Origin of the sequence: Bradyrhizobium sp. BR13661 (genome assembly GCF_029892425.1) — a bacterium.
In the GTDB taxonomy this organism is placed as follows: Bacteria; Pseudomonadota; Alphaproteobacteria; order Rhizobiales; family Xanthobacteraceae; genus Bradyrhizobium.
This window is the reverse complement of the sequence record NZ_JARXWB010000037.1, coordinates 1-57,671: the sequence shown is the minus strand read 5'-3', so window position 1 is coordinate 57,671 and position 57,671 is coordinate 1. Positions and strand designations below refer to the sequence as shown.

General features: G+C 54.3%; 38 protein-coding genes and 5 pseudogenes (1 of these 43 running past the window's edge). 22 read left to right on the top strand and 21 right to left on the bottom strand.

The window, feature by feature from the left end:
* The 9 genes and pseudogenes from M2427_RS36875 to M2427_RS36835 all read right to left on the bottom strand — a co-directional run.
* Positions 1 to 607: the 5' portion of a glycosyltransferase gene (locus tag M2427_RS36875; protein WP_280711710.1), read on the bottom strand. 482 nt of this gene lie to the left of the window's left edge; the window shows 607 of its 1,089 coding nt (coding positions 1-607); its start codon is at positions 605 to 607; the stop codon falls past the left edge of the window.
* A gap of 233 nt (positions 608 to 840) precedes the next feature.
* Positions 841 to 1,512, bottom strand: coding sequence for a hypothetical protein (locus M2427_RS36870; RefSeq protein WP_280711709.1), 672 nt, complete (start codon positions 1,510 to 1,512; stop codon positions 841 to 843).
* 249 nt (positions 1,513 to 1,761) lie between these two features.
* The gene (locus M2427_RS36865; RefSeq protein WP_280711708.1) at positions 1,762 to 3,120 is read right to left on the bottom strand and encodes a hypothetical protein; all 1,359 of its coding nucleotides are present in this window, start codon (positions 3,118 to 3,120) and stop codon (positions 1,762 to 1,764) included.
* A gap of 176 nt (positions 3,121 to 3,296) precedes the next feature.
* Positions 3,297 to 4,474 (bottom strand): annotated as a pseudogene (locus M2427_RS36860) (IS256 family transposase).
* Positions 4,475 to 4,886: 412 nt separating this feature from the next.
* Complete coding sequence (gene rfbA / locus M2427_RS36855) at positions 4,887 to 5,756, bottom strand: glucose-1-phosphate thymidylyltransferase RfbA (RefSeq protein WP_280711707.1); 870 nt, start codon at positions 5,754 to 5,756, stop codon at positions 4,887 to 4,889.
* 13 nt (positions 5,757 to 5,769) lie between these two features.
* Positions 5,770 to 6,657, bottom strand: coding sequence for a dTDP-4-dehydrorhamnose reductase (gene rfbD, locus M2427_RS36850; protein ID WP_280711706.1), 888 nt, complete (start codon positions 6,655 to 6,657; stop codon positions 5,770 to 5,772).
* Between the two features lie 9 nt (positions 6,658 to 6,666).
* The gene (gene rfbB, locus M2427_RS36845) at positions 6,667 to 7,716 is read right to left on the bottom strand and encodes a dTDP-glucose 4,6-dehydratase (protein WP_280711705.1); all 1,050 of its coding nucleotides are present in this window, start codon (positions 7,714 to 7,716) and stop codon (positions 6,667 to 6,669) included.
* 13 nt (positions 7,717 to 7,729) lie between these two features.
* A complete protein-coding gene (gene rfbC, locus M2427_RS36840) occupies positions 7,730 to 8,293 on the bottom strand; it encodes a dTDP-4-dehydrorhamnose 3,5-epimerase (RefSeq protein WP_280711704.1) in 564 nt (187 codons plus the stop codon).
* A 384-nt stretch (positions 8,294 to 8,677) separates the two neighbouring features.
* The gene (locus tag M2427_RS36835; RefSeq protein WP_280711703.1) at positions 8,678 to 10,279 is read right to left on the bottom strand and encodes an undecaprenyl-phosphate glucose phosphotransferase; all 1,602 of its coding nucleotides are present in this window, start codon (positions 10,277 to 10,279) and stop codon (positions 8,678 to 8,680) included.
* Between the two features lie 958 nt (positions 10,280 to 11,237).
* Between M2427_RS36835 and M2427_RS36830 the strand changes: the two genes are divergently transcribed.
* Positions 11,238 to 11,987 (top strand): metallophosphoesterase family protein, encoded by a 750-nt coding sequence (locus M2427_RS36830; RefSeq protein ID WP_280711702.1) that lies wholly within the window; start codon positions 11,238 to 11,240, stop codon positions 11,985 to 11,987.
* Between the two features lie 607 nt (positions 11,988 to 12,594).
* Here M2427_RS36830 and M2427_RS36825 read toward each other — a convergent pair.
* On the bottom strand, positions 12,595 to 12,918 hold the full coding sequence (locus M2427_RS36825; RefSeq protein ID WP_280711701.1) for a hypothetical protein: 324 nt from the start codon (positions 12,916 to 12,918) through the stop codon (positions 12,595 to 12,597).
* Positions 12,919 to 13,222: 304 nt separating this feature from the next.
* On the opposite strand from M2427_RS36825, the gene M2427_RS36820 reads away from it, so the two are divergent.
* Positions 13,223 to 13,579, top strand: a complete 357-nt coding sequence (locus tag M2427_RS36820) for a VanZ family protein (RefSeq protein WP_280711700.1) — start codon at positions 13,223 to 13,225, stop codon at positions 13,577 to 13,579.
* A 651-nt stretch (positions 13,580 to 14,230) separates the two neighbouring features.
* Here M2427_RS36820 and M2427_RS36815 read toward each other — a convergent pair.
* Positions 14,231 to 14,443: a hypothetical protein gene (locus tag M2427_RS36815; RefSeq protein ID WP_280711699.1), complete on the bottom strand. Its 213-nt coding sequence runs from the start codon at positions 14,441 to 14,443 to the stop codon at positions 14,231 to 14,233.
* Between the two features lie 466 nt (positions 14,444 to 14,909).
* Between M2427_RS36815 and M2427_RS36810 the strand changes: the two genes are divergently transcribed.
* Positions 14,910 to 15,167: a PilZ domain-containing protein gene (locus M2427_RS36810; RefSeq protein WP_280711698.1), complete on the top strand. Its 258-nt coding sequence runs from the start codon at positions 14,910 to 14,912 to the stop codon at positions 15,165 to 15,167.
* A gap of 455 nt (positions 15,168 to 15,622) precedes the next feature.
* Here the strand turns inward: M2427_RS36810 and M2427_RS36805 are convergent, their stop codons facing one another.
* Positions 15,623 to 15,829 (bottom strand): cold-shock protein, encoded by a 207-nt coding sequence (locus M2427_RS36805; protein ID WP_065724896.1) that lies wholly within the window; start codon positions 15,827 to 15,829, stop codon positions 15,623 to 15,625.
* Positions 15,830 to 16,188: 359 nt separating this feature from the next.
* On the opposite strand from M2427_RS36805, the gene M2427_RS36800 reads away from it, so the two are divergent.
* Complete coding sequence (locus tag M2427_RS36800) at positions 16,189 to 16,482, top strand: hypothetical protein (RefSeq protein WP_280711697.1); 294 nt, start codon at positions 16,189 to 16,191, stop codon at positions 16,480 to 16,482.
* 2,405 nt (positions 16,483 to 18,887) lie between these two features.
* Positions 18,888 to 19,215: pseudogene (locus tag M2427_RS36795) on the top strand (transposase domain-containing protein); the annotation flags it as partial.
* Positions 19,216 to 19,875: 660 nt separating this feature from the next.
* Here the strand turns inward: M2427_RS36795 and M2427_RS36790 are convergent.
* On the bottom strand, positions 19,876 to 20,937 hold the full coding sequence (locus tag M2427_RS36790) for an acyltransferase (protein ID WP_280711696.1): 1,062 nt from the start codon (positions 20,935 to 20,937) through the stop codon (positions 19,876 to 19,878).
* Positions 20,938 to 21,448: 511 nt separating this feature from the next.
* Between M2427_RS36790 and M2427_RS36785 the strand changes: the two genes are divergently transcribed.
* Both M2427_RS36785 and M2427_RS36780 read left to right on the top strand, forming a co-directional pair.
* Positions 21,449 to 22,861 (top strand): hypothetical protein, encoded by a 1,413-nt coding sequence (locus M2427_RS36785; protein WP_280711695.1) that lies wholly within the window; start codon positions 21,449 to 21,451, stop codon positions 22,859 to 22,861.
* A gap of 421 nt (positions 22,862 to 23,282) precedes the next feature.
* Positions 23,283 to 24,782: a phosphomannomutase/phosphoglucomutase gene (locus M2427_RS36780; RefSeq protein ID WP_280711694.1), complete on the top strand. Its 1,500-nt coding sequence runs from the start codon at positions 23,283 to 23,285 to the stop codon at positions 24,780 to 24,782.
* A gap of 2,052 nt (positions 24,783 to 26,834) precedes the next feature.
* On the opposite strand, the gene M2427_RS36775 is transcribed toward M2427_RS36780, so the two are convergent.
* On the bottom strand, positions 26,835 to 27,032 hold the full coding sequence (locus M2427_RS36775; protein WP_280711693.1) for a hypothetical protein: 198 nt from the start codon (positions 27,030 to 27,032) through the stop codon (positions 26,835 to 26,837).
* A gap of 1,346 nt (positions 27,033 to 28,378) precedes the next feature.
* Here M2427_RS36775 and M2427_RS36770 point away from each other — a divergent pair.
* The 3 genes and pseudogenes from M2427_RS36770 to M2427_RS36760 all read left to right on the top strand — a co-directional run.
* Positions 28,379 to 29,295: pseudogene (locus tag M2427_RS36770) on the top strand (IS3 family transposase); the annotation flags it as partial.
* Positions 29,296 to 29,735: 440 nt separating this feature from the next.
* Positions 29,736 to 30,537 (top strand): annotated as a pseudogene (locus tag M2427_RS36765) (transposase); the annotation flags it as partial.
* A 2-nt stretch (positions 30,538 to 30,539) separates the two neighbouring features.
* Positions 30,540 to 30,773 carry a hypothetical protein gene (locus M2427_RS36760; protein ID WP_280711692.1) on the top strand — a complete coding sequence of 78 codons (234 nt, stop codon included), beginning with the start codon at positions 30,540 to 30,542 and terminating at the stop codon, positions 30,771 to 30,773.
* Between the two features lie 1,233 nt (positions 30,774 to 32,006).
* Here the strand turns inward: M2427_RS36760 and M2427_RS36755 are convergent.
* Positions 32,007 to 33,764: a GMC family oxidoreductase gene (locus M2427_RS36755; protein ID WP_280711691.1), complete on the bottom strand. Its 1,758-nt coding sequence runs from the start codon at positions 33,762 to 33,764 to the stop codon at positions 32,007 to 32,009.
* 661 nt (positions 33,765 to 34,425) lie between these two features.
* Positions 34,426 to 35,913: an oligosaccharide flippase family protein gene (locus M2427_RS36750; RefSeq protein ID WP_280711690.1), complete on the bottom strand. Its 1,488-nt coding sequence runs from the start codon at positions 35,911 to 35,913 to the stop codon at positions 34,426 to 34,428.
* Positions 35,914 to 36,557: 644 nt separating this feature from the next.
* Here M2427_RS36750 and M2427_RS36745 point away from each other — a divergent pair.
* The 4 genes from M2427_RS36745 (at position 36,558) to M2427_RS36730 (ending at position 40,970) form a co-directional block, all read left to right on the top strand.
* Entirely contained in the window at positions 36,558 to 37,670 is a 1,113-nt protein-coding gene (locus M2427_RS36745; RefSeq protein WP_280711689.1) for a glycosyltransferase family 1 protein, read from the top strand.
* Positions 37,667 to 38,539, top strand: coding sequence for a glycosyltransferase family 2 protein (locus M2427_RS36740; protein WP_280711688.1), 873 nt, complete (start codon positions 37,667 to 37,669; stop codon positions 38,537 to 38,539). The genes M2427_RS36745 and M2427_RS36740 overlap by 4 nt, the downstream gene beginning before the upstream one ends.
* A 234-nt stretch (positions 38,540 to 38,773) precedes the next feature.
* The gene (locus tag M2427_RS36735) at positions 38,774 to 39,811 is read left to right on the top strand and encodes an acyltransferase (RefSeq protein ID WP_280711724.1); all 1,038 of its coding nucleotides are present in this window, start codon (positions 38,774 to 38,776) and stop codon (positions 39,809 to 39,811) included.
* A gap of 22 nt (positions 39,812 to 39,833) precedes the next feature.
* Positions 39,834 to 40,970: an acyltransferase gene (locus tag M2427_RS36730; RefSeq protein WP_280711687.1), complete on the top strand. Its 1,137-nt coding sequence runs from the start codon at positions 39,834 to 39,836 to the stop codon at positions 40,968 to 40,970.
* Here the strand turns inward: M2427_RS36730 and M2427_RS36725 are convergent.
* Entirely contained in the window at positions 40,960 to 42,090 is a 1,131-nt protein-coding gene (locus tag M2427_RS36725) for a glycosyltransferase family 2 protein (RefSeq protein WP_280711686.1), read from the bottom strand. The genes M2427_RS36730 and M2427_RS36725 overlap by 11 nt on opposite strands.
* A 479-nt stretch (positions 42,091 to 42,569) precedes the next feature.
* Here M2427_RS36725 and M2427_RS36720 point away from each other — a divergent pair, with 479 nt between their 5' ends.
* Positions 42,570 to 43,331, top strand: coding sequence for a glycosyltransferase family 1 protein (locus M2427_RS36720; RefSeq protein WP_280711685.1), 762 nt, complete (start codon positions 42,570 to 42,572; stop codon positions 43,329 to 43,331).
* A gap of 26 nt (positions 43,332 to 43,357) precedes the next feature.
* Here the strand turns inward: M2427_RS36720 and M2427_RS36715 are convergent, their stop codons facing one another.
* A complete protein-coding gene (locus tag M2427_RS36715; RefSeq protein WP_280711684.1) occupies positions 43,358 to 44,713 on the bottom strand; it encodes a glycosyl hydrolase in 1,356 nt (451 codons plus the stop codon).
* A gap of 855 nt (positions 44,714 to 45,568) precedes the next feature.
* On the bottom strand, positions 45,569 to 46,708 hold the full coding sequence (locus M2427_RS36710) for an acyltransferase (RefSeq protein WP_280711683.1): 1,140 nt from the start codon (positions 46,706 to 46,708) through the stop codon (positions 45,569 to 45,571).
* Between the two features lie 335 nt (positions 46,709 to 47,043).
* On the opposite strand from M2427_RS36710, the gene M2427_RS36705 reads away from it, so the two are divergent.
* The gene (locus M2427_RS36705; RefSeq protein WP_280711682.1) at positions 47,044 to 48,156 is read left to right on the top strand and encodes a glycosyltransferase; all 1,113 of its coding nucleotides are present in this window, start codon (positions 47,044 to 47,046) and stop codon (positions 48,154 to 48,156) included.
* Here M2427_RS36705 and M2427_RS36700 read toward each other — a convergent pair.
* Positions 48,153 to 48,920 (bottom strand): metallophosphoesterase family protein, encoded by a 768-nt coding sequence (locus tag M2427_RS36700; RefSeq protein ID WP_280711723.1) that lies wholly within the window; start codon positions 48,918 to 48,920, stop codon positions 48,153 to 48,155. The two genes, M2427_RS36705 and M2427_RS36700, sit on opposite strands and share 4 nt — an antisense overlap.
* A 206-nt stretch (positions 48,921 to 49,126) precedes the next feature.
* Here M2427_RS36700 and M2427_RS36695 point away from each other — a divergent pair.
* The 6 genes and pseudogenes from M2427_RS36695 to M2427_RS36670 all read left to right on the top strand — a co-directional run bounded on the left by M2427_RS36695 (position 49,127) and on the right by M2427_RS36670 (position 56,682).
* A pseudogene (locus M2427_RS36695) lies at positions 49,127 to 50,324 on the top strand (IS701 family transposase).
* A gap of 341 nt (positions 50,325 to 50,665) precedes the next feature.
* On the top strand, positions 50,666 to 51,280 hold the full coding sequence (locus M2427_RS36690; RefSeq protein ID WP_280711681.1) for a hypothetical protein: 615 nt from the start codon (positions 50,666 to 50,668) through the stop codon (positions 51,278 to 51,280).
* Between the two features lie 45 nt (positions 51,281 to 51,325).
* Positions 51,326 to 53,587 (top strand): polysaccharide biosynthesis tyrosine autokinase, encoded by a 2,262-nt coding sequence (locus tag M2427_RS36685; RefSeq protein WP_280711680.1) that lies wholly within the window; start codon positions 51,326 to 51,328, stop codon positions 53,585 to 53,587.
* Positions 53,588 to 53,784: 197 nt separating this feature from the next.
* A complete protein-coding gene (locus tag M2427_RS36680; protein ID WP_280711679.1) occupies positions 53,785 to 54,342 on the top strand; it encodes a hypothetical protein in 558 nt (185 codons plus the stop codon).
* 700 nt (positions 54,343 to 55,042) lie between these two features.
* On the top strand, positions 55,043 to 55,717 hold the full coding sequence (locus M2427_RS36675; RefSeq protein WP_280711678.1) for a sugar transferase: 675 nt from the start codon (positions 55,043 to 55,045) through the stop codon (positions 55,715 to 55,717).
* Between the two features lie 326 nt (positions 55,718 to 56,043).
* A complete protein-coding gene (locus M2427_RS36670; protein WP_280711677.1) occupies positions 56,044 to 56,682 on the top strand; it encodes a transglutaminase-like cysteine peptidase in 639 nt (212 codons plus the stop codon).
* Positions 56,683 to 56,950: 268 nt separating this feature from the next.
* Here the strand turns inward: M2427_RS36670 and M2427_RS42170 are convergent, their stop codons facing one another.
* Positions 56,951 to 57,514: a hypothetical protein gene (locus M2427_RS42170; protein WP_348521968.1), complete on the bottom strand. Its 564-nt coding sequence runs from the start codon at positions 57,512 to 57,514 to the stop codon at positions 56,951 to 56,953.
* Positions 57,515 to 57,671: the final 157 nt, after the last annotated feature.

The window sequence follows — 57,671 nt, the reverse complement described above, 5'->3', positions numbered from 1 at the left end:
GGCCGGATAAATTTTCGCATAACTCCGCCGCCGCGATAAAGTTCTTTCTCGGTTCAATCGTGCCAATGGCAACCACCTTCAACGGCTGGGGACGGGCGGGTCGATCGCCACGGTCGCCAACCGCAAGCCCCAACACGTTGCGGATGACAGGCCGGTACGGAATGATGGATGCACGCGGATCGCAATAGGCCCTCAGCTTCGTCGCCGTATCTTCCGAATTCGTGAGAAAGTTCTGAAAATGCTGAATCGCGATCCGAAAAAGCGGCGCCATATAGTATTTTCCGGCCCTGTTTAGCTGATCTCGGCGACTTAAGAGAAAGAGATCGTGTACGTAAAGCACCGACCGCTCCGGAATTAGGGAGAAATATGGCGACGGCGGAAATCCCGGAAAAACGAATACATCCCGGCGATTTCGAATACCGGCCCAGGGAAGACCAATCATTTGGGCTGCCATGACACCCAATTTACCGGTACCCGCGGGGTATGCTTTTGACGAGAATGGCGCTAAGGCACGGGCATTGAATAATTCGGCGGTTATTCGTTCGATTCCGCTAGCCCGACGGCCCATGTGCGAATGATCCAACCAGATCGTGGCTGACTTGTGCATGCCGACCCTGTCCACCGACTAAAATTCGCCGCTTTACACCGCCTACTTGAGCTGTTTAGCCGATCGCGCGGCCCCGCCCAAGGGTGAAATTCCTGCGCTCATAACCTGGACGCAAAAGGCGGCTGATTGATGGTGCTGTCCGTGGGTAAATTTCGATGCGGCCATACCAACAACGTAGGACATCATTACCGCGCGTAAAGCTGTATCGCAAAAGCAACTTTGAGGCCAAGGTTTCAGAGCAGTGATGCCGCAAAGCCTTCATCAAAGGATTTGACGACTTCCTGTAGATATTTCTTGGTCTCCGCTCCAGCGCTTTGGTAGGCGCGCGTGATGGCAGGTTTTAAATCAGGCCGACGAGTGAGGATGATGCGAATGTCGCCCCGCCCCAAATCTCGCAAATCAGGATCGCTGATCATACCTGGGTCTGAAAGGATCAGCAGGCGCGCAGGAAACAAGGACGCATTTCCTGGCGCGGTGAGATAGGACATTTTTAAAGCTTCGGCCGTTGCCGATTTTCCGCTCGCTTGGTTTCGCTGTAGCGCAGCCAGCAAAAGCCAGACATCGGCCGCGTGGGGAGCGTCGCTTAGCGAATGTCTCGCTAAAGATAGCGCGCGCTCACGCCTTGCGACTTTTTGTTGAGACGTCTGCGCATTGAACAGGCCGATTACCGGGCCGGAATGCGCGAATGCCATGTTTGCAAGCAAGTCCGCGCGAAAAGGCGCCGCCTGTGACGCCCAGTCTGAGAATGGTGACACATCAAGCTCTTGGTTTTGGGGGCCTAAATCGAAAGAATAAGTTCGAACTTTGGGCGTCGATATCTCCGCAAACAGTGTTGCGATCGAATACCAGCCCAGCAACAACGCCATTGCGAGGGTGGTGAGGCGGAAGCTTGGCAGATAATTCATCAGCAGTAGTCTCTCAAGCCAAATTAAGATCGCAAAAACGCGATCGCTCTAGATGGTCAGCAAAGCCAGAATACCTGTGGCATATACCCCAATGTCGATATTGGTGCGATACGGCCGGGTATCGGGTTTAGCGACAGGAGTGTGACCATGCACGACGTGTTTAGAACGATACAAACTGAATCTGCTTCAGCAAAGCCAGGACCAATCAACTAAATTTCGAATAGTCATCAGCTTGCAATCGCTCAGTCTTTATTTGGCCTGGTGGCTAACAGTCTGCGCGAGCCCCAGGCCAAGGATAATAGCCAAGAGCATTTGAACAGAGGGATCGGTAAAGCTTGCATCGCAAAAGGCTTCACTAAAACCGGTGACGAGGCAGGCGGCCGCGCCGACAGCATAAAACGCGTCCCGACGTCGGGTTATCGCCCCTCGGAAGAGAACGACAAAGAGCCATACCAGACAAATTGATGCAAACAGAAACCCTAAAATTCCCCAACCCAGCAATCCCGACACAATGGTATTGAGAGCGCTGGAATGAGGCAATCCATCAATGTCGCGATAAACTAGCGACAACGCTGGAAAGCTTCCCACTCCTGATCCGAACCAGGTTGCGTCGGATAACATGCGAGCAGTAGCACTGGCCTTAGCAAGATCGACGCCGGCGAAACGAACAACCGGATTGATGGCCGGAGAAGACTCGAAGCGCACCGCGATTACGCCAAGGCAGATTGTCAATACGCCGATCCCCACGACGACCGCCGTCCAGCGCTGAAGGCCAAGCCTATGGATCGAAATAAAGACGGCGACTGTAGCGAAGCCAAAGCCCACTGCAAATAAGATATTCAGCGCGGCCGCGAAGATTAGAGAAGCTACGCAGATGCTGACGCCTGCGGTGCCTGCGAGCAGCTTCGCAACATACAGGCGCAAATCCTGACGGGGGCGTCGCGTCCGGTGGCGCTCAACGATGCGAATGACAAATACCGCATTCAAAATTGAGCCGAGCGCCACGAAGGCAACCAGCGGGTCGGAATAGACATCGCTCGGCCTAATTGAGGCAAGATTCGGAAATAAGGCAAACTCGATCGCTGTGAATGACGTTATTGCGCATAATGCGAACAACACTGTCTTTGCCCGATCCCGATTCTGCGAAAGGACAGCAGTTGCGAAGCAGAGGCAAAGCAATGTTACGTAACCAAATAACGAACGAACACTCGTCCCTAAATCGATGGTGATATGGCCGGCCAAAGGCTCTCCGAGGGCCGCAGCGGCATCACGCCAAATCGGCTGTTCTACGCCATCGATCGAAAGTGGTAAGACCTGCAAAAGCACCCAAAAGAGCGGAAATGCCGCCGCAAACGCAATGCCCTGGAAAATTGAAAAAGCCCGCCGCACTTCTTCTCGAGGTGCCTGCGGCAGACCGACCATCATAAGAGCGACGAGCAGCATAAAGAGGTGCGGGCCTACCCCACCATTGCTCATAGCGAGGACTGGCGCCCCAGCAATGAGAATCAACAGGATGCCGAAACTGGAAGAGACGCCCGCAATTGGTTTCGTCTCACTACTCTGCGAGGATAGGCTCAAAGTGACCGCCAAAATTACTGAGCGAACCATTCTAGGGTACGATTACTTTCGATTGAAGATAACCTCGAGAGCAGCCGATCTGGAATGGGCTATGAACACAACGATTATTTTTTTTGCCGCGCCGCCAATTTTATGACAAAGATCGTGCTCCTAGCGTGATATGGCTGGCGGCTGCTTACCGCGTTCGCCGGCATAGGCCGGGCTGATCAGCTTGCGATAGGCTGAAGGCTGACGGTTGGATCATCGCTCAACGGCGCGCTGGTTTCCAGCGTCATGTAGCGGGCCCGCTGGACGGCCCTTTCATCGTTCTGTTCGAGCAGGATCGCGCCGATGAGACGGACAATGGCTCGCTCATCGGGGAAGATGCCGACGACCTTGGTCCTGGGCTTGATCTCGCCGTTGAGGCGCTCGATCTGGTTGGTCGAGTGCGGCTTGGTGCGTCGCCGCGGCGGGAACGTCATATAGGCCAGCACGTCGGTCTCGGCATCGTCGAGGAAGCCGGCGAGCTAGGGTAGCTTGGGACGGAGCTGATCGGCGACCTTCCGCCATTGCGCTCGTGCGGCCTCGGCATCGACCCGGGCAACGCAGTGGCGAGGAAGGCGGAGACGACACACCGTCCCCTTTTTGCCGGCATGGGCCAGCGCGTTGCGCATGAAGTGCACGCGGCGACGTTGCCAACTGGCGTTGAGCACCTTGGCGACGGTCGCCTTGATGCCCTCGGGGGCGTCGGAGACGACCAGCTTGACGCCGCGCAAGCCGCGGCGGGCGAGCTTGCGCAGGAACGCCGTCCAGAATGTCTCGGCCTCTGAGGGGCCGATATCCATGCCGAGAACCCCGCGCCGGCCGTCGCTGTTGACGCCGACCGCGACGATCACCGCGACCGACACGATGCGCCCCTGCTGGCGCACCTTCACGAAGATAGCGTCGATCCACAGATAGGGCCAATCGCCCTCGATCGGGTGAGCGAGGAACGCCTTCACCTTGTCATCGATCTCCGCGCACAGCCGCGGGACCTGGCTCTTGGAGATGCCGCTCATGCCACTGGACCAGGTCGTCGACCGAGCGGGTCAAGACGCCCTGCACATAGGCTTCCCACACCATGGCCGTGAGCGCCTTCTCGGCCATCCGGCACGGCTCCAGGGAGCCGGGGAAGTACGATCCCTTGCGCAGCTCTGGGATGCGCAGCTAAATTAGATCTCTAATAGACCGTGCCGGCGCGGGTCTCCCAGGTCCGGTCGCGGTAGCCATTGCGCTGGACCAGACGCTTGGGGGTCTTATCGCCATAGGCACCTCCGGTTTGGCGTTCGACCTCCAGCTCCATCAGGCGCTGGGCCGCAAAGCCGATCATCTCGCGCAACAGATCGGCATCAGGGGTCTTCTGCATGAGCGTGCGCAGGTTCAACGTGTGGTCATCGGTGGTTCCTCGTTCGCATTGGCGTGTCGAAACCCGATCCTACCGGAGAACTGCCGGTGACCACCGCAAAGCCGCCGCCCGCTACGGCGCGATTTGGGGGCGCGCGTCCGGTCGGCTTTGTCTACTGAGCTACCCTCTCAGCAGCTCGAGATAATCGGTTTCGCCGCCCAGCGGCGGAGGGAGCCCAACGTCGAAGCCAGACCGAGCCCGCCCGCCGCGAGAGTTCAAAATTCCCGCCATGCCCGCTGTCACCGCCCGTTCTCTTAGCCAATAGGCCCGAACCTGCAAGGCTCTCACTTTTCCGCGACGCTTCGAACCGCGTCGCTTATGTGCTCGTTTAGCGGCCATCAATTCTCGCTCCGAAAAAACTCCTCGAAGATACTCAACCCGATCTAGCAAGATCGGATATATAGCGACCGTAGGAACTCTTCCCCAGCGCTACGCCCAGTTTTTCCAGCTGACCACGGTCGATGTAACCTTGGTTAAAGGCGATCTCCTCCGGACAGGCGATCCGAAATCCTTGTCGGCGCTCAAGCGTTGCTACAAAGTCGGCTGCTTCAATCAGACTATCGGGAGTGCCGGTATCGAGCCACGCAAAGCCGCGTCCCATCAGTTCGACCGCCAACTGCCCCCGTTCGAGATAGACCCGGTTGAGGTCAGTAATTTCTAGCTCGCCGCGCGCCGAGGGCTTGATTCCTGCAGCAATCTCCGAAACGTGCTGATCATAGAAGTAAAGCCCGGTCACCGCAAAATTCGATTTTGGCTGCAAAGGCTTTTCCTCAATCGATGTCGCAATACCATCCTGGTTGAACCCGACCACGCCGTAACGCTCGGGATCAGCAACATGATAGGCAAAGACTGTAGCCCCGGACGTGCGCTTGACCGCATTGCCTAGCAGCTCCGGCAGGCCGTGCCCGTAAAAAATATTGTCGCCGAGAACGAGTGCGGAAGGCCCGCCTTCGACGAACGGCGCGCCTATGATGAAAGCCTGGGCCAATCCCTCCGGCTTTGGCTGCACGGCGTAGGATAAGGAGATTCCCCAGCGGTTGCCGTCGCCCAGCAGCGCCTGAAACAGCGGCAAATCTTGCGGTGTCGAAATAACCAGAATGTCCCGGATCCCCGCCAACATCAGCGTGGTCAACGGGTAGTAGATCATCGGCTTGTCATAGACCGGCAGCAGCTGCTTAGAAGTAACCAACGTCATCGGATAAAGCCGTGTGCCGCTTCCGCCAGCCAGAATGATGCCTTTCAAAGTCACTCTCCCCTCAAGTCTTGAGCAGACGATCGAGACAGCTCGCCAACGAATTTGATAGCGGCGGCAAGCGTAAATCGAAAACCGATGCCAGCTTCGCACTGGATAGATGCGAATTAGCTGGCCGAACCGCCGGCGTCGGATATTCCGCCGTGGAGATTGGACTGACCGGAACCGAACGCCCTCCTCGAAGCGCAGCCCCCGCGACGATAAGCTCGGCAAATTTGAACCACGTGACCGCGTCTGGGCCGGCCATGTGTGTAACGCCGCCGTATTTGGCTTGCCACCCCTCGCCAAGGGCCCTTCTCGCTACAGCAAAAATGGCAGCGGCAATGTCCGGCGCATAGGTTGGACAGCCAATCTGATCATCGACGACACGCAAGCTGTCCCGTTCGGCCGCGAGACGGAGCATCGTCCTCGTGAAATTCACGCCAAATGGTGCATACACCCACGAGGTTCTCAGAATGATGTGTCGGGGATTCGCCGCAGCGACCGCCAGCTCGCCGTCTCGCTTTGACCGCCCATAGATGCTTTGCGGATTGAGGGGGTCGTCTTCAACATACGCCCCCTCCTTCTTTCCATCGAAGACATAGTCGGTCGACAAATGGATGATGGGAGCATCATGCTTTGCGGCGGCCGCTGCCACCGCTCCAGCTCCGTCGCGGTTGAGGGCGAATGCCAATTCTGGCTCCGATTCGGCTCGATCGACCGCCGTATAGGCGGCGGGATTGACAACAATGTCGGGACGGAATTCTGCCAACGCCCGTTCGATGGAGGCCGGACGCAGTAAGTCAACTTCAGGCCGCTGAGCAAAGCCGCAGACGACGTCGCTTTGAGCCTCAGCGACCTCCCGCAGTGACCTGGCAACCTGCCCGTTCGACCCGATGACATAGAGACGCATGATACGCCCTCAAGCCTTCACCAGCCCGAGCCGCTCACCTCCATAGACTTTGTCGCGCAACGGGGCCCACCAGTCGCGGCGGTCAAGATACCAGCGCACCGTCTTCTCAATACCGGTCTCGAACGTTTCGAGCGCGCGCCACCCTAGATCAGTCTCGAGTTTGGTCGCATCGATCGCGTAACGCTGATCGTGACCCGGCCGGTCGGCCACAAATTCGATAAGCTCATGGCAGGATTTGTCTGACGGGCGAAGGCGGTCCATCCATGAGCAGATTTGGCGAACAACATCAATATTGGCCCGCTCGTTCCGACCGCCAACGTTGTATGTGTGTCCTGGCTTGCCTTTCGCGAGAATGATGCCCAACGCACGCGCGTGATCTTCTACAAAAAGCCAGTCACGGATATTCGACCCATCGCCATAAACCGGTAACCGCTTGCGATCCAAAGCATTCAGTATCATCAGCGGGATTAACTTTTCCGGGAAATGGTAGGGGCCGTAATTGTTAGAACAGTTTGAAACCATCACCGGCAACCCATAGGTTCGTTGCCATGCTTTGGCGAGATGGTCGGAAGCAGCCTTCGTCGCCGAATATGGCGAGCTCGGATCGTAGGATGTCGTTTCCGTAAATAGCCCCTGCTCGCCTAGAGACCCATAGACCTCGTCGGTCGAGACGTGAACGAAACGAAAATCGTCCGTCGCCCTCTTGCTCGATGCCATGTATTTACGCGCAGCTTCCAGCAACGTGAAGGTACCAAGCACATTGGTCCGGACAAAGACGTCGGATCCGGAGATTGAGCGGTCGACATGGCTTTCGGCGGCAAGATGAACGATAGCGTCTGGCTGGTGCTTGGCAAAAATGGCACCAACCGCATCAGCGTCGCAGATGTCCTCTTTCTCGAAAGCGAATTGAGGGCGGCTAGCAACCGGCGCCAGCGAGGCCAGATTGCCCGCGTAAGTCAATTTATCGACGACCGTCACCTTGTGACCGAGCTCAAGTATGAAGTGACGGCACACCGCCGAACCTATAAACCCGGCGCCGCCCGTGACTAGAACTCGCATCTCTGGATTCTCCTCACCGACCAAATTCAAAAAACGGACCCGCTCCAGCGAGCCTCGGATGCTTACCATCCTTGTCGGACAGGATTACGTCATCGGCTGACACTCGCCAATCGATCGCCAGCTCGGGGTCGTCCCAAGCGATCCCACGATCGCACTCAGGCGCATAATAGTCGGTCACCTTATAAATGACCTCGCAATCATCCTCGAGCGTCAAATATCCGTGCGCAAAGCCCGGCGGAATCCAAAGCTGATGCCAATTAGCTGCAGATAGTTCGACCGCAACATGTCGACCGTAGGTTGGGGAGCCGACCCTGATATCGACGCCCACGTCCAGGATCGCCCCGCGTGAGCATCTCACAAGCTTTCCCTGTGCCCGCGGTGCGATTTGGAAGTGTAGACCTCGAAGAACGCCTCTCTGCGCTGAAAAGGCATGATTGTCCTGCACAAAGATGGTCTGACCTACCCAATCGGCAAAGATGTCTGCGCGGAATGTTTCCGAGAAGAAGCCACGTCGATCACCGTGCTTGCTCGGCGTGAGCAGCAGAACATCAGCGATCTCTAACTTCTCAATCTTCATTTCCACATTCCGAAAGGTCTTATTGGCTTTTCTGAGACCATGGAAAACGCGCTGGAACTGCCTAGTGATCTCTCCAAATCAGCAAGACTTGGGCCAAAAGTCTGAACCCAGGAAGTCGCGATGACTGCTCCAACTTCTAGCGGATTTATGCAATCAATGTTGGGTTGCTTAGAATTCATTAGGACACAACCTTGTCATGGTGGGAACATGCGAGAAGTCTGATTGGTCCGACAAGCGGAAAGCTTATGCCTATCACCAATGTTCGGAATCGACGGACAAAGGTTGGACGCAAGGCGAGTTGTTAGCGGCAAACTATTGCCCGCCGAAATACTTCGACGGGTTAATCGCCAACTTTGCAAGTAATCGGGATCCAGAATGTCGGTGCTAATAGGCGTTTCTGCGGCGCACCACTTCCGTAACCGTCCGGAAGAGGATCTGAAGATCAAGCGCAAAACTCCAATTGCTGATGTACCACAGGTCAAAATCAAGCCGCCTCTTCATCGACTCGACCTCAGCGGTCCCACCACGGCAACCATGAATTTGTGCCCATCCCGTAATGCCCGGCTTTACATGGTGGCGAAACGCGTAGTCCGAAAGTTGACTGCCATAGTAGGAATCATGCGCTACTGCGTGTGGGCGAGGCCCGACCAATGACATGTTGCCAAGCATCACGTTGAATAGCTGTGGCAGCTCGTCGATACTCGTTGCGCGCAAAATACTACCCAAGGTGCTAACACGCGGGTCGTCGCGCTCCGCTTGCACCACCTTAGCGCCATCCTCCATGACGCTCATGGTTCGGAACTTAAAAATCGTAAATTGCTTCGAGTTGAAACCAGTCCGTTTCTGCAAAAAGAATACAGGCCCTTTGGTATCGAGCTTAATCGCAAGCGCCGTCATCAGCATCAGCGGAGACAGCATGATGAGCCCAAATCCCGCGCCGACAATGTCAAGAGCGCGCTTAGCAACTTGCTCTAGTCGCGACAAGGGCGCGCGCTGCACCTCGATGGCAAAGGAGCGCCGAACCGTGAAAGCGGGATTGTTGACCAGATGCCGGATTCGATGATCCGGAAGGAGTTGAACCGGCAGCGGAGAATTACGAAACCTATCTCGCATGAGATCGATTATTCGCGAGTCGTTCCACGACACCGCCAAAACAATCTCCTCAGCGCCCTGCTCCCGAGCAATATCCAGGACGCGATCCAAGGACGTCAGAGCGCTTTGGTTGCCGCCGAGAGACCAACTACCACTATTGGGAAGCTCAACACGGCCGACCTCGGTCAAACCGAAGCGACGAAGAAGATCAAGCGGATCAACCGCCGGCAGCTCGTTACGCAGCCCCGCCGTCACAACGCGCCGTCCCTGAACCCGCTGACGTCGAACAGCTGCGATGAGCGCCGTTTTCATCAAGTCACGCGAGCCAAACAGGAGCGGCAAAGCGAGCAGCGCGAAACATAGAATGGAGCCTCGCGAAAACTCCACGCCAATGCGGAACAAGAAGGCGAGAAACGCCAGCAGAAGGCTCGTGAGGAACCAGTGCCAAATAATATCGCTCGTATTGCGTCTGAGCGAAAAAAGCGCGTCTACCTGATAAAACCCTGATGAGCGCCCAATCAAGATATAGAGCGTTGCTCCGGCAAGGCCCGCTCCAACATGGAAATTCAGGTTAAACGGTCCGTCCAAAAGCAACCGTTGATAGCCGGCAGCTCCAAACAAGCTTGCAGCGACGATAGCAATCGCGTCCGCTCCAGCAAAGATGAAGCCAACCGCTCCGCACGGAATTTGAACTGATTGGCGCGACTGAAAATCGTCGTTAGCAACCCGAAGCTGACCGCCAAGCCGGGAGCCACCTTCAGAAACCGTTCGTTCTGTGTCGACATTCCGAACGGTTTCGCTCGCCTGCGTCTCGGTCACGTCGCCTGCCGAGGGCAGCGCTTGATCCGGAAAGCGTATTGATTGACCTGCACGACGATCAGCAAGAAGCGCCATACCGCCCCCCTCCGATCAATATCAATCCCGACGAAAGTCCCGCAAACAGCATCGACGCGCCTTCACGACGGCGCACATCCAATTGTGAAGGCCTCATGCAAGTCGACCTCATTTAAATTCTTCGACCGCCACAACCCTCACAGGTTGCACGCTGCTTTGGTTATTTTTTAACCCTAAGACCTGTGCAACGCAACTTCAAAAATTGTGCGGAGCGAAATAGTGCACATCGTTCATCGAAACCACGCCCGTGGGAATAAGCGATTCAAAAACAGCAGGTTCAATAGTTAATTCCGGCCTCCCGCGACTTTGATACCAATGCCGCGATTTAAGCAATTCCGACGGAACTAGTTCAAATTTTAGCCTCGAGCTGAACTATGGCAATCGAAATCTCGGTGTGATTCGATAAAAGATGTTCTGCTGTTCGCTTGGTCCTCAACTTCGATTTTACACGTTAAGGCTGTTAACCCTCCTACTGCGCCTCAGATCAAGTTGTTCCCGACCAAAAATTTTTATTTCGCCTCCTTCCGACTGCAGGTCGTCTGCAGTGATGCCCTCGCCCACTTAGCTCGTTGTTCCAGGCAAAGAAATTAGCGGAGCTACTGAACAGCGGCCTGCGCTGGCTCGCCAGCATGTGAACGAAAAACTGCGAACAGGCCCGAGCGCCAACTCGTCGGTACGGAAATATGTCGCGCTATTGCCACAGCGGCTGTAGTTGAAGACGGCCCCCCGGACACTAAGCTAGCCTAATAACGGGTCCTTGAAGGGATCGCCACATTCCGCGCGCAGGCTGAGCACCAAGCATTGGCTCACCTGCCAAAATGAAGATCGGCCGTCACCGACAGCCTACGCTCCGGCGCAGGCGTCATCTTGCCGTAGTCGGAGCATTGCCTTGAACTTGCGGCCCAGCTTAACTATCAGACCGCCGTATCGACCATAAGGAACTGGCGCACAACGATCTATGGTTATAACTAGAGGACACAAAATCAAGGCCGCATCCGGTATCAAGCCACGGCTGCCCGACGGAATCCGAATTTATGCGATCGGCGATATCCACGGCAGAGCCGATTTGCTCCGGGGCGTATTTGCGGCCATAGATCTTCATCTAAGGCGCTCAGGACCGGCGCGAGCGTTGCATGTCTTCTTGGGAGACTATATCGATCGAGGCCCAAACTCGTCCGAAACGCTAGACCTTCTAGTCGAGAGGAGCCGACGACACGAGGCTATCTTTCTTAAGGGAAACCATGAAGCCTTCTTGTTAGACGTCTTGCAGGACGCGAACCGAATCGAAGCGTGGAAAGATTTTGGTGGATTCCAGACATTGCTTTCCTATGGCCTGACACCGTCGATGAGGCCTGGCCCAGACGAAAGGGACCAATTGGTCAGAGATTTGTACGCTCGCATGCCGCCTGACCATCATCGCTTACTTGCCAAGCTACAACCAAGTTTCACGTGCGGCGATTTTTTCTTTGCTCATGCCGGCGTAAAGCCCGGAATTTCATTGCAGGAACAGCGTGAAGAAGACCTGCTTTGGATCAGAGACGAGTTTTTGGAAAGCGAGCGGAACTTCGGTAAGTACGTGGTTCACGGTCACACACCGGTCGCGCAGCCGGATATTCGCGCAAACCGCATAAATATTGATACTGGCGCGTATGCCAGTGGAATCTTGACGCTTTTGACTATCGAGGGCGAACGGATGTTCGCAATCTAAACTATGCCGGCCTGCGGTTGAAAGTTGTAGAAGCTGCCGCGATGCAACTTTTCAAACCGCGACGACTACGAGCGCTTAACCCGCATTGCGGTGCAGGATAGGGAGTTAAACCTTGTCTTATGCGCCGACCTCAATCTGTGAAGTCCCTCGGGGTTCTGCTTATTCCGCGCTCACCTTGATGCGCTTTCCATCGTTATTGCCAACCATACGAAAATGACACAGCCCGAAGTGCTGGCTGCAGCCGCCGCGATCTTGCTGCAGGGTTATCTTGTCTGGCCTTCGGCACCACAAAGATATGGGCGGCCACGCCAGGCTCTCGCTCTGTGTTTGATTGTCGCGATTTTCTCACTTGTCCGAACCATCGCTCAGCGTGGCCTCGAATTTAGCAGGGCTTGAGTGCCTCTCCTGCGCAATAACGGTTGCTGGACTTGGACTTGCGTATCCTCGATGCGCTAGCGGTTGGGTTTCCGAATTGCAGCGCTCGTTCTTGTTAGAATCCTCAAACCTACATTTGCTAGCTGTCGGCGTGTCGTTTGTCAGCCTCCGTCCTTGGCATTCTGTAGTGATTCGCACGGCAAAGCAGCACAGCCCCAATCAGCGCTCAAGACTATTCCTGGAACAGCTTATAGAGCTCAACCGCCTCCTCTTTCAGGCAATCGGCAAACTGATTAGAAAATTCGGAATCTTCTCTGGATTTTTTCCCGCGAACAACGCATTCCGCAAAACGCAAACAAAACTTCTCCTGTAAGCGACGTTGTTCGATTTGATCGCTCACCTTCTTATTGTGCTTAAATTTCTCACTCGATGTAAGGTATTGCTTAAATGCTGTTGCCGCACATGCCGTCTCGTCGTCGAAGCCCCGTGCTGCTGCAAACGCAAGTCCTACTGAAGCCATCAGGCCGACTACAGCAGCCAAAACCTTTCCAATCATCGCGCTAAACTCCTGGCATCAATACACCACGGGCAGAAGATGTGCCGAGCCAAATCCTGCGCTGACCGCAACTCCAGTACGACTTTCTTTGATAGATGCGTGATGCTCGATGCTTGGTCGATCCTCGCAAAAGCATCGCGTCATGTGCTGCGCTAGAATGTCGCTCCACTGGTAACGCAAGCGGCCGAAGCAAATCCTTTTGAAATCCCGAGCAGTCTAGCGCGTTCGCATTTGTCGTCGCGCGCGTAAGAACGCAACAAATGCGAACTTGCGCAACGCAACGGCCGACACTATCGTGGATGCAATGGTTCGTAAGCTCTTCATATTGTGTGCGTGGTCAACGTTTGGCTTTGTCTGTTTTGTGACATTGTCGCCGCTCGGGCTTCGTCCAGAAACGGGTTCTGCAGGATTTGATCGCTTTGCAGCCTACGCTCTCCTAGGAGCGCTATTTGTTTTGGCTTACCCTCAACATTTCATCAAGGTCGTAGTTCTTATCGCTATTGCGGCATTGGGACTTGAGGGTCTGCAACATCTAACTCCGGAGCGACACGGTCACCTTGTCGATGCGGCGATGAAGGTAGCGGGAAGCCTTGCCGGATGCTGCTTCGCAAAATTGGGCCAAATAGTGCTTGAATCACAGGTCGCGGCCGGTAGCCGCTGACCGGTTAGAGCCGTTGTGACAGCGCAAGCAAGCGTGACCGACGCTTTCGGCCTATGGGGACCTTCAGCTGGCGAGGCTACCGACGGTAGATTCCCACGCAGGTAGTTGTCCCGTCAGTTTCATGAGCCGCGACGCCGCAGGGACGTGCTGGTACAATTATGGTCCCGATACCATCGGCAGTCGGCTTCGCCAGTCCGTTTGGCGAGGGAGCGGGTTCTGCAGCTACCCCTTGAACACCCAAGGGCGCCATGGGCGGCGGAGCTTGATTCGTCATCGGCGAGGACCCTGTAGCTGCACCAGGCGTCTCAGCATTGACTCCCGGACCGCTGCCCTGCCCGAAGGCCGCACCAACATTCAAAGCAATCAAACAAGCGCCTAATCCGATTGAAGCATGAACGCGCATGGCTAGCTCCTTGAACAACGTTCAATCACAACTGACAAAGCAGGGTCCGGCATTTGCGGCGGCAATCCAAACCTACCATCGCCAATAATCGTTGATCCTACAACGCCGAGCGAACGTCTGAGAATGCGACGTTTCACTCGCGCGAAACAATGCCACAGCACCGCTAAGTTAATACGACTGACCTAATTCTAACGCGCCGAACGGAGGTTTGGGTGAACGGGACAAGCCGCCGGCGAAGCCGAACTCCTTCAACAGCCGGTAAACCGTCGATCCGGCCCCTGATGTAGCTCTTTCAAATAAGCCCTCGCAAAAACGATGAGCCGACGACGATCATTCTGCCCTGCCGACGCAAGCTTTGCGACATACTGGGAAACTTTCTCTCTCGATTCGACCACGCTCGCAGCGTCTAGTGGGTTATTGAGCTGATAGTTTTGCAAAACTCGATCAACAATTTCATTCATGACAACCTCGACACGGTTGACGCGATGCAACATAGTGCAGTGCAACATTGTCGTTTGTGCTGGTCAAGTTGAATTTTGAGGCACGGCTTCATTGCAGTGAGCAGAAGGCGCATGCCCTCGAGCCAGCGAATTGTGGGGGCCTAGCCCGCGGTGCTGCGCGGAGCCAGCGTGTCGGGGACGCGGTCTCGTGGCAATGAAAGCAAGCATGTGAGCCCGATCCACGTTCGATAGCAGTGACGTGGACCGCACAGGTCGTTTCAAATGCGCGCAAACGCCTGTGATCCTATGATCCAGCTAGGCTCGAAAACAACGCAAGGACACCTTTTGCCGGCATTCAGATCCAATGGTCAGGTACGAGACTTAATCAAATTAGCGATGCTTACCGATTGGTCCGATGCGCGCCGCGACTTTCAAGGAGCTGCGAAACTAAGCGTCTTTTAACAAATGGGCTCTAAACTGTGCCTTTATGCACAAGCCGTCTGTTCGCTCCCCTAGAAAAGAGGCCCGACGCAGCCGCCATCAGTCCGCATGGATTGTTGTGGTTGGCGGGAATGATCGGGAGTGCAGAGTGATGGATTTGTCAGAGACCGGCGCTAAACTGTTCGCGGTGATGACCACGGACTTACCCACCAAATTCGAATTAGCATTCGTCGAGGGCGGGGCTCGCCGGCGCTGCAATGTCATGTGGCGCCGCGGCAAGATGCTGGGCGTTCAGTTTGCATAACAAGCGATCGTAGGTTTAATCCGGATCGACTTGCGCATCAAAGATTCTGAAAAGACCCGTCTGCTGCACATTCGTTGACAGCAAACGCATTCGTGCAAATCACGGCGTGCCAAACGTACCGACTTGAACTGATGTCGCGGCCAATGAATTATCTCGACTCATCGGCATCTGGCGGGCCATAGCGCAATATATGCAATAAGATGGATATGGCCAAACGCTTTCGCGTCTGTTGATTGCAGCCGGTATTGCTCTTGCGGGATATTTTGCAGCTGCGGCCTAACGATCTTCGGATGACGCGCGGATTTACCTTGAAATGCCGGCGAGTTCCTATCGCTGAAAGATGTCAGCCACGATCGAGATAAGCGCGATCATCTGTGACTGTCGGTTGATATTTGCTCACTGCTCCCACGCCAATGGTGGGAGGTTCTTCTCTTGATTGGCGAGGTGGCCCACGATCAGCCGATCCGCAAGTTCTCAGCCGATGACTTGCCGTTGCGACCGGTGATGAGCTCATAGCTTACTTTAGCTCCTTCGACGAGACCGGTGTAGCCGGCCGCCTGAACCGCTGAGATATGCACGAACACATCCGGCCCGCCGTCGTGCGGCTGAATGAAACCGAAACCTTTCGTTGCGTTAAACCATTTCACTGTACCGAGAGCCACAGCCAAAATCCCATTATCGATTGATCAGTTCAACAATAGTTTCCGGCCAGCTCGCCGACAAGAAAAACCTATTGGACCCCCGGCCAACTTCTTTAGGCGCAGGATTAATCGGTCTTGGCGGCCCGATCGAGGTAAGCCAATTAAGACGTCGCTCCTAACGAGTTTCTCGGGGGTTGTGGTCCGCGCTAGCTGCAAGCGTATCATGACCACAACTTGCCGCTGACGTTCTGCCGGCAAAGACGACGCGACCGACATGTTTGATTGCGCTCGGCCTAGCGATCTGAAGGTCCTCATTAGACCCACGCAGCCATTGAAAACTAGAGCGGCTTGGGTACGCTTTCGCGAGGGTGTGGCCACTGATGAAGCTGTTCGACCATCTGTTTGCGCGACCACAGGACCGCCTCGAGAGGGCGAGAAGCGCCGGGGAAGCGCGTGGCGCCCTCGAAGCAAAGCTGTTCCGGGTAAGCCGATCGGGCAAGGGTCCCGACTATTTTCAAGCACTTGAATGGCTGCAGGCCGTCGTCGACGAGGGTCGGAGCGAACTTCAGCCCCAGCACGCTTTCGATCGCGAATTGGAAGCTTGGGAAATGTCTTGCCGGATCGCTTTCATGATCCGCCTTGCTGAATGGCACGCCACCCCAACTCGGCGTTAGGTATAGTAACACCTATTACGGGGAAGCTTCCCGCTTTTCGCTCGATCGCGCTGGCGCCAGCTCCACACCTATGGAACCGCTCATTCGAGCAAGGCGTTGTCCGCGGTCTAGAGGAATTGTCGATGACGATCCAAGAGCAAATCTTATTGAGTTGGATCCTTGCGAACTTGGCGCTCCCTGTTTGGTTGCTATGGCGGCGATCGCCCCATTTCCGTCATCGGATTTACCAACTCATAGTTGGTAGCATTCATCCATCTAAGGATCGCGAATTTGTGCACGCATTGATCGAGACCGGACGCCAGCGAGGCAGCTCCCGCGTCTAGTAGGCGGACCTAATAGCTGGCGCGCCCACTAAGGCAGCAGGCAAGGGATAAAGACGCGCCACTGAACGAAAGAGCAATTCTCGGCGGACATCATTCGACAGGTCGGGCTCGCTAGATTAGACAAGGCGCACGGGCCGAGAGTTCCGATCTAAAGCGGGCAAGGTGATATGGCATCCTGGTCCTTGCACCGAGCAATTTGCGGTCCCAGCGATACAGCGACTAAGCAGCTTCCACTTATGGGCGAAATATACGCAAGCGCATGCATGTGTGTTTCCGCTGCCGTGCACGGACCGAGAGTCCGACAGCAGGTTCAATTGTCCAAATTTGTGTCCTCTTAAGAATCCGCCCGTCAAACGCGGGAGCAGTACGATCAGGGCGTACGGACTGCTCCCTCTACTAAATCACATCCCAGCGGACTTCCGACAGATCGCGCGGGCGATTGTTGCACTGGTACTCAGTCGTGAAGCTGGCGAGTAACAAACAGTTTTTTAGGTGCCGATCGGCAGAGAGCCGCGTTGCAAGGACCGAAATTGCGAGAAAGCGGCTTCCCGGCTGGGGAAAAGGCAGTAGTCCGGGTCAAAAACGGCGAAATGCGCTGTAATATTCAAATGAGTCGGGGGTCGCAGTATGTTGTTACTACTTCTCGCGGCCATTGTGGTCGGCGCACTGCTTTTCATGACGTTTTGCCGCTGAAGCGCGCATTCGCGTGTTGCCGCAAATCCTCATGCTGACACCGAATCGAAGCTTCAGTCAGGATAGCTTTGACTGTGCAGGTGCCGCGCGTTCACTTCCGAATTTGGAGGTGGAGCATGCTCACCTGGCTTGCGGTGCTCTTCATTGCGATAAGTGTAGCGGTGTTGGTCGCGCACGCGATTGATGCCATACGCTCGTGGCGACACCCAAGCTGAAACCCAATTTTCCCGGCGTCCATCTACCCGTAATCAGCCGCGAACGGTTGGGCTCAAGCCGAGTCGGCTCGTTGACGAGAGCGTTCCTCCGGCATTTGGCAGGTCCTTCTGCCGGTTTGCCGCGCTCCACGAGCGCCGGAAGGACTTACGCTCTGCCGCTGCACGAATATGCCCGCTAAGATCGCACGATCTGCCGGTCGCAGCCATTCGGCAAGACGTGGCATTATGTTTAGACAAGCTGAAGCTCGAACGCGCTGACCGGCTCTCTGTTCCGCACAGCATCTGATGTGCTTCTCTATCCGGCGCGCGTCGGCTTGCGCACGGAAGGCGGCCGCATCTCGCTCGTGTGGTTCCAGGATTAACTTCTCACGCGGACATCAAGCCTAATTCCAACGCAAGCTTGCTGCCTTCGCAGAGCACTATACGTTTTGACCACCGGAAATTGCCCCCGCCGGGGCTTACCCCAAGGCGAAGCCGTCGCGCCAAGATATTCGGCGCGGCGGTCCGTTCCCGCTGCGAGGCTGACGTGCGCAAGCTTGCGTTACTCGTTTTTGGCGTCTGTGTCTGGGTCGCGCTGCTGGCCGCAGTAGTCACGACCGTTGCTCGCCTCGGTACCGAGGCTAAGGAGCGACGCGCTCAGAGCATCGCGGAGCACCTGTCGAAGAGCAAGCGCTAGAGCGCTGCCGCGGCGCGACGGCTACGCTGCGGGCGGCAGTCGCCGTCGCAGCCAACTTGCGGAAGTCCGATCCCGCGATCGCGGCTGAAATCGGCGTCGACCACAAGACTGTTGGCAGGGCGCGAAAACAAAACGGCGATCGGTCGCTGGCTTACCAAGCGCAGCGCAAAGACGGGAAGCAAAAGAACATGCAGAAAGGGAATCCCACGAAGAAGAAACTGCCTGGAACAGACCGCGAAGCAGGCAGCCACCTAATTCGTCGACAACTTATCAACTAGTTCTCGAACGTCTAGCTGTAGTCCGAGGTCTATCAAGTGCGACACGTTTATTGCGTTGGAGCGAACGTTCGATCCAAAGCGGCTCCTCGCTTGCAACGACGGCGCAAGGCGGTCGGCGACCTACGCGGCACGTCATCAGCGCGAACGACGAGCTTGATTATACCAAGAAGCTTCCGCACAATTAGCACGCGACGGAGATAGTTCCCAGCTCGCCGCATCGGCTAAGGCGTTCAACTACATCCTGAGACGATGGGCGAGCTTCCCGCTGTGCCTGGAAGACGGACGCGTGTGTTTCTCCAATAATGCCGCCGAACGGGGCTTGCGAGGCATCGCTCTTGGCGAAACTCCTGGTTGTTCAGTGGCTCTGATCGCGGCGGACGGCTTCCATGTCTAGTTTGATCATCATGGCCAAAATGAATGGCGTCGATCCATGGGCCAGGCTCACGGATATCCTTGCCCGCATCGCCGCCCACCCAGCTCATCGACTGGACGAACTCCTGCCCTGGAATTGGACGCCGGCGTCAGCGATCCCTGCTCGAGCGGCATGAGCACCCACCTCAACAAGGTCCATCACGTTACCACCCTGGCCAAGCTCGCCAAAGACCTCGGCGAAGATGAAGATTGGCTATGGGCATCGCCAGCGAGATGGAGATCGAAGGTGGCCTCATGCGGTCTATGGTGTCGGAGAAAGAGCACCCTGGCGCCGCCGAGTTCGGAATCGACACTGAGCGAGCTCGTGAAGTTCTACAAAGAAACCCCTGAACTGCTCAGGCAGTGAGGCTGCGGCCTGCGCCGAACGGTTACGCCACACGCGTTACGATCAACGATCGAAATAGTTGCCGAGTCATTCTGCCGCGGTTGTTCCGCTGCTGCGCGCACCGTGCTTCTTCCGGGTGGACCAATCTCCCAATCCAGCTCTTCGAACAGGGCAGCGAAAATGGCCGGCGACATTCGCATCACGCCGAGTGACCCGCGCGATCTAGCGTCCGTTTGTAGGTGTCAGCGACCCTGCGGTCAGACACGCGACCGACCTGCATTCCGAAAGTACAGTAGGTCCAGTCGCTTGCTTCAACAGCAGTCGTGACCGGCTCTGGGGAAGCTTAAAAAGATAGGACGCTCTCTTGTTTATGCCCCGCCATAGTCAGAGCAATCGCCGGCTTGAATCCTGCTGGCGCAAGGTGGCAATGCTTTTCAAAAACAACCCAACGCTAGGAGGCGTGGACAACTTGGTCATCCCTCCGAAGCAGCTGTCGGCTAAGAATTTTCCGCAAAGGTTCATCATAAAATTTCATCGCAGCCAATGAGAAGCTTACGATCGTAACAATTTCCAATACCGTCCAACACACGAAAAGCGATCCAGTCAGTTGGTAAACCCGCGTCACATTCGCGAAAGGCTTTATCAAAGGGTGATGCAAGATATACAGTGGATAAGATAATTGACCCAAAAATAGCGAAATGCGTTTGCGGGCCCCTGACATCGGGATGTTGGCTCCAGCAGCAACAATGACTGGGAATGTGACCAACACCGACACGTCGTCAACGAGCCAAGAGAGCTGACCACGTGGCAAACAGAACGTGACGAGAAGTAGGGCAACGATGACTAGAAATGGGGCTTTGAAATATTCCAGCCACCCCATTCGAAACAGCCGATACAAAGCAATGCCGGCTGGAAAAGAAAACATGACGCGCACAAATCCGATGTGGGTCGTGCTGAAAGTCGGCCCCCCATCCACGCCGAAAATTAACACTAAGATAGCGCTGCCGGCGACGACGAATGCGAGTACCCTGTCGGTCAAATGCCTGACAAATAAGGCATAAAATGCATTACTAATAAGCTCGGCACTTAAAGACCAGGACGGAACATTAAAAGGAAACGCCGCTTCGCCTACCGTGTATTCAAGCAGCGGTGTAGGAATCATCACGAGCGCAAGGAGCCATGCTAGGGATCCCCTGAGAATGAAAGAGAGGTCATGGCCCAACAGCGCGCGAGTGGACAGAATAATAGCACCAACGGACAATCCTAGCAGTATTAGCGGATATAGTCGAACGAGCCGGATTTGCGCGAACGTGGAAAACGACATCCCGCATTTTAGTTTCTCTTCGTAGGCATGCGCGACGACAAAGCCGCTAAGCAAGAAGAAAAAGTCGACGGCAAGCTCGAAATGAGGCGGGTGGAGATATTTGCCAAGCTCCAGATGGCCGAGGAAAACGCAAAAAGCTGCTATTCCTCGCAATCCATCCAGCGCGGGAAAGTGTTTGGTATGCTGCATGTGCCGACGAGCCCCTAAGCTATCGCTTCCATGCGGACAAAAGGTCTCGTCCAAACTGGCTGCAAAGGGGGCGACCGCACGTTACCATTGCCGCTCAGTCATCAATTTGATTTTAGGTCTCATCATATATTTCAATTCCCACAGAAAACATAAATACTCTACCCTGAGCGCCACGCTTGGCAAATGCCAAAGTTGCTTCCCTTTAGGCGACTGCAGGTTAATACTGAATCTCAAAGCTCCTTGATTTTCACTTTAAGCTGCCCGCGAAGGATGCCAGTTACCTATCATGGATGGAAGCGAAGGTGCTAGAGATCTCTACCTGCTGAGAGTGGTCCCGGCGGCAGGCGCAAATTTCGGGGCATTCTAGTCCTCGCGGTTAGCTTCCAATCCCGGTTGTCAGATTATCGATTTCGATATTTTCGAAGATGAGCTAGACGTGCCCGGTGGAAGGAAATTGGATTTGATCCTTCATGGTCGTTGTTGACGAGTAAGGTCGGGACGAGCTTATCAAATGACAGTTGAGATTATTGGCCTTCTCTCATTGATTGTGGGGGTAGCGTCGCTGTTTTGCCCACCTTCGTTTATCGTCTATGTGTTCTTCGCGAGCACACTGTTGGGCTCGGCGGCTGCCTTTGTACTCGACTCCTTAGGGGGCAGCAGCCTTTCACCGGCTCAACTCTTGCTGGGTTTTACATGCTTGAAGCTTCTGAGCGTGCAATCCATTAGGAAAAAATCTCTGCTCGGAATAAGAATCGGGCTTCCCGGTTTTTGGCTTTTGCTGCTTGCGATTTTTGCTGGCCTTTCCGCATTTTTTTTCCCTCGACTTTTTGCCGGGCAAACTTACGTTTTTCCGATTCGCTTCTCCAAAGATGCTGGAAGTATTCTACTTTATCCCGCGGCATCAAATCTGACCCAGACCGTCTATTTGGGAGCCGACTTCGTATGCTTCTTTTTGTTTTATGGATTTGGATCTGATCCTATTCGGCAACAGCAGCTACGGTCGGCGGCGCTGATGTGCGTTATCTTGAATCTTGTCTTTGCGGTTTTGGACCTTGCTACCTACGCAACAGGAACTACCGAATTGCTCGCCTTTATCCGGAACGCGAGCTACAGAATTCTGAATGATGATCAGGTTGCCGGGTTCAAAAGAATAATTGGGTCATTCAACGAAGCCTCCGTTTTCGGGTTCGTCACTTTAGGCTTTTTCGCGTACACGAGTAAGCTTTGGCTACTCGGCGTGCGACGCAAATTGTCACTCACGCTTTCATTGCTGTCTCTACTCGCGTTGGTATTTTCGACTTCCACGACTGCCTATGTCGGTTTTGCAGCGTTTTTCGCATTCGCTTATGTAGAGACTATGATCAGGACACTTCGTAGCAGTGCGACTATTGAAGCTACCATTTTTCTAATTGCAGTTCCGCTAATCGTGCCCATCGTCGGGGTAGCCCTAGCGTTGAACGCGGACACCTCGGCGTACATACAAAGTATTGGCGATCAGATTATTTTTAACAAGCTGTCTTCCGACTCTGGGATTGAGCGCTCGTCTTGGAATGCACAGGCTTGGCAGGTCTTTATGGATACCAGCTACTTGGGCGCCGGAAATGGTAGCGTAAGAGCATCCAGTTTTCCTGTCGCCGTGCTGGCCAATCTCGGCGTTATTGGAGTAATTTTGTTTGGTCTGTTTTTTAGCGGCATATTTTCGACTGGAAAGAGCCGCCGCTTCTGCGATGAGGCGGGGCGTCAGGCGGCTCAATCAGCCTGTATCGCATGGCTCATTTCCGAGACGGTTTCGGGAGCCTCGACCGACCTCGGTTTGATGTTTTTTGCGTTCGCCGCGATGGTTTGCTCTTCTGCCGAGACTAACGGGCCGCCGGCCCAATCCGGCAAGACTCACCCACCACTAAGTGTCGTTCGGCAGCCATAATACGAACTTCTGTGCGTAAAATCCCCACGATTGTCGTCGGCGACACTGTAATTGAAGCCTACGTAGACGCTATCTAAGACCAAGCACTCGAGTAACACGGCGGATGCCGCGCAACGCTCGACAATGTCCTTCTGAACGCGCGAGCGTAACGGAAACGGATCGCAGGTCCAGTTAGGTCCACCGCGAGGAGATCCGTTCGCCAACGTCCGACACTTCAGATCAATCGGATCAATCAAAATTTGCGAGAGGCAGCGTTCTGGCTGCGATGGATTGCTGGATGCGGTTGAGTGGCGGCGAGAGTAATGTTAGCAATTATGAGCCAGTGCAATTTACGGCCTTGCAACTCATTTCTGCGCTCTGTTGCGATCCGTCATTCGCTAGAGACTGTATCAATTCACGCTATTTTCACGGGACCGCTTCAATGTTTCCCAAGCCGAAATCCGCGCTTTTGCCCAACACCTACGCCTTCGAATCCGAGCCGATGGTGAAGCCGACAGGTTTTCGCGAATACGACGCGCGCTGGCTGTTCCAGAAGGAAATCAACCTCATGGGCGTGCAGGCGCTCGGGATGGGACTGGGCGCGCTGATTGCGGAACTCGGCGTCAGCCAGGAGATCGTCACCGGCCATGATTTCCGCGGCTATTCGGCCTCGATCAAATATGCGCTGATCTCGGGCCTGATGGCTGCGGGATGCAAGGTGCATGACATTGGGCTCGCGGTGACGCCGATGGCCTATTTCGCCCAGTTCGATCTCGACGTGCCCGCTGTCGCGATGGTGACCGCCTCGCACAACGACAATGGCTGGACTGGCGTGAAGATGGGTGCCAACCGCCCGCTGACCTTCGGCCCCGACGAGATGACGCGGCTGAAGGAAATCGTGCTCAACGCGGATTTCAAGAATAAGGCCGGCGGCTCCTACCAGTTCCACGAGAATTATCCGGCGCGCTACATCGCCGACCTCACCAACCGTCCGAAGCTCAAGCGCAAGCTCAAGGTCGTCGCGGCCTGCGGCAACGGCACGGCCGGCGCCTTCGCGCCGCAGGTGCTGGAGGCGATCGGCTGCGAAGTGATCCCGCTCGACACCGAGCTCGATCACACCTTCCCCAAATACAATCCGAATCCTGAGGACATGGAGATGCTGCACGCGATCCGCGACGCGGTGCTGCATCACAAGGCGGATGTCGGCCTCGGCTTCGACGGTGACGGCGATCGCTGCGGCGTCGTCGACAACACCGGCGAGGAGATTTTCGCCGACAAGGTCGGCGTGATGCTCGCGCGCGACATGTCGGCGATCCACAAGGACGCGCAGTTCATCGTCGACGTGAAGTCGACCGGCCTGTTCATCACCGATCCGGTGCTTCAGAAGCGGGGCGCCAGGACCGCCTATTGGAAGACCGGCCATTCCTACATGAAGCGTCGCACCAACGAGACGGGCGCGCTCGCAGGCTTCGAGAAGTCCGGCCACTTCTTCTTCAACAAGCCGTATGGCCGCGGCTATGACGATGGCCTGGTCTCGGCGCTCGCGATCTGCGACATGCTCGACCGCGCGCCGGGCAAGTCGATGGCTGACTTGAAGAACGCGCTGCCAAAAACCTGGTCGTCGCCGACCATGTCGCCGCATTGCGCCGATGAGGTGAAGTACGGCGTCATCGACCAGGTCGTGAAGCACTTCGAAGCCTTGCAGGCGAACGGCGCCAAGATTGGCGGCCAGTCGATCCGCGATCTCGTCACCGTCAATGGCGTGCGCGTGACCGTCGAGGACGGCAGCTGGGGCCTGGTGCGGGCGTCCTCGAACAAACCCGAGCTCGTGGTCGTGGTCGAGAGCCCGGTCTCCGAGCAGCGCATGCACGACATGTTCGAGATGGTGAACAGCGTGCTGCGCACCCATCCCGAGGTCGGCGAGTACAATCAGAAGATCTGAGGTTTGGCCGCAGAGAGGGTCTGCTCCCTCGCCCCGTTCTTACGGCTGTAAAATTCACACATATTGCCGAGGAATTGATCGCTGATTCCGTGGGTTGATTGTGATTCGCGGGACTGAGCGATGTCCGGGATGGATAGCGGGCTGGGTCGTTTGGGTCTCCGCGATGTGTGAATCGAGCAGCCGCAGGCAGTGAGGGGGAGGCAGCAGCGCGTTTGTGACAGCTTACGCCGTCCGCAGCGACCCAGAAAGCCATCCATCTCGGCCTTGAAACGCTCAGACTGCGAGGACAGTCCAGTGGCGGCGTGGTGCACCTTCGAGGCTGCTACGCCGGCCTCGTCGGAGGCCTTGCTGACGTTCGCGATATTGTCAATCACATCGCGAATGCCGGAGGCGGCCTGCCGCAGGCTGCCGGCGATCTCGCGAGTGGTGTGGCCCTGCTAATCGACCGCGGTCGAGATCTGCAGGAAATCTCGTCTCCGCAATGGTCGCGCAGCCGCCAGGAGGATCGTGGTCTCTACCTTTTCGGATGTCTCGTTCGGTTTTCAGCTGAGCGACCCGCGGGCGAGACGCTCGATCTGTTGCTGCTCTGGCCTAATGTACACGTAGCCCGGAAAAGCTCGTGCGGCGTCATCGATCTTTTCTTTGGATGCAAACAACGCGGCTAAGCACCTGCGCTCGTTGGCCAGGAACCGAAGTGTCCATCTCCGCTTTGATCGCAACTGCGGCCTTTTTACAAAGCTCTTCGGAATCAAAAGGCGCCACAAGTGTGGTATTAGGCATACCCGGGCTCCCTAGCACTATCCATTCGAGGGAAATCAGAAGAACCCATTCCAATCGAACACCTCGAAAATTGCCTTAAGACAGAGCGGCGTCCAACCATTGCTGGAGCGCTTCGTGAACTTGCGCTTAGCGGTCGGGATGAGGACGGTTCAAAGTAATGATACGTCCCGGTGCGCAGAGTTCACACGCGGAACGTTTGGGTGCGATTGCGAAGGGGGCGACGATCGCGCAAGACCCACCGAAAGAGTTTCGCCCGAAAACTCGGATTAGAGCGGCGGGCCAAAAGCGCCCCAAATAGGAGCGCGTTCGATCCGACCCAACCAATCGCTACGATGCTCCAGGCTGACATCCAATTGCCCTTGCTCCTGCAACATCGATACCGGAAATTTCTTAAGCAATCTTAAAGATCTTGCTTCGCCGAATGCGACCAAATCACATGAATTGCGAAATTTGTGAGCCGGTATACCGTCAAACTCTGATAAGCTAAGTGAGAGTCCTCGTAGGGTGCGAGCAGACTTTTAAATATTGATCTCAATCGCTGCTTACGTGCCCGCGCACTCGGCGTAACTGTATCGGCGCGGCCACATTTAAGCCGTTTTTTGAGCTGTCCTGCGGCTACACCGTTAAGCCGCAGCGTGAACTAGTTGCCGTTGCTGTTGTCCGGCTTGAGGAATGTGTCCGATCGCAACGTGTTTGAATGCCGACAAGTTCATCAAAGTCCTTCTCCAGCCTGATGGAAAAAGAGCCGACGAAGCTGTCACGTTTGCCCGGACGCTGGGGTATATCGGATGCCCGTTCTTGGCTTCAGCGCGAGTTCTGAACGCCAATTCGTTAGTCGTCGCCTTTTGCGGCCATTCTGGAAGGGCGCCAATGGACCAAAGGGTCGGGTGCTGCCCGAAATCCGTGTTCGTGACGTCAAGCCGAGCTCTACCGCCAGGACGCAATATTTGCCGAATTCGCTGCCGTGAACAATTCAATCCTACGCCGTTTGTGCCGTGAGGATGAAGTCGCTATCGCGAAGAGCCGATTTTTCGGCTAGGCGGACGACGGGAGCCGAAGCGAGCGACAGAGAAGCCGACCTGATAGAGCTGGCGTTTATCGCGTTCTCTGTCCGAGAAAGCTCGGCGACTATTTCCGGAATGGGCTTACTGAAAATCATCACCGCGCTCAGTGCGTCATCCTCTGCGGTCCAACTGCGGTTCGACTTGAAATTATTCATGAGAAAGGCATTGCAAGGCCTGATACAAGTAGCCGCGCCGAGAGCGCTGCGTACTAAGCTGACAAGCCTCTCACGGTCGCCTTTGGCATGCGATTTATTGCTGTCTTTAAATCCGTCGCTAAGTCTCGATAGTGACCTCCGACGCGCAAGAACAACTCGCGTTTCTTGTTGTCGGTGGCCAGCTTTGCAATAAGTTCACATTCGCCAGCAAGCTCTTCAAATCGAGCCAGTTTAAGCTCCAAATCAATCACGATGTCCCCCCTAGGAAAAAAGTCAGAACGGGAACGCGAAAGGAAACGATTTCGTTAATTGCGCTAACATTCAATCGCAACATCGACGCGGGCGCAAGCAAATTGCTCGCTGTCGCAGGAGTTCCAGGTAGCAACTTTTGTCAGGTGGGCAGAGTTCATTTGAGCGAGGGCACGCTGTCCGTTTTGTCAGCTGCTATTTTGTAATCGCTCGCGTTGGGCGCAACCACCTTGCTTCGTACAACGCTCGATATACCGTATCGCTGAATTTTGCAGCGGCACCGATGCCTCCCCGCGCTCCCACGCGGTAGCATCGCTCACAGAGCGAGGGACGCACAACGATCTGGCAAAAAAAGCGAGCAGCTGCCGCCGCTCTACGGACGACAGCTGCTGCAGGTGGATGGCCTGAAACGACACTTCATGACGTATAGGCCAGCTCATTTTAGCATCAAGATGCACAAAAATTAGGGGCTCAATATTAGTCTCGCAGCTGTCGCGAATTGTTGAAAGGCAGAGTGCACCCAGTAATTTACCCACGAACTTTCTTGCTCAAAAAAGTTCTTCTTGATACCGCGAGGAAAGCGCAGTTCAACTTAGATCATTAAATTAACGAGACTCAATCTTTCCAAAGACAAGTTGTATTGATCTGTACACCGCGCAAAATGCTGCGCGCGTTAGGCAGCTATTCTGGCAGGACTGCGTCACACTGTTGCACTTGCAATCTTCATCGCGTTCTTAAGTAGCAAGGCTGTTATTCTTGTAGAAGTAGCATGCTGCGAAGTCACGAGGCCTGGAAAACGCCTGCTCGTATCTGCTGACCGTTGGTGCCTTAATCACAATGAATGTGAAATGCCCAACGGGGTATGACAAGGCCCATAAAGGGACAGCGCACTAATCGCCGCCTCGATGATGGGCCGATTCTAAGAGACGTTGTGCGTGCAATCTTAGCCTGCCGGCGCGCTTCAACGCCTCATGGCGTTCGCGGCCGCCAGGCATACGCCGAGCCTCGGCGAGCGCTTCCTCGGCCGCTCGCCAGGCAAGATCAGCCTCAGGCAGATTCTGCTGCTCCATGAAAAACCACTGCGACAGTTTCCTCCGGCAAACATAAGTAAAAAGCCTATCTCCGGTGTTTGCAACCGCGAAAGGCGCCTTCTCGGCGTCGGCACCAGCAGCTCAGATGCGCATCTATCTGTTGCGCGCCACTATTGCGACACGCAAAAGTTGACACACTCAGTGCTTGGTCACATTCGGTCGGGTAAACTAGCGGCAGCCTGGGCACGCCATCTGCGACTACGTTCACGACCTCATTCAGCTTGGTTATCCCTTTAGCTTGCAGCGATCACACTGACTTGAAACCCGAGCGGGGTATCCTAACAAGGCCCGCAACCTACTTTGCGAAGGAAGCAACATGGAGTCATGAAGTTGGTCTTCATCGAGAAGCACCAGGCGATCTGGCCCGTGGCATGGCTATCGAAGCGCCGGGGGCGTCGCGGTCAGGCTTCCATGTCTGGCTGAACCGCTCTCCCAGCGCCAGATCACGCAGCGACGAGGAACTTGGCGACCGGGCCAAAGGCGAGCTTGATGGCGAGCGACCGCACCTACGTCGCGCGCCGGTTCTGGCGCGATCTGCTCTCCGGTGGGGTGGACTGTGGCCTCCATTAGGTCGAACGGCTGACGCGCCTGCACGGCTTGTAGGCGCGGCCGCGCCGGCTGGGCTTGCCAAAGGACAGCGGCGATCGGCAGCTCGAGATCGTGCCGGCGAACCTCCTTGACCGGCAGTTCGCCGCCGAGCGCCCGCACCAGAAGTGGATCATCGACTTCACCTATCTCCGGACAGCCGAAGGCTGGCTCAATGTGGCGGCGAGGATCGACCTGTTCTCGCGCCTGGCCGTGGGCTGCTCGATGAGCACCGCATGACGGCTCAGCTCGTGACGCACGCATTGTTGATGGCCGTCTGGCGGCGCGGCAAGCCGGACACGCTGTTGCATCATAGCGACTGGGACTGCCGACATACCAGCGAACAATTTCAGCGCCGGATGGCCGACCACGGCATCGTCTGCAGCGTGAACTTGCTCCGATACGTCTGGCATAATGCGGTGATAGAGAGCTTCTTCTCCTCGCCCAAAACCGAACGGTCGGAAAGCTAAGCCTACAGGACCAGAGACGAGGCACGCGCCGACGTGTTCGACTACATTGGGAGATTCTACAACGCGATCGGCAAGCACCAACCATCAGTTATCGCAGCCTGGTCGAGTTCGATCGTAAGGTGGGTAGCTTAACCTGGTATCATCAAATCGGCAGCAGCTCAGATCGTCCGCGTAGCGGGCCTTTAGCCCAACATCCAGTGGACCAACTTTGTCGCTCCCCACGCAAGACCGGCCACCCATCCGGTCATAGCAATAGAGACCAGTCCCAGAAAAGCCAAAGTGAATGTTCGCCGTAGGGCTGGTCGTTGCCGTTGGCCCGGATCGATGTTTTGAACCTTCACGAAACTACTCCGATCTGACTACCCAACCCTAGCCGGCTTCAAAATCTTGTTCTGTGACACAGTTCACATGTTTGAATGTGGGGAGGCTTGTCCCAACTCTTCGCGGCAGGAGCGGATGAAGGTGCTGAAGGGGCGCAAAGCTGATGATGTCCCGGCGTGGCTAACGTTCTAGTGCTGATGCAAAAATGGGCACAGCCTATTTGGGATAATGATCGCCGGCCATGGGCAAGACCGACTCGGGCCGGTGCTGGATCTACGTTCGGGACGACCGGCCGTTTGGCGGCGCGGGCCCACCAGCGGCGATGTTCTACTACTCGCGCAATCGCAAGGGCGAGCATCCCCAGGGGCATCTGGCCCGGTATGCCGGCATCCTGCAGGCCGACGCCTATGACGGGTACAACCAGCTCTATCTGGCCGGGCGCCAGCCCGGACCGATCCGGGAAGCTGCCTGCTGGTCGCACGGAAGGCGCCCATGCCTTGCCATGGCTGACATCGAAGAGAATGGTCGGCGCAAGGGGGCCGGAAAGAAGGAAATCCCGCTCTTTCCGATTGCGATCGAGGTTGTGCGGCGGATCGATGCTCTGTTCGAGATCGAGCGCTCCATCAATGGCAGGAGCCACGAAGGACGTCTGGAGGTGCGACAGACGCTGAGCCGGCCTCTGGTCGAGGATCTTCAGGTCTACATGCGCGAACAGCTCGCTAAACTGTCTCATGGTCACGATCTGGAAGGCTTTCAACTACATCCTGAAGCGATGGGCGAGCTTCACGCTGTTAGTGGAACGAGCTTCACGCTGTTAGTGGAAGATGGACGCGTGTGTCTCTCCAACAATGCCGCCGAACGGGGCTTGCGAGGCATCGCTCTTGGACGGAAGTCCTGGCTGTTCTGCGGATCTGATCGCGGAGGGCGGCGCGCCGCAGCTATGTACAGCCTCAACATCCGCCTATCCGGCTCATCGGCTCGACGAACTTCTGCCCTGGAATTGGACGCCTGCATCAGCACTCTCCGCTCGAGCTGCATGACCATGCACGTCAACAAAGTTCATCACGTCACCACCATCACCCAGGTCACGAACGACCTCGGCGAAGACGAAGATTGGCCGTGGGACATCGCCAACGAGATGGAGATCGAGGACGGCATCATCTGGGTCTATGGCGTCGGAGAAGACGGCGTCCAAGCGTACACCGACTTCGGACTCGAAAACCTCATCGAGCTGATTAGGTTCTACAAAGAGAACCCTGGACTGCTCGGGTGGTAACCCTGCGGCCTACGCCGAATGAATATGTAGCAAATGACGATTTTCGCTCATCTGACGCTCCAACTTGGAGATGGCAATCACGACCGCACCAAAAAAGGCTCCGCGCCTACCATGGAGCTACGGGAGCTCGGAGTGCACATTGAGCGACGAGGCGGCCACCGTCGCGCGAGTGAAAGCTAGCGCTCGTCAATGACGTTTGTGTGAAGCACTAATGTCACCGACTGGTAAATGTAACACTACGGCGCACTAGTTTCGAACTCGCTTTCAGCGCACTCGAAGGCGTCCAAAGCGGCGGCAAGGAAGCAGCCGCGTGACTGCAAGTCGGGGTAAGCAGTCCCGGACATTGCACGTTCCTAGGTTAGCAGAAAATTCCGAGCAGCCGAAAGGCATCAAACTCACTGCGGTTTGTGCTGGCAAACGAGTTGCGATCAAAAAGAAGCCCCGCGCGCCGAGGAGTGGGCGGGGTAATGACTTGGGGGCCAAAATGGCACTTCGTTCGACCCAGGGGTTTTACCATGAGAGGTGACCTTGCTCGGGCGTGGCGCGCATCAAGGTTCTGCGCACCATGCTTGCAAAGCCTCATTTGCTAACTCCCAAGCCGCCGGAGATGGCCAGCCTCCCTTCGAGAAGCTAACCTCCAGCGCGCATAGCGCCGTGATGGCTGTGTGGTGTCTCTTCGTAACCGTCGATCGATCGCTCTGTAGATCAATAACAAGCCCCGCGATCAGTTGGCCCGCGACATCGACCGAAGAGAAATAAGCTTGTCGAAAGACCAACAGCGCGTGACGCGCGTTCACATCATCGCTCATGAACCATCAATCTAAAATAAGTCGTGGCACAAATGAAACGGCGAAGAGAATATAGAACTTGAGCGGTCACTGACAACATTAATCATTGCAATGGCAATCTTACTGACTATCCCGCCTACGGGTGCCGACGACAACCTACCCACTCACATGAGCGTCAACGGAGGATAGATCTATATTCGACGCTTCCTCACACGCTTTCAGTTCAATGAGCGAGAGGCGTTATCGTCGCTAGTTGTCGCTCAGAGACGTGGAGATCGCGCAAAGCGTCCCGGAGCCGCGTAGGAGAGAGCCGGAGCGGTGATGCAGGGCCGATCGCAGAATGCGCCAAGTTTCTCATAGCAGGTTTCTTGCCTGCTCATTTGCCGCGGGTGAGCAATTTATCGAGCCCGTGGGCTCGCTTTACCCGTGCGGCTGCGGCGCCAATTTAATGTGCACTGAAATCGCGAGCAGCGCCGGCTGATGCACCAAGCTCCCCTTTCAAACGATCAGCAAGGCGCAACGCCATAGCGACGATCATGAGCGTTGGATTGGCATGGCCGCTGGTCGGAAATACCGAAGCGCCAGCGAAGTAGAGCCCGCTAATCCCAAATACTTGGCAATTCTGATCGACTACGCCTGCCCTTCTCTCAGAAGCCATTCTAGTCGTTCCAGCCGTGTGCGCCGTATCGACAATGATGGCACCGTCGTAGCGTTTTTGCTCGACCCAAGCCTCGAGCTGCGGCGCAGAAAGCCCAACGCGCAGAAACTCGCTGCGCATCAATTCGCCTATACGTGCCAACGTGCGGCGCGATTGCTCCGAGGCCCGCCAAGTAACAAACGGAAGTGGCATTCCCAATATGTCTCGCTTCTCTGACAGCGTAACTCGATTGCTGGGATCTGGCGGCTGCTCAGAAATGGCCTCGACGCCAAGACCAACGAGCTTGTGCGGCAGTCCGCCCGTCTGGAATTCCTGCGCCACAAAGTTGGGATTAAAGCGTATTAAACTGTCTATTAGAAAACTGCTGACTGGCCGCGGCATCAAGCGACTTTGCAGCAGCTTACGGCCCACCCCTTTGACAATCACCCCCGGGCTGCCGGCTATGACGCGAGTATCGGTCGACCATTTCGAAAAGTCTCTTCGGGCGAAACGCTTCACTGCCTCCCACGGATCATCCAGTGCTCGCTTATCGAGCATGTAGATGGCGCAATTAAGCAGCTCCTCCCTGCGCTGAATTTCGGGAGATAACGCCAGGCCACGCATATACATCGAAACTTTCTTGTCATGCTTAACACTGTAAAAGCCGAAACGAGCCGACATACGGGCCGCCTCGCTTGCATCGTAAGATGCAATCTGCGCACTGGGATGGTCCATCAGATAGCGGCCTGTCGCCTCGTTGGTGAGTCCTGGCTGATCTTTGGCCGACAGCAAGAGCAGTCGCGCATTCTCGATGGAGCCGGCAGCTACAACGCAAGCTCTGCCTTCAATTGTTATGCGCTTACCTGTAAGAGAACTTGCCTCGACATGTCCGAACCGGCAATTATCCAGCCGGATTGACGTAACAGTCGAACCAACGATCAAGCGCACGTTATCTGGATGCTCTCGGAGAAATTCTGGCCCGAGCCGTAGAAAGTCTGTCTGAGAACGCGCGAATTGCCAGAAGAAAGATCCTAGGACCGAAGGGTCCGGATTGGCTCGCGGCCTTGGTGCGTCGATCATCGACCACAGCCGCTCGTCATAACAGTTTGGACCGAGATTGAGCGCGCTGGCAGCAGCATCAAGATAAGGCGCAAGGTCACTCTGTGCAATCGGCCAACCAGAGTGAGCAACCCAAGGTCGCCGCTCAAAATCGATGGGATCAAAGGTGGCCGACTTGCCGGCCCATACCGCCGACGCCCCACCAACGCAGCGGCTACGAACGCCAAAACGTTGAGATTCGTGAGACCAAAGCGTCGCGCGATAGTGAAATTGGCGCCGCCTTTCAGCTTCAGCCAGCGTCCACAAATCATTGGGCGCATCGACTTCATTAAGCGCTTCGTAGGCGGGGTCCTGCGCAATCCCACCGCTTTCGATTATCAATACGCTTACGTTGGTGCCAAAAAAGGAACGAGCGATACTAATGCCTGCCGGTCCCGCACCGACGATAAGCAAATCCGCCTCGAGCTGCGCTCCATTTTCAAATTCAGAGAGACTGGAGACTTTCACGCACTTCTCTTCTACTTGTCAAAATACGGCACGGTCTGCAATTACATGAGACACTACACCGATTTTGGATTCGATGATACGCCTATTGTTAGAGCAGAACTTCGCCGCAGGATGGCCCGCCTCATCGCTAGCCACTTCGCATGTCCGTGATTTTGTTTGGAGCGTTGCGCCTATCTCATAAATGGTGGACGCGAGTACAGCTGTGGCAATAGGCACGCCTCCCCTCCTCTCGCGATGTAAGATCGCGATCGAACATCTCTGGCAATCGAACGGATAGACCGGGCAACCACCCAACAACACATCGAGTAGTTATTCCTTACACTGTTCGAAGCTCTCGCCAGCTCTGTAATATACTTCCCACGCTGCTCGTTTTTTGACAGAAAGCGATTGTCCCAGTGACGCTGCGACGGGGCCGCGTTGCCGACTATCGAGCACCTGCCTCGAACATCAAATAGCTTCGCCAAGAAGAGCCCTGTGGGACCCGGCCAGCCGCACGACAATCGGTGTGAGGGCACCTCCTGCAATGTGACCGCACTTCCGCTCACGGCAGAAGTCCCACATTGTGAAGCAAATCTCACCAATGACCTTTCCAGCCTCCGAAAGAATCTCTGGCTTTAGCCCCCTGCTTGATCATCGACTTCGCCCGGCTAGATCGGATCAGTTATCCTGGTGCAGGACGCGTGTTTCTTCGAACAATCTCTCGGCCCAAATTCCAGAGCTCATCAAAGATTTGCTTCTGTATTAGCTGAAGCAGACCAAGATAGATCACTGAGGAGACGCTGAGTATCACAATTGCCCTCAGCAGCGGACCGTCCGAAGAAAAAGCAAGAGAAGCAACAAGACCGACCGATACACTGACCACAGAAAGCGCCGCCGGACCCAGAAAAATACGCGAGGCATGCTGCAACCAGCGGCGGCCCGGAGGAAACACACGGAAGAAGAGAATTGGCTGCAACACCACATAATAGGCGAACACTCCGATCGCCACGCCGGTCGCTTGCGCTTGATGGGCACCAACTCCAACAACGATAAAAAAGCAGATCCCGCTTACGCTACTAAACTTCAAGAAGGTGTCGAACGCCCCCACGGCTGTCAAGTGAGCGCGAGCGACGGAAGCTATTGCTTCGGCTGGAAGGCCAAGACTAAGAATCTGAAGTAGCAAGATGGAAGGAAGCCATTTGTCACCGAACAAAGAACGCAAGATGGGATCTGCAACGGCGGCCTGAAAAAAGCAGAGCGGCGTGACAATGTAGCTCAAGGCTTCTGCCGACTTGAGCGCTGCCTCAATCATGCGGGATTTCTCGGTGCCAAACCTAGTTAAAGTTGAAAACAAGATACTCTGTAGGTTGCCGGCAACAACACGAACCGGCATCGCTGCCAAACGAAACGCGAAGTAATAATAGCCAACGGCCTGAGCTGTCGCGAACAGACCCAACAGCAGGTAGTCGCCCTGATCAATCAACGAGAGGATCAGCTTGGAAAGAAAAACACGGCCGCCTTGCCTTAGGAAATACCAAACCTGCTTAAGTTTGGCTCTTCCGCGTAGTGCTAGCGGTGTCTTGCGGAGATAAAAGATGGCGCGCAACCCGAATATCGCGGGCATAGGAATGAAAAAAGCATAGACGCCCGTATGTAGCAGCGCCAACACCACGATGAGTATTTGATTACTTAAAAGTTCTAGGAGAGCATAGCCTGCGGCCCAACGAAAATTGAGACCTGCGTAGATTTTTGCGCCAGGCACCACAGAAAGCGCGATGATGGGCATACTTACCGCGACGAGCATTAGCGGGCCAACAATGTCCGGCTCTCCAAACGCTCGTGCAATTAGCGGAGCAGCCAAGGCAAGAGCGAGTGCGGCCAATATGCCCTGTCCCATCGACACTGCAAATGCAGCCTTCTCCCAGAGAACAAGCTTTGAGCTGCGTTGCTGGAGAACTGTGTCAACGCCAAAACCAATGAACGTCCAGGCCACTGTGGTGACCAAAAGAGCAAGACCCACGACACCGAATTCACTTGGCGTCAGAAGAAAGCCTAAAACAACTTGCGCGCCGAAAAGGACGACCCGCGAAGCAACGCTTTGGACAGCCAGAAACGCCATGCCTTCCGCGGCGGCATAGCGCAAAGATTTTGCTTGGGTCTGCTCGGCCACGGAACACCGGAAAAGGAGGGAACTTCGTGCTTAAAGTTGCGACAATCTATCTTGGAGTTAAGACATTTTCTAGTATTGCGCTCGACCTTGGTAAACTAGCGAATGGTCGCAGCGCGCTGCGTTACCAGCAGCTATGGAGCCGACCCAATATTTGCACGGTTGCCGTTGTTCGACGGTGACAGCAGGAGCGTTCGGCAAAGAGCGTTACTATATTGGCGGGCGGCTCGATTTTGGCGAACAAATCACCAATTTCCGCTCATTTTTAATACATATCGCATTTCAGGTGAGCGCACCGATCCTAGAAGATGCTTGAGAGCCTGCTTTATATGCTGCGCGTGACTTTCTATTCGATTCACGTGATCTGCGTCCGCAATGATCTTGTCTAACTTTCTATGACTGGCGGCCTGTAGCGATACTCTCGCAAATGTCGGGCCGCCACCTCCTCCTTGCACCGAGGCAACCTTTAAGGAGAGTGATCGCGGTAAAAGGAGCCTGCTGCAACACAGGAGTTAACCTTGAAGCGTCACCAAGGTTGGACGCAGAAACAGCCCTAGACGAACGAGGCGAAAACCATTTATAGCTGTAGGAGCTGCTTCTCCTATAAAGCTTAGTCTCATCTTAGTTAATCGTATTGTGATTGCGCGATGGCGACCCGACCAATCGTCTTTAACGGAAAATTTCTAACAGCGAGTCCGACGGGAGTGCACCGAGTCGCGGGCGAGCTGATTGTCGGCTTAGATAAGATCATCACCAAAGAGCCTCGTGAAGCGCTCAAGTCAACTGAGTTGATTACACCGCGAAACGGGCGCCAATTAGAGTTGGATACGGTCAAGCAATCCACATCGGGATTGTTCACTTGGCAGCCTTGGGAGCAAATTGATCTCCCATTTCTCGCGCGAGGATCATTACTTATAAATTTGTGCAATCTCGCGCCGTTGCTGGGCCCAGTCAGCATCACAATGATACATGATGCTCAGGTCTTTTTGACGCCTGAGTCATATAGTCCAGCGTTCCGTCACTTCTATCAGTTCATGCTTCCGCGCATAGGAAAGTCGTCGGCGAAGATCCTTACCGTCTCGGAATACTCAAAACGGCAACTTGTGCGCTTTGGCATAGCGGCGGAAGATAAGGTGGAGGTCATTCATAATGGCGCGGACCATGTTTTGGCTTGCAAGTCAGAACCAAATATAATTGCCGAGCTTGGGCTTGAGCCGTACAGATATGTGGTAGCCCTTTCCAACACCCAGGCTCATAAGAATATCTCGATCCTATTTCGTGCATTTTCGCAACGTAGCATGAGAAGCGCGCGGCTTGTTTTGGTGGGTAAGGCCAGCAGAAAGGAATTTGAAGAGATCGGTCAGACGCCACCAGAAAATACTCTTTTTGCCGGTGCCGTCACCGACGGACAACTCCGAGCTCTTATGGAGCGTGCCGCGGCGCTGGCGTTCCCTTCAACAACGGAAGGTTTTGGTCTTCCGCCATTGGAGGCGATGCACGTTGGGTGCCCTGTTGTCGTGGCCCCCTGCGGCGCGCTTGAAGAAGTTTGCGGCGATGCAGCCACATACGTCTCGCCAGATGATGATCTTGGGTGGGCCACAGCACTCTTGACTCTCATGGAAGACGAAAATGGTCGACGCACCGCAACTAATCTGGGACTCAGACAAGGGAAGAACTTTACTTGGGCCGCGAGCGCGCAAAAGTTGGCGAACGTCATCGAGTCTGTCAGCCAAACCGTTGATCAAAAGGGGGCGACATGAATATTGCGGTGGCTATCGCTTCCCGCGGCAGACCAGAAGAGATCGGTCAACTGATCGCGCAGCTACGCGCGCAATCGCTTAAACCCTGCCTCATTGTGCTCTCGGTGGTATCCGAGGCCGATGTCGGAGGTTTAATAAGCGACCCATCGCTGAAGATCGTTTTTGGCACGCCAGGACTTTGCGCTCAACGTAACAGAGCATTGGATGCTCTCCCTGCGGATATAGATCTCATTGCTTTTTTTGATGACGACTACTTGCCAGCGCCAGGGTCGTTGCAGGGAGCAGCATCTTTTTTTGAGAATCATCCGGACGTGACTGGCGCAACCGGAGTCCTGCTTGCTGACGGCATCAATTCCGCGGGGATCAGCTACGAAGAGGCCAGCGCGTTAATTTCGGGCTACACTCCTCAGCACGGCAACAAGCCAAGAATACTGAGAGAGCAGGACGGACTATATGGCTGCAATATGATCTATCGTGTCTCGGCAATACGAGGGCAGAGGTTCGACGAAACACTTCCACTCTATGGTTGGCAAGAAGACATCGACTTTGCGAGCCGCATGGCGCGCCGTGGGAAACAAGTCAAAACAGATGCTTTTGCCGGGGTTCATCGTGGTGTTAAGTCCGCGCGCTTACCGGGAGTTCGTTTTGGATATTCCCAAATCGCCAATCCAGTTTATCTAGTTCGAAAAGGTACGATGCGTTTTGCCTATGCGTTTAAGCTCGTTCTTCGGAATATTGCCGCAAATCTCATTCGAAGCCCGCGCTCGGAACCTTGGATCGATCGTCCGGGACGCCTAAAGGGAAATTTGATCGCTCTTCGCGACCTTGTCTGCGGAAGACTACGTCCAGAGGCGGTTTTGGAGTTGTAGTTGGCAGATTTCAAACGAGCCAGATGGCGTTTCAACCTTTCATTCTTGGCAGCAATCCTTGTGCTGGGTCCTCGCTAATGCTAGCGTTCTACCAAATATCTTAAGATTTCAAAGATGTGTTGGCTTCAGTGGCTCTTAGTTAGTCGATTGTACCAACCGAGCTAATTCCGCGAGGCTGAGATTACGCAGTCTGTGCCTTTTACGAGAACCAAGCATTTCGTCGTTCTTGACGGAATGAGAGGGGTTGCGGCGTTTGCTGTCGTCGCGCTTCACATGCTCGATCCCCTCGAATTTCATTATGTACCAGTCCATGCGCCGCTGGCCGTTGACTTTTTTTTCGCACTAAGCGGTTTCGTTATCGCGCACGCTTACGAAAGTCGCCTTCAAAACGAACTGACGTTCCTGGAATTTGCCAAGATCCGCCTCATACGCCTTTACCCATTGATGTTTGCAGGCCTTTTCTTAGGATTTGTTGTCCTCTCAATTAGAGCATGGGTCGGCCATGATATAGACTTCATATTTCGAGGGCTTGCGGCGCTAGTAGCAGGTCTTCTTATACTTCCGTCTCCCTTCCTGATCAGGCCCGGCAACGAAGCAGCCTATCCGTTTAACACGCCAACTTGGTCGCTTTTTGACGAGCTTGTGGTCAATGCAGCTTATGCTCTGACTGTCAGCAAGTTGTCCAACGCCGTCCTAGCAACCATCATCATCCTCTGCGCTTCAGTTCTGATAGTAATGAGTTCGACACCGGGCGGACTAGAAGGGGCCGAGAACTGGTCAACCTTGTACCGCGGACTAGGTAAGGTCTTCTTTTCGTTCGGAGCTGGCGTCGCGCTGTCACGTCTGCACGCAGCTGGACGCTTGAGGGACTTCACTTTGCCTGCATTGCTTCCGATCTCATTGCTAGCCATCATTCTTTTCACGCCGAAAACTCCATTTCCGACGTTTTACTATCTTTGCTCGGTGCTGCTGATCTTCCCACTCCTAATCGCCGTGGGAGCGAACGCACGTCTCTCGGGCGCCCTTGAACGATTTGCTATTTTGGCCGGTCAGCTATCGTATCCAGTTTATATTGTGCATTATCCGTTTGTTCGAATCTTCAGCAATTTTGCTAGAACCAACGGTTACGAACACAGTCCAGCATTGTTAGCCGTCGAAGCCACTACCATCGTTTTATTTTCCTATGCCGCCTCGGTCTTCGTTGACCAACCTATAAGGCAAGCCTTGGGGCGCGCCTCCAAAAGACAATCATTGAGCAAACATGCGACCTGAAAGAGAGGCCAGGTTCGGGTCATTGGACTGCCTTCGCGGCATCTCTGCTTTGGCAGTTGTCGTTTGGCACTGGCAACATATGTGGCTGCTAGGTACGCGCGATCTCATCATGTCGCCGAGCTTCGTCATCGATCGAGCGAGCGAGCCTTTTTACTTCCTTTTGAAGGTCGCTTATGATCACGGGTACTTAGCGGTGCCCATGTTTTTTCTGATTTCAGGCTTTATATTTTTTCATCTCTACGAGCGCAAAATTTGCGAAGGAACGATCACCGGGGGACATTTTTTTCTATTGCGGTTCAGTCGGCTCTATCCTTTGCACTTCGCAACCTTGTTGCTCGTTGCCGGGCTTCAATTGGTTTTCGTAAATTTAACAACCCAATACTTTGTTTATCCCGCGAATGACCCGCTGCACTTCGTTGGCAGCTTAGGTTTCGTACAATTGACAAACGATCAAGCTGCATTCAATGGGCCAGCATGGTCACTGACCATCGAAATAGCAATGTACGCACTATTTTTCTTGTTTGCGAGATTTGGCCTCATCTCGGGCATCGCTGGAGCACTGCTGGCGGCTCTTATCGGGTTGTTTTTCTTCACCCTCAACGATTCGCTAGCACAAGGTCTCATCGGATTTTTTGGAGGCGGCGCCATCTATCGGCTCTACACACGCGTAATGAAATCGAGTCATCCACGTCTGTGGTTCTTAGCCGCACTCGCAACCACACTAGTCGGTTGGATGTACGCAATTGCCGTCGTATATGACGCCAGCCTAGGTGATGCTTTAGTCAATCGCCTGACGTTCGGTCGACACTTGATACCGACACTCTCGGTAACGGCGATTTTATTTCCAATGACCGTACTTACTTTTTCACTACATGAATCATTATTTGACTCAAAATATCTGCGCTTGGCTTGGCTCGGAAACATTTCGTATTCGAGCTATCTCCTGCATTTCCCGATTCAATTGACAATCGCAGTATTTTTTTTCCTGAACTACCTCTCATTGGAGTTCATCAAATCTCGAGCCCTTTTCGTTTTATTCTTCGCCGTACTGATCGCTCTTTCTGCGGCGGCGTTTAAGTACTTCGAACTACCGATGCAAAATTCATTGCGACAACTCGCAAAACGACCGCGGCGAATTGGCTGGGCTGTCAAGAGATAACGCGCGCACCCTTGAGTGACGTTCTCACGGCCTTTATCCGTGAATGCGTCCATACTTCGCTCGCGGCTTTTCCGATCAGACCAACCTTCAGTAAATCCTGCGACGATCGAAATTGGCAACTGCCATCATAGTGCAAGCTCGATCCAGGCCAAGCTTCGATCGCGTCTTCAAGCTGGATGTAGCTCAAGCCGCGCCGATAGTGATTGCCTTCTTTTTTCATCTCAAAACGGCGCTGCAATTCTCCACAAAACTTGAAGTGCAAAAGCGCTGTCATGTCCGTGGCATAGTTCTTGTTGGTGCCAGCGTGTGAATTCAGGTATCTAAATCCCGCCTTCACAAAATTAAGCGGGCGCTTTTGTAACGCCGGCATTTCACGAGGCGCCACTTTGGCGAGCAATGGAATTAGCGACTGCGGCACCAGATCAACGACACGATCTACTTGATTGGCGAGAGTATAAAATACAGCTCCATGCCGCGCTTCCGCATCGAGGTTAGAAAGCAATCGACAACGCGGGCCACCAATAACCTGAAGCCTAAATGCTTTTTCCTTGTCCCAGAACCGTCGCGGCCAATCCCTGAAAACGTAATCGGCATCAAACCATCCCATAACATCGCTCAAATTCTCGTCCGCTTCAAACGTAAGATCAAGAAAGCTTGTCTGCGGATACATATCGATCATTACCGCGTTTACGCAATCGAACCCCTCGGCGGTCAGCGATTCGCAGTACTGCTTGATGGAGAGCTCTTCCATGGCCGGATAAACCAGGTGCTCGTCGACATCCAGGTACACGAGCCAGCCCCGTATTTTGAGCCGGTCAATGACTTCGTTAATCCACGCCACACCATAGCCGGACTCGCGGTAGCTCCCCGTAGCAAGGAAGACCCGGCAGTCTGGCTGACTAAGGAGGTAGTCCCTGCTTTCGTCTGAGGAGTTATTATCGATAAATATGAACTCGGATACACCTAGCTTTCGATGGTGCCGTAAAAAGGCAGGCAACAAGCGGATTTCATTACGAATTGGGCAAATCAGCGGAATGCCTTCACCTGCCGGCGGCAGTTCAGTTCCGTGCAATAATTGTAAACTCATCAAATCACCCTTGACTATTTCAGCAGCCCGCAATTTGACTCTTAACGCATGATCTAGCTTTGAAGAGGACGTTCATCGGCGGGTTTGGCCTCAAATTCAATCGGCCTTGGATTTTGACCACGACGAGAATGAATTTTCAACGAAATCTGGTTGCATACATGAGTTTGGTAAAGAAGGAGATCAGGTTGCTCCCACCGCTAATGATCGATCTTACGATGAACCTGGGAAACCGCACAGCCGTTTATGACATCGGAACGGAGATCAGTCGGACAGCGACCAATAGGTCAGTTCGTTATTGGCGAGCTGTGCTAAATAGTCCGATTGAGTTCAGGCACGGAAATATGCGCTCTATCATTGGGAAGCTACTATTTAGGGCTGCTTTCAAGGACCTTTCGTCCGATGTCTCGTCGTATTGGCCACGAAGGACCAAGGTCCTTTTCATTGATCCGATTTTTTCGCTCAAGACGGACCTTAGTCCCGAGGATATTGTGCTCTGCCACGACATCGCACCAGTGACTAACCCGGAATATTATGATCCAACAGCTGGAGAAGTTTATGATCGCGCATACAAACGAATTCAGGTTTCCGGCCCCGGTATCGTTTTTGTTAGTGATTTTACAAGACGTGCATATTTGGAGCGGTATCCAGGGCGTTATAGATTTACTAGGGTCATTCCTCTTTATCACAGATCTTCCCTATCAGTCACTTTGCCGAGCTCTGGGCGGGAAAAGCCGTTCGTTCTGATGGTGGGCGGACTGGAAAGACGGAAAAATTTTCGCGCGGCGATCGCAGCTTTTGAAGCAAGCGAACTTGCTGCCAATGACTATGAACTTGTCATTGCTGGGCCTCGAGGCAACCTATCTGCTGATCTACTTCCGGTTATTGCGGCAACGGAAAACGTATCGCACTTGGGTTACGTCGACGATTCTGCATTAGCGGGACTTTACGCCGACGCGAGCGTCCTATTATTTCCCAGTCTTGTGGAGGGCTTCGGTGTGCCCGCGCTTGAAGCACCGAGTGCAAATTTACTCCCAATTGTCAGCAAAGGTACCGTTCTTGAAGAGATTGTAGGGCCATCAGGACTCTTAGTTGATCCTCACTCTGTGGATGATATCGCAAAAGTATTGCGCGAGGCTATCGCAATGGAACCAAGCGAGAGAGAAGCCCGGTTGACTAACATTCGTGATCATCAGCGTCAGTTTTCAATCGAGAATTTTCGCAAGTCATGGAAAACTCTATTGGATGACGAACTCGATTTCGCTCAGAAGAGATAGGCGCTCTGCTGGTGGCGTCGATGCGGTCATTGGATTTCGATGACCATGGCATGATCTCCGATGGGCAGAGTTACGCTAGCGACATCCGCCCAGGAGTTTATTGGAGCGCTCGAGATGGTGGTGTCAAAGAGCCGAACCTTGGCGTGTTTCTTTCCGAAATTGATTGTTACGTCAGCAGACGTAGCAACGCTCTCACCCCATACAACCAACTCAAAAATACCACCGCTCTTCTGTAGTAGCAAATCATGCACGGTTGACGATGCATTCACAAGGACATAGTCCAGCGTCTGCGGATTTAGGACATCGCTATCGTCAGCCAATATCGAAGTCAGATTGTGGATGTATTTGGCGGCAAGCTTTGGTGTCCAGTTGGCATGAAATAGCCCTTGGCTACCGCCACCGCCCTCGCCCTCGCCTAGCTGATAGATAAATGTATAGCTCCAGCCGCGCTTAAACTGTGCAAGATAGGTGTTTACGAGCGTCTTGCCCTGAACATCCTCGCTTGTTGGGTCGGGAGCATCCCAGCCGGTCTCTGTCGTCACTCGAGGCAGAGTAAGCAAATCAGCCCGAGAATATCCCTGATAGCGCTTTTTCCACGTAACCCCGTACTCACCGAACAAGCCATCCCATCGACTATTAAGGGTTGGATCAGCAGCCTGCCAAGCTTGGTTATCCTCTAGCACTCCGTTGGCACTTACATAATTGTGCACGTTTGCATAATCCGCAAACTCAGTCCCTGCAGGGAGCAAAGTTGTGGCGCCCTTAGGAATAGCAAGAAATTGCAATCCGACATTGTCCGTTTCCGCGCCCCCTTCGGATACGTGAAAGACGGGATATTTTTGAAGCTCTGGGTCTTGCTTGACCGCAGCAAAAATATCCCGCTGCAGGTTGGCCACAGGTAGCCAGCTCATGGACGTTCCACCTCCTTGCACCCCACCATAAGTTATCGGAAAATTGTTGGGCTCGTTTGGCCCTTCAATGGAAAGCAAAGCGCCGGCCCGAGCCAGAATTTTGGCCGCCGCGATCAGGTTAGTCACATCGAAGCCGAGCAAGTCTATTCGAACGCCAGTTTGATTATGCAGCAACATAAGACCTGGTAGATTGAGCCCGCTGTCACGGATATTTCGAACCCCGAGATATCGCAACGGCAAAACATATGAACCTGGATTATAGCCTTGGCTGACGTGCGTATTGACGCCCAGAGAATTCAAAAAATTACTGCAGCTGATGGCCGGCCCCAAAGACCTAGGCTCTGCGTCTGCGACCCTCGTATTGAAAGGGTTAAATAGATAGGCTGCCAAGGACATCAAAACCAAAATTCCAGCCCCGATCGGCAAAGGCGCTCGCATCGTTGATTGCCTCTCATATGTTTCCTGGATCACGATCTTATCGTTTTATCTTGGTTTGTTTGGCGTGCACAGATGCGTCCGCGGGTGCTTCGGTCAAGATATCTACATCCGTTGGGCTTTCATGGAACGCACTCTACTGCGCGCCGCCGGTGGTGACATCGGCCGCCAGCGCTGGCCAACGGCTTTACCGACGATAGCGCTGTACGGGCATTGTCGCGGACAGGACTCATCGAGTGACCGCGGATGGCGCCTTGACTGACCGCGGTTTCTGGGGTGTCAGCTCCGCTAAAGGCCGATTATCCTAATCGCAGCGTCGGCAAAAATCTGAATCGTGTCCGGGCACACTCATATGGCCAATCGCATCCAGGGTTCGGGATTGCGGGCGCGAGAGGGTTTGAAGCGAGGCCCTTTCCAACGTGTGTTCGCAACAGTGGTCGCTGGCATACTGATCAAAGTGCTTTGATATGGCGCCGGACTAATCTGTAGAGCTAAGCCGCGGTCTTCGTAGATTTTGCGCGGCATACGGCAAAGCTGCTGAGTCAATTCGGATGGCTAGCTGATGTCAGCAAGGTCCATTGCTCTGGGTTTTCACCTGAGTCTCGCTGGTGCAAGATCCTGCTCGCCATTTGTATCGCAGCTTGGTTTCAATCCAGCACTTAGGCACTTTTCTGCGCAATCGCAGACCGAGTTTATGATTGACCGGGCATCTTCTAGTACGCGGCGAGCGCTCAGTCAGTCATGGACATCCCTGGAACCGCAAAGCCTCCCGCGGCAGATTGCCGCAATCCGTTGTTGATACATATCCTCACCCAAGTGAGGAGCGAGCTTGTGTCCACGCTCACGTGGGCGACTTAGCAATTAGCATAAGAGCACGGTCATAGAATTGTTCTAGCTTTTCTTCGACATCAAGGAAGAACTTATGCTGTGTCCGAGTCGGATCAAAGAGCGCTCCCACGTGGCGTAGGAGGCTTGTGCCAGTGCGACGGAACAGCACCAGACGAATAGAAAGAGAGACAGACGCCCCGGCAGCGACATTTGTTCTGGAACGGTACCTATGGCTTCGGCGGAGACAAAGATTATCAAAGCGTGAAACAAATAGCCTCCATAAGAGGCTCGACCAACAGCAACCAATGCGCGATGATCTACTATTTTAAACACGCGCCAGCCTGAAATAGCACCAATAACGCAAGCTGCGGCCGCAACGTCTATTGCGGCGTAGACGAATACTTCCCGTCCTTCACCAAACAAAATACCAGAAAACACGTTTCGAAAAACGTCAATGCCGCTCGCCCCGTTTGAGACATTAACTAGAACATACGTGACGAAGTAAAAAATCAAACTTGCAAAAGCAAAGAAGGCAATCCGGTTGGACCTGCTCGGGTGCGACCGAATATCGTCCTCAAAGTAAGCGAGGATCGCCCCGAGCGCAAACGCATCGAAGTGCCCGCAGGATGAAGCATAGATGCTAAACGCCATCTTTTCGGATGTCCATGGATACGCCACCACGAGACCTGCCATTAGCCATCTCAGTAAGGGTCCAGAGATGACGATTAACATCAGACCTAAGATCGCCTGCTTTCTTTGGCAGAGCAGGATTAGAATCGGGAAAAGAACGTAAAATTGCTCCTCGACGCTGATCGTCCAAAGATGGCCGAAACCTGGGAACTGCGGAACGTCTGTGAAGATCATCCGCCAGTTGTAGGTGAACGTGTAGAGATAAGGCAGCTCCTGCCACGGTCTGGGCCATTTGGTGATCCAAACAACAACAAGGCCGAGGAGGATGTATGCCGCATATAATGGAATGATCCGAAACGCTCTCCGGACAACGAATGAACTATAATGAGCCCAGACCGGCGGCCTGAATTCGACTTTTTCGCAAATGAGGTTTCGAGAAATGACAAAGCCGGAAATTACATAGAACAGCCAAACTCCGGTCCATCCACTCGGAAGCAGCCCGCAGTGTTGCGCAATAACCATGCTCATTGCACCACACCTGAGCAGATCGATCGATTGCACCCTGCCAAGCATGGATTTAACCTACACGAGAAACTAGACAAATTGACGAGTTAGCGAATGATGTACGAATAGCTTTCGAGGCGCGGACGGTCAAATTGGGCCGGAACGACTTCACGACCGTGCTACTTCGCTGGCAGGACTCAGAATCTCATAACACATCGCTTGTTGAGAGTGACGGTTAAGCTTGAACATGTGAAATTAAGTTTACCGGCAGACTTTAGAAGGACGTCGAAGCATTCCAGCGATCTTTCCACTAGATTGACGAGCTAGCTATCGTATCTGGCGTTTTAGATCTAGAACGCGAAATCTTCAGAAAACAGTTTGCCTACAATTTGGATTGCCTCAGCATGAAGGTTGCTATCGTACATTATTGGTTGGTGGGCATGCGCGGAGGCGAGAAAGTCGTTGAAGCTCTCTGTGACATGTACCCCGAAGCCGATATCTTCACCCATGTATATGTACCCGAGATGGTCTCAGAAAAAATTCGTCGGCATAGGATTGTTCCCACTTTTATCAACTCATTGCCGCGCGCCTCAAAGATGTACAAGACTTACCTCCCCTTAATGCCGCTTGCGCTCGAGCAGCTTGATTTGAGCGGTTACGACTTGGTCTTGAGCAGTGAGTCCGGCCCCGCCAAGGGAGTGATAGCAGCACCCGACGCCTTCCACATCTGCTATTGCCATACGCCAATGCGCTATATCTGGAATATGTACGCTGATTATAGAGCCAATGCTGGATTGATCACCCGCTTGATGATGCCCCCGCTGGCGCACTACTTGCGGCTTTGGGACGTCTCCTCATCGGTGCGAGTGGATCGTTTTATTGCGAACTCGCAGGCAGTAGCGTCACGAATTAAAAGATATTATGGGATCAATTCTGAAGTGATCTACCCTCCGGTAGACATTGATGCATTTTCGATCGCGCCGGCTGGCTCCTTGGAGGACTATTATTTGATGGTGGGCGAGCTTGTTTCGTACAAGCGGCCCGACTTAGCCGTGCGCGCATTCAATAGGATGGGGCGCAAGCTCGTAGTCATTGGGGGAGGCGAAATGCTAAATGAAATTCGCCGTCTCGCAGGCCCGACAGTGACGGTTCTCGGCCAGCAACCCTTCGACGTTTTGCGAGAGCACTATGCAAAATGCCGCGCCCTTATTTTCCCAGGCGAAGAGGATTTTGGTATGGTCCCCGTCGAAGCAATGGCCAGTGGACGCCCAGTACTCGCTTACGCGCGCGGAGGCGCACTCGAAACGATCGTGGAGGGCACATCAGGGGCCTTTTTTACGCAACAATCCGAGGAAGCAATAATTGCAGCGGTAGAAGACTTTCGAGACCAAGACGTCGATTCTAAAAAAATCGCCGCTCACGCTCGAAACTTCAGCCGCGAACTCTTCATGGAAAAAATGCGGATGAGCATAGATCAAGTAACTGGCACCAGACGTTCTACGCATCGCCCAAGTTAGGGTGTGTCCGTATCAATAATCGATATCTGGTCATGCTCTAGTACTAGGCAAGTCAATCGGCCAGAACTGTATGCGCCTGTGTCGATGTTTATTCTATTGGGCTGGACGTCGACGCAAACCGTCGGCGTGTGACCATGAACAACGATTTTGCCAAAGTCGCGGTTCGAACGGAGAAATTCATCGCGGATCCAGAGCAGATCCTCTTCTCGCTGTGCTGACAGATCAATAGCTGGTCGGATGCCCGCATGTACAAAAAACATATCATGACAGACGAATTGATTTTTTAGTCCCCCGAAGAAGCGAAAATGCGACGATGGCAGAGCATTCTGGAAAGCGATCTGAATCGCGACAGCATCACGCCGATCAGGACTGATAACGGGAGTGACACCGTAAGATTGTAAGGTCTCGAGCCCCCCGAGACGCAACCAATTTGGCATAACAGATAAATCGGTCAATGAGCGCATCGCGATGTGCTCATGATTTCCCTTCAAGAACACGCACTCATACTTAGCCGCTGTTTCGACAAGCCGGCTTACTGTTTCTCGCGATTGGGATCCACGATCGATATAGTCTCCGAGAAAAACCAGCAATTGGTGACGCGTGGGACGTTCACTCAAGTCTCGGTCAACTTTCGACAGACATCTATCGAGTAGATCGCATCGACCATGAATATCTCCAAAGGCATAGATTCGAAGATCCTCTGGGAGCGAGGCTAGTCGTTTAACGAGAATCGGAAATCTGGTCAGATTTAGAGGGCGAGACATCATATGACCAATTGAGACTCCGAGTTTACTTGCCGGTCGTTGTTCCTCGCCCAAGTTCGATCTGGCATCAATTGTATCGGACAAACAGTTTCAAATCGCCGATCTACGGAGATCGTTCTAGTCTTACTCAGTCATTCTGTCATCCCCCGCCGGGCAGAGGATCAAATATTTGAAGAAATTCAAGATTTAGCACGTTGGAGGGCCAGATGGATCTCCATCGGAGTGGTGACAGCGAGGCACGGTTTGCAACGTATGTAGCAGGGCTCGGAAGCGTAATCGGTCAAGACCGGCGGCGCGGACGGCTCCGGCGTGGACCGCGGCACAGCATCAATCATTGCTGCATTCTTGTCGGGAATGCGACCTGGTCGGACGAAGACGTGCTGGCCAAGGTGCGGGAGATGGTGTTACCGGCGGTCGAGAAGGACGGGCCGATCGAGGCGTGGATCATCGACGACACGTCGTTCCCCAAGCAAGGCAAGCACTCTGTCGGGGTGCAGCACCAATATTGCGGTCAACTCGGCAAGCAGGCCAACTGCCGATTGGCGGTGTCCTTGTCGATCGCAAACCATGCCGCAAGCCTTCCGGTGGCTTATCGGCGTACCTACCGGAATCCTGGACCAAGGATCGCGCACGCCGGAAGAAGGCGGGTGCTCCGAAGGAGATCAAGTTCAGGACCAAGCCGGAGATCGCGCAGGAACAGATACGCTGGGCTTACGAAGCCGGCTTGCCGCGTGGCGCTTGATTGATGGATACGGCCTACGGCAATGGCTCGCGGCTACGCGCGGGCATGACTGCCTTGGGCGTGCTCTATGTGGCCTTGCCGAACACCTTGATTTGGCGACCGGTACCGGCCACGGCGCCAGGACAGGCCGCTGAACAATTCCGGCCGACGCGACGAGCCCGATCCGGTCTCGGCCAAGGAAATGATGCTTGCTCTACCGAGGCGGGCCTGGCGCACGGTGACGTGGCGGAAAGGCTCAGCCGACTGGCTGTCCTCGCGCTTTGCACGTGCGCGCGTCCGTGTCGGGTACATCAAGCCGGTCCCCGAGAAGCTGTTGCCGGAGTGGCCGTTGATCGAATGGCCTGAAGGAGCAGAGCCGACCAAATACTGGCTCGCCACGCTGCCGGAGACCATCAGCTTCGAGCGGCTCGTCGACCTCGCCAGGCTGCGTTGGGGCAACGAGGGCGACTATCAGGAGCTCAAGCAGGGGGGCGGGCTTGGTCACGACGAAGGACGCGGCTGGCGCGGCTTCCATCGTCACGCCACTCAGTGCATCGCAGCCTACAGCTTCCTGATCGCCGAGCAGGCGAGGTTTCCCCTTTGGACCTCGGTCCGCCACGCCAATCCCGGGATCTCGCTTGCCCGCCGATTATCGACCCAGAGGCTCCGCTCGCGCGGCCTGAGCGCCACATCCCGAATTCGCTTGCAACGATGCGTGCCCGCTTGATCCAGGCGCTCATCAAAACATGGCCACGATGTCCATGCTGCGGCGCCAGTGCAGCATCAAATGAACGTCGGCGCCCATGACGCAGCAAGACTAGCGCGAGCTGCGCTGGATTAAACGGGCGGGACAAGCGAATAGAAAACAGCTGTTTTAAATCAAGTACTTACAGTAAGAGATGAAGAGCCCGCCTCTTTACAGTCAACCATATGCCAAAAAGGCCGATTGATAAGGCTGCCGCCAGTGCTATAGGTGGTATTAAGGGAGAATAAGTCCCCGGAAACAGATAGTTGCGTGACTTCCATGAAAGCAAAAGCGATATCCTTGTGCTTTTTGCCGTTGTTTGTGATGGCCACTAATGATGCGCAATCGGCATGCCTTTCACCGCCGATCCCACAAGAAGCGATCACTCAGTTTAAAGCCGACCCTAAAGCTGTCGTTCTGGCGGATATGGACGCGCGCACGCTGGAGGCGACAACCCGAGACCTTTCGGGAACAGATGCTTCGCTCGCAATCGAGCTTGTTGAATTGGCTCGCGAGGCGATGCCGCGATTTCGAACTGCGATCGCAGCCGGGTTGGCGCAGGCAGCAGCGGCTTGCGTTGGTACTGATCAGCAAGCTGCACTTCTCATTCAACAAGCTGTCGCGAGCTTTGAGGATGGACAGTTTCAAGCATCGTTTGCGGCTGTTGCGGGTGACCTCTCAACTGCGGCGACAGAAGCGGCCGCCTCCAATGCAAATAGTTCGGCTGGAAGCGTGGTGATTGTCAATCCGAATGCGGCAGCCCGACTGGCCTCGTCAAGCAAGGGCGGCGCTGTCTCGTCGTTGGTACAAATCTCAACGGGCATCGCCAACGTCACAACAGGCAATGCGACAAAGTCGACGACTGCAGCGACCATTGTTAGTCCAACACGTTGAGCTATTCCCAATCAATGCGGGTTGGTCCGCTTGAAGGATGTTTAGATGAATATTGCGGGCCAGTTTTCGCCTTACGCCTCGGCGCCCGACACTGCCCCGCCTGCCGGGACAATATCTCTATCTCATATTCGCGACTTTCTAAGTCGACAGTGGCGCCTTATTATCACTATTACGGTTTTCTGTATCGTTCTCGGTGCCACATACATCGCCCTCTCGCCGTTCAGATATACGGCGCAAGCCGATATGATCATCGACACAAAACGAGTGACGTGGACCCAATCCGAAATGGCGTCCGAAAATCGCTCGGTGGACGACGCGCAAGTTGAAAGTGAAATCGAGACCACAAAGTCGGAGAAGGTCGTCACAACGGTCATTCGCCGGCTGCACCTTGACAGTGACCCCGAATTTGTCGGGATGAGCGATGGAATTATGCACCGCGTTCGAGTTTTACTCAAAATACCCGTGAGTAAAACTCCCGAAATCACCGAGAACGAGCGCATGCGGCGCGTGATAGCGACCGTTAGAGACAATTTGCGAGTGACCCGTCTCGGACGAAGCTACATCCAGCAGATCTCTTACACTTCGCTCGATCCGAACAAGGCCGCAACTATCGCGAATGCATTTGCGAATGCATATATCGAGGACCAGCTTCAAGCCAAATTTGAAGCCACTCGCCGGGCTAGCGTCTGGCTGGAGGAGAGAATCGGAGAATTACGCGAGCAGGCAAGCAAGGCCTATAAAGCTGTCCAAGACTTTAAGGCGGAGAACAACATCATCATTGGAGTGGATGGCAAACTTGCGAGCGAGGTTGAGCTGGACCAACTCGGCATAGCATTGGCAAAAGCTCGTGCCGACACCAGTCAGGCGCGTGCAAAATTGGATCGCATCTCTCGCGTGCTCGAGCAAAGGCCGACGACTGACAATCTCAAAATTCCTGATCCGGTAGTGACCGATGCTCTGAGCAATCCAGTAATCACTAAGCTCCGGCAGCAATTCCTTGATGACCAAAACAAGGAGTCCGAATGGAGCGCCCGCTACGGGGCAGACCACCAAGCAGCACGGAACCTTCGCTCAGAAATGGCGGCGCTTCAGCGGGCCATTTGGGATGAGATTGCTCGCATCGCTGAGAGTTATAAGAGTGAGCTCCAGATCGCAAAGAGCCAAGAAGACTCTATCGACAAGAGAATGATCGAGGTATTCGAAAAATCTGGATCCGCGAGGCAATCCCAGGTTCGCTTGCGCGAACTCGAAACCGCAGCGACGACGTACCGCGGGATTTACGAAACTTTTCTTTCTCGCTTCACTCAATCCGTTCAGCAACAATCGTTTCCGTCGACCGAAGCTCGGGTCGTAAGCGAAGCATCGCAACCTCGGACGCCCAGCTCGCCCAAAATCGGTCTTTCCATTGCGCTCGCGACTCTTTGCGGCCTCCTTTTGGGGACCGCCATTGCCTTCGCACGCGAGCAAATGAGCCGCCAGATCCACACTCGCGCTCAGCTTGAGGGACTTCTCGGTACAACATGCTTAGCTGTTATACCTGCGGTGACGGTGCCCAAGAAACCAGCACTTAGAACGACGAGACATCCATCAACTGAAAGATCTGCGTTCCGTCAGATCAGTGAGGTCGCTCCTTTCTCTGCAACGGCGGAGGCGCTTCGATATATCAAAGTCGCAATAGACCTCCACCCCTCGGGGGGCAAAGTCATCGGAATCGTATCGGCACTGCCCGGTGAGGGAAAAACGACCGTCGCAGCAGCGTTTGCTGCATTCGTTGCAAAAGGCGGCGCGCGTACATTAGTGATCGACGCAGACCTCAGAAACCCTTCCATGACAAGAGCGCTGGGCTATGCTGGTGCGCCGGGCCTACTCAATATGGTTGCCGAGAAATCCGAGTTCTCCAATCTTGTCATAACCGATTCTAAATTTAAGTTCGATTTCTTGCCTGCATCAACACAGATCAAGCCATCGAACAGTTCGGATATTCTGACCGCGCCCAATGTAAAGGAAATGCTCAAATCTGCCGAAACTGAGTACGATTATGTTTTGGTCGATCTTCCGCCAATTCTGCCTGTAGTCGACGTCAAAGCAGCCGCAGAGCTTTTCGATGCGTTTGTTTTGGTTGTCGAATGGGGCAGCACGTCAACTGATGAGATTGTCAAAGCTGTGAACACTTCTCCAGTGGTTGCAGAGCGACTTCTTGGAGCGGTCTTAAATAAGGCGGATGAGGTCGTCATGCGCAGGTTCGAAGGATATTCGGATCGGCAGTACAACTACTACACGAACGATGTGACGACCGGAGCGTCCTAGATTTGGCGCGAGACGTCGAACTTCAGACACGATCAGAACTGTACGCTCGAAGGGTAGCTATTCTAGCAATCTGTGCTAGCGCTTTCTTTTGGGCTGCTCGGACGCTTCCAAAAAGTTTAGCGGTTGACCGCTTTCGAAGCGTTGCCGCCGAGCTGCTGAGCTACGAGCAATATAGTAGCGCTAGTCTAGCAAGCATGTTGAGTGATCAAGCTGCACTCAACCTTGACCCGTGCGATACTTACGCTCAGCGCGCGTTAATGCTCGCCGAGATTCCCCTCGTTGAACTCTCACTCAAAAGAGGGGCAGCGGCTGAGTTCGACTCGCACGTTCATGCACTTGAGTTGCGCGTCGAGCAGATTCTCCGCTGTAATCCTCGCGATTCGTTTGCCTGGCTGGTCGCGTTTAATCTCCGCATCATCCACGGCCAACTTGACGTTAGAACGTTTCAATTTCTAGACACGTCATACGACACCTCGCCCAATGAAGTATGGATAGCGATTCGTCGCTTATTGGCAGCAATGCCGTTCTTGGATGAGGCGCCTCCGCAAACACGTGCAAGAGCTGCGAGCGAGTTTAGACTTCTCGTCCACAACGGCCTCTTCGACGAAGCCGCCCGATCTTATTTGGTCGCGTCTGATTCTATGCGGGCTATGCTTATGATCGAACTTCAAGAAGCGACGCAGGTCGAACGAGAGCGCCTGCTTCGTTCGTTGAAAAGTCTTGATCTAGTCAACCAGCCATCGAGAAGAAGTTAGCTCCAGTGCTGGTCTGGTTTGCTGGACAAGGGCAGCAGCCAATATCGCGCTAGCTAAAACTGGATGGGTTAGTCTGAATTGGTTTGGATTCCATAATCAGGGTATCTCTGATCACCATGCTGGCTGGATGGGAGGCCAGCATGGATGAGAAAGCCCTATTCTCTGGAGCTCCGTAAGCGTGTCGTAGCCGCGATTGAGGGCGGCAAAGCAGTGCGCCAACTCATCCGTTCGGTCGGCGCCAAACTCTTCTTCCAAGATACTCGACTGACCTGAACCCGATTGAGCAGGTCTTTGCCAAGCTCAAGCACCTGCGCCGGAAAGCTGCCGCATGAACCGTCGTCGACACGGGCTGCGCCGCGTGCACTTCATTATGCCTAGTTTGGTCGTTTGATCCAATATTCGCGAGAATTGGCAGTTCTTCTTCTTCCGGTAATTCGAAATGGAGCTCGCGGGGGGGGCCGTCTAAATTTGGCTCCTGAGCTGATCAACAAAAAGACAAACTTTGGCCTCGAACCGCCTAGACAAATCGCACAGAAAATATAGTTAATAACGCCAAATGCTTAGCGATTTATATTAACGGTCGAGGTGCCAGCAATTGAGGCTTGCTTGAATTGTGCACTGCCCCTTTAATTGATAAAAAGGAGTTAGAGGCCGAAGTAAATTTGGATCTTTAGTTTAAAGTTGCATTAAGGAGTGCGAGATGAGTAGTTTCGCGGACATTGGTGGCGATCTAAAAGTTGTTGCGGTTAGTCCTTCTCACCCCATAGGTATGACCTCAAAAAGGCTGGTAGACATCGTTATCGCTGCGTCGGCAATATTGTTCCTTGCCCCTCTGTTTGTGCTTTGTTTCTTGCTAACTGTACTGAGCTCTCCAGGCCCGGTGATTTTTCGACATAAGCGCATCGGCTTCAATGGGCGTGAATTTGGTTGCTTCAAATTCCGTACGATGGTGACAAACGCTGAAGAGTGTTTGCGTCAGTTGCTTGAGGCCGATCCTGCTGCTGCTGCAGAATGGGCTGCCACTCGGAAGCTGCGTAGCGATCCCAGAGTGACCCTAATCGGCGGTATCTTGCGTAAATCAAGTCTTGATGAGTTGCCTCAGCTCTTCAATGTCATCAAGGGTGATATGAGTATTGTTGGCCCTCGACCTGTTACAAGGGATGAACTCGCGATGTACGAGGGCTCGCAGGGCGCGTACCTATCGTGCCGACCCGGAATTACGGGCCTGTGGCAGGTGAGCGGCCGGAGCAGCACTACCTATAGCAAGCGAGTTGCTTGCGATACATTCTATGCTGCGAACTGGTCTATGCTTTTGGACGCCAAGATTTTGATTGTAACAATACCGGCGTTATTGCTTTCCGAGAATGCTTGCTAAGGGCGAGCGGAAGCAAGGACGCTTTCGTTGGAGCGTGCTTCTAGTTTTCATACCCCTCTTATCAAAAATGAAGTCCGACGCTGGTCGTCGGGGCACTTGGTAGCGCAAGTCAAGGATCGTATGCGCCTCTGTCAGATAGAACTTTTTAGATAGAGAAATGCAAAGATGCTTCATACAGCCAATACCGCTGGGACTTGTCATCCCCTCTGGCACCTAGTGGCTTCTATAGCGCTGGGCAAATGATAAGAAAGAATTAACGCACTAATTGCATGATGCTCCGAGTGGCGGCGCGCTATGTCGCCACCTAACATGCTCGGACATCAATAGTGTTACCTTTTAGGTCGATTCTCTTCGCGATCGCCGCAGCTCTTTCGATCACCGGCCTGCAAGCGCGAGAACAGCTACCGCCAGGTTGGATTTCCGCTGCCCCGATTGTGGAGGGAAAACCGACGTTGGCTCCGTTTCAACATGTCAGATTTTGTATACGCTACCCGAGCGAATGTGACGCCGGCACGTCAGGAAGCGACAAGATCGAGCTCAACTCTAAGACGCTCGAAGTTCTGAAGCGCGTCAATCGAGATGTAAATACTTTGATTTCTCCCATTGCCAAGGATTATGGCGTCGCGCTCCAGGATGGATGGACGATCGCTCCGACCGCGGGAGACTGCAACGACTACGCCGTAACTAAAAGACATCAGCTCGTCGAGAACGGAATACCGTCCGGCGCTGCACGCCTGGCCGTCGTTAAGACACCGTCCGGCATAGGGCATCTTGTGCTTATCGTATCCACGACCCAGGGCGATCTGGTCTTGGACAATCTCACCGACGCAGTTCGAATTTGGCAAAGTACGCCATACTCCTGGATCAAAATACAGTCGGCAAACAATTTACGTTTTTGGTCCGAGGTAAAGCCGACACAATCCATACTTTCCGACGCATCTAGAGTACGCGTCGCTAACCGCTAAGAGTTAGCGCGTTACAACGGTCGACCGTTCCACTCCACAAAGTGGCTCTTGGAAATGCCCAGGCGGGACCACCGACGTAGATGCGCCCAGCAGGCGGCTCGGTAGCGGCACCGGCGTTTGATGCTTGGTGGTCGCGCGCCTGCCAATCGCCAGCCGATAGAAGATGCCGCCGTCCAAGTCGACGAAAGACTTTCCCGGCGCACGGAACGGCGAGGCGCTTGCGATAGCCCCCGCCCTGGTGCCCGTGTAGAGACCAATCAAAATGAACCTAGCAACGTGTCTTAGGGGCCTCTTGTCGGTTTCGATCTTCTGTCCCTTCAACGGTCCCACATGGATCGTCTGCGTCTCTCGATATCGCCAGCACATCCAGAGCAACTTCGCCGCCTCCTGACGGGTTGCGATGAGTCGGGGAGCCCGCGTGCTCAAGAAGAAAACCTTGGTCAATCCGCTTTTCGATATCAATCGGGCCGCCATCATCTACCCTACCCACGAACGCAGCCGTGATCTGTTTGCCATCGTGAGCCATCATCGGCTCAGGCTCCCACTGCACGAACATTATCGCATCTTGTTCCAGAAGTTCCTCGAACACCTTCATTCCCATACGATTGCAGAGCAGTGGAGCGATGACATTCGCGCCAGTTACACTTAGCTGAACGGTGTCGAATAAGAGCAATTGCTCAAATAGCGATTTCTCCACTGCTCGAAGCGGTATCGAGAAAGTTGGGGACGCCTTGGCCAACGGTGAGTAGTTTACCGTTGTGCTACCCGGTGATGGGGCCGAATGTTCGGTCCGAAATTTTTTCAGCTCCGAGGAGAATACCTTTAGGCTCATGCTCTCACTCCAGTCCGCGCCGCTCATGGAGCCAATTCTTTATCATGATATCTGACGTCCGGTTGTGATGCTGTGGACGGCTCCTCCACGGGCACGAGAGTGCCAAGGAGTGGGCGCCGTTTGAGGCTCCCACGATTCGGAGGAGCAGCCTATGCAG

Coding starts and splice junctions, on each gene's coding strand:
- M2427_RS36740 (WP_280711688.1), top strand. CDS start 37,667: ATGAATATTGCGGTGGCTATCGCTTCCCGCGGCAGACCAGAAGAGATC.
- M2427_RS36745 (WP_280711689.1), top strand. CDS start 36,558: ATGGCGACCCGACCAATCGTCTTTAACGGAAAATTTCTAACAGCGAGT.
- M2427_RS36835 (WP_280711703.1), bottom strand. CDS start 10,279: ATGGCGCTTCTTGCTGATCGTCGTGCAGGTCAATCAATACGCTTTCCG.
- M2427_RS36810 (WP_280711698.1), top strand. CDS start 14,910: ATGCACAAGCCGTCTGTTCGCTCCCCTAGAAAAGAGGCCCGACGCAGC.
- rfbD (WP_280711706.1), bottom strand. CDS start 6,657: ATGCGTCTCTATGTCATCGGGTCGAACGGGCAGGTTGCCAGGTCACTG.
- M2427_RS36700 (WP_280711723.1), bottom strand. CDS start 48,920: ATGTCTCGCCCTCTAAATCTGACCAGATTTCCGATTCTCGTTAAACGA.
- M2427_RS36865 (WP_280711708.1), bottom strand. CDS start 3,120: ATGGTTCGCTCAGTAATTTTGGCGGTCACTTTGAGCCTATCCTCGCAG.
- M2427_RS36785 (WP_280711695.1), top strand. CDS start 21,449: ATGACAGTTGAGATTATTGGCCTTCTCTCATTGATTGTGGGGGTAGCG.
- M2427_RS36760 (WP_280711692.1), top strand. CDS start 30,540: ATGCACGTCAACAAAGTTCATCACGTCACCACCATCACCCAGGTCACG.
- M2427_RS36820 (WP_280711700.1), top strand. CDS start 13,223: ATGGTTCGTAAGCTCTTCATATTGTGTGCGTGGTCAACGTTTGGCTTT.
- M2427_RS36690 (WP_280711681.1), top strand. CDS start 50,666: ATGAAAGCAAAAGCGATATCCTTGTGCTTTTTGCCGTTGTTTGTGATG.
- M2427_RS42170 (WP_348521968.1), bottom strand. CDS start 57,514: ATGAGCCTAAAGGTATTCTCCTCGGAGCTGAAAAAATTTCGGACCGAA.
- rfbB (WP_280711705.1), bottom strand. CDS start 7,716: ATGCGAGTTCTAGTCACGGGCGGCGCCGGGTTTATAGGTTCGGCGGTG.
- M2427_RS36735 (WP_280711724.1), top strand. CDS start 38,774: ATGAGAGGGGTTGCGGCGTTTGCTGTCGTCGCGCTTCACATGCTCGAT.
- M2427_RS36790 (WP_280711696.1), bottom strand. CDS start 20,937: ATGCAGCATACCAAACACTTTCCCGCGCTGGATGGATTGCGAGGAATA.
- M2427_RS36825 (WP_280711701.1), bottom strand. CDS start 12,918: ATGATTGGAAAGGTTTTGGCTGCTGTAGTCGGCCTGATGGCTTCAGTA.
- M2427_RS36800 (WP_280711697.1), top strand. CDS start 16,189: ATGAAGCTGTTCGACCATCTGTTTGCGCGACCACAGGACCGCCTCGAG.
- M2427_RS36685 (WP_280711680.1), top strand. CDS start 51,326: ATGAATATTGCGGGCCAGTTTTCGCCTTACGCCTCGGCGCCCGACACT.
- rfbC (WP_280711704.1), bottom strand. CDS start 8,293: ATGAAGATTGAGAAGTTAGAGATCGCTGATGTTCTGCTGCTCACGCCG.
- M2427_RS36705 (WP_280711682.1), top strand. CDS start 47,044: ATGAAGGTTGCTATCGTACATTATTGGTTGGTGGGCATGCGCGGAGGC.
- M2427_RS36710 (WP_280711683.1), bottom strand. CDS start 46,708: ATGCTTGGCAGGGTGCAATCGATCGATCTGCTCAGGTGTGGTGCAATG.
- M2427_RS36780 (WP_280711694.1), top strand. CDS start 23,283: ATGTTTCCCAAGCCGAAATCCGCGCTTTTGCCCAACACCTACGCCTTC.
- M2427_RS36830 (WP_280711702.1), top strand. CDS start 11,238: ATGGTTATAACTAGAGGACACAAAATCAAGGCCGCATCCGGTATCAAG.
- M2427_RS36815 (WP_280711699.1), bottom strand. CDS start 14,443: ATGAATGAAATTGTTGATCGAGTTTTGCAAAACTATCAGCTCAATAAC.
- M2427_RS36870 (WP_280711709.1), bottom strand. CDS start 1,512: ATGAATTATCTGCCAAGCTTCCGCCTCACCACCCTCGCAATGGCGTTG.
- M2427_RS36675 (WP_280711678.1), top strand. CDS start 55,043: ATGAGTAGTTTCGCGGACATTGGTGGCGATCTAAAAGTTGTTGCGGTT.